Genomic DNA, 57,671 nt, shown 5'->3' on the forward strand with positions numbered 1-57,671 from the left:
TTTTGGATATATTTTCATCCATCTTTGTTTCCTCCTATTGTTGGATAGTGTAATAATTGATAAAAATTTTGATGAAATTGGATTATAACGATTGATCAAAAAAGTTAGTGATTAAAAATATTATTCTTTAGTACATACATTTTTAAGATGTTAAATATATTTCATAATAGTCTCTGTAAGATAGGGATAAGTAGAATAGTACTTTTTATAACTTTGAATGTCATTCATAATAGCACCAGTAAGAAGAAAACAGGCTTTACGGTACTACTAGTTACCAAAGATGTTACAGTAGTTTATTTAGAATCAGATTGATTGAAAGGTTGTACTATATGGCCTAATAATTTCGGAAAAATGTCGGTGTGGCATAAAACAATTATGGAGGTTAAAGATATGAGTACTTCAAATTTGAATGAAATAAGTAAACAAATTTTAAAAGAGGAGGAAACACTTCAATTTTCCTCTTTTACAAATGAAGATGCCTTGCAACTAGGTTTATTTATCGTTGAAACAGCAAAGCAAGAGGGGAAATTGATTGCTGTTGATATAACGAAAAATGGTGTGCAATTATTTCATTTCAAGATGACAGGGACAAATGAGGAAAATACGAAATGGATTGAGCGTAAAAAACGAGTCGTTTCCCTGCATGATCGTAGCTCGTATTATATGCAGATACAAAGTGAAATAACTGGGGTCTCCTATAATGAAAAATATCTTTTAGATACTTCAGAATACGCTGCGTTTGGTGGATGTTTTCCTATCAGAATAAAAAACGTAGGGGTTATTGGAATGATAACAGTTTCAGGATTACCACCAGAAGAAGATCACGAATTGGTAATAAGGGCAGTTAAAAATCATTTGAAGCAATAGTAAAAATAAATGTGATGGTTAAGTAAAAGCCAAGAATGAACATATTATTGTTCGTTTTTGGCTTTTTATTATTTTTTCTTATAGTCGGCTAAGAGGGTTCTTTTACAGGTAGTACTTAATTTTGCAATGTTCTTTAAATTGCATCGTTTTGTTCGAGTGAGCGAAATTGCTGTAATTGAAGATGCTCTAAATTAATGTGAAATTTGGTGATTAAAGTAGCTACATTTCATATTTGTGTAAATATGAAACAAGCAGGATACATGAATAGAGAATGGGTAAAATAGTACCGAATGATGATTAGATTTTATGAATGATGTTATAAGGCTTTTTTAGGAAAACTGAAAGAAGCAGTGTGTTTAGATTTAGAATGACTGGCAATGGGTGCTAGGAAGTTCAATGATTCAAAAATGAACTCATTTAAACGCATACTATCTTCGAGATGTATCATTTTGAAGAATATTAAAACTTAGGAGGAACGGAATTATGACAAAAGATTTCTATACTGCACTGAAAGAAAGACGTACTTACTATGGGATTAATAAAGAGGTACAAGTATCGGATGAAAAAATTAAAGAAATCGTGGAGTTTGCTGTGAAATATACTCCATCCGCTTTCAATTCTCAAACTGCACGATTAGTTGTATTATTTGGTGAAGCTCATGATAAATTATGGGATATTACCACTGAAACATTAAGAAAAGTAGTTGGAGATGGAGATTTTTCAGGAACGCAACAAAAAATGGATTCTTTTAAAGCTGGTTATGGAACAGTATTATTCTTTGAAGATGAGGCTATCGTTAAATCGCTTCAAGAAAAATTTGCTGCATATGCTGAAAACTTCCCAATTTGGTCACACCAAGCATCAGGTATGCACCAATTAGTCGTGTGGACAGGTTTAGAAGCAGAGGGATTAGGAGCATCATTACAACATTATAATCCATTAATTGACGATGAGGTAAAACAAGAATGGAATGTCCCTGCTAATTGGAAACTAATTGCACAAATGCCATTTGGTAATCCAACAGCTGCACCAGGTGAAAAAGAATTCCAACCACTTGAAGAGCGTGTGAAATTTCATAAGTAATATTCGAATGTAATAAAATGGAAATTTAATCAGTGGTGGTCTTACTGTCCGCAAATAGCAGGGGAAGCTAACTGTATTGTAAAAATAAAACTGTTTATTAATAAAAAAGCTTATTCGTTTTTTTTATTAATCGAGTATGTATGAATAAAAGATTTTAAAACACTATTTTAATCTGTAAGGGAACAAGGTGATCATTTTGATCACCTTGTTTTATTTCTTACATTTTATTTATTAAAAAACGCTAGCTTTTCATAAATGCTTGAAAAATTAGCGTTTTAATAATAGGTATCTGTAATTTGATTACTTAAAACTATATACGAAAAAGCTTTTATGTTATTCCTCAAGTTCTATCCATTCCTGTGACCATTCTTCTATTCCGCGAATAATAGCTTCTAAAGCAAATCCTTTTTGAGTTAAAGAATATTCTATACGAACTGGTGTCTCAGGAAAGACTTTACGTTCGACAATTCCTTCTAGTTCTAATTCTTTCAATCTTTCTGAAAGTAATCTTCCGCTAACAGGAAGAGAAGATTCAAGTGTACAAAAGCGCTGAGATCCAGAAAAAAGTTGGTAAATAATTAGTGCTGTCCATCGTTGACTAAAAAATTTCATTCCTTTTTCAAAGCGAGGACATAATGTAGAATCATTCATTTTCCTTCACCTCCTAAAATAAATTATATAACATCTTACTATTAGTAACAAATGTTTTTATAATTAATTACTTGACGTAAATTTATTACGAATGTATACTAACTTACATAAAGTAACTAAGTTGTTTTATGTAACTAAAACTCTTTTCTTTAAATGGCCAAAGTTGTAATGATACATATTGCATATAAGCTGAGAGAAAAAAGAATAGCATCTGTAAAAACACTTACGTTGTGTAAGTTAAACAATAAAAAATATAACAATGGAAGAGAATTTTAGAGATTCTCTATACTAGGAGGTACCTAATGGTTACAACAGATACAATTCATATGTTAGAAGATAAAATTCAATTTATACATCAAGATGGAAAGGATATTTATTTAGTAGGTCCTATCAAATTGCCAATTAATTTATATGGGGAGACTAAAGTTTTTCAATGGTATTCTTGGTTACAATGTAGTGAGGTTACAAATAGTGTAGAAGGAATTATCGAAAAACTCTCATCTATTAATTTAGCTGATATGCAGCAATCTAGTGTACTTGTATATGGTGATTTTGAGAATTCTGAAGATGCCCTAATTCGTATGCATAGTATTTGTCACACCGGTGATATCTTTGGTAGTAAACGTTGTGACTGTGGATTCCAATTAAAGCAGTCTTTACAAATGATTACAGAACATGGTTCAGGTGCTTTATTTTACTTAGCGAATCATGAAGGAAGAGGAATTGGCTTGTTTAGTAAAGCTATGACGTACCTCTTACAAGAAAATGGGTTAGATACAGTAGAAGCTAATCTGAACCTAGGTTTTGAAGATGATGTTCGAAACTATGATGATACAATTGAAGTATTAAAAGCGCTACGCTCAAAACCTGTAAAACTTATTACAAATAATCCGAAAAAATTAGAAGCGTTACAAAAAGCTGGATTAAATGTTACGAGTCGTGAACCGTTATGGGGTGATGTCTCAGAGTTTAATGAGAAATATTTGCAAACGAAGATTCAGCGTTCTGGACATTTTGAAGGGGGACACTTACATGCTTGAGCATGAATTGTATATGAAGCTAGCACTAGAAAATGCCAAGGCTATGAAGGGACAAACGACTCCAAATCCATTGGTTGGATCTGTAATTGTAAATGATAATCGAATTGTAGGGGTCGGAGCACATATGAAGGCCGGAGAACCACATGCCGAAATACATGCGATACGTATGGCTGGAGAACAGGCACGTGGTGGTACAATTTATGTAACTCTTGAACCTTGTTCTCATCATGGTAGAACAGGGCCTTGTGCTGAAGCAATTGTACAAGCAGGAATTAAGAAGGTAGTAGTTGCTACATTTGATCCAAACCCGCTTGTTTCTGGACGTGGAATTAAAATTCTACAAGATGCAGGTATTGAAGTACTTGTAGGAATGTGTGAAGAAGAATCTAAAAAAATGAATGAAGTCTTTAATAAATATATTTTGACAAAGCGCCCATTTGTAACGATTAAATCAGGAGTTACATTAGATGGGAAAATCGCTACGTCTTTATCGGATAGTAAGTGGATTACATCTACAGAAGCAAGACAAGAAGTACACCAAATACGAAACGAAAATGCGGCTATTTTAGTAGGAGCGAATACTGTTCAAAAGGATAATCCATCATTGACAACACGTATTCCAAATGGCCGAAATCCAATTCGAGTAATATTGGACTCGACGTTACGCATACCGATGGAAGCTAACGTTGTTACAGATAGAGAAGCTCCTACCTGGATATTTACAACAAGTAATCATGCAGAGGAAAAAAAGAAAGCATTAGAAAATGCAGGAGTTAAAGTATTTGTTACTAGCGGAGAAAAGCATATAAACTTACATGAAATGCTTGATGTTTTAGGACAAAAAGGAGTTTCCTCCCTGCTTATTGAAGGTGGTGGAGAAGTAAATGCTTCGTTTATTGAAAATAAACTAATGGATAAAATTATTTTATATTTCGCACCTAAAATTATTGGAGGTAGATTGGCGCCTAGTTTTGTAGAGGGGACTGGTATTACTAAAATGAAAGATGCAATTGAATTTAAGGATATATCATTTACCCAGATTGGAAAAGATTATAGATTTATTGGCTATCCAGCATATCGGAAAGATGAGAAATAAGGGGAATAAAAACTACTTATATGTTCCGATAAATGGATTGCAGAAAGGAGCGATGAAGAGTGAAGTTTGGATTTGATATCGATGATACATTAATTGATTTAAGGCAGCATGCTTTTCATTTATATAATAAGAAATTAAACAAAAAAGTAGGGGTGGATGTATTCCATTCTTTAAAAACAATTGAAATTCATGAAGCATTTGACATGACTTCGGAGGAAGGCGGTCATATGTGGAATAGTTTGCTGGATGAGATTTATTATACTTCTTGTTCACCGTTTCCATATGCTGTAGAGACATTGCAAGAATTAGAAAGACAGGGACATGAAATTTACTATATAACGGCGCGACCTAAAGAGCATGGAGAGCAAACAAAAAAATGGTTAATAGAAAAAGGATTTCCGGTACATGAAGATCGCTTTTTCTATGGAATGAAGGATGAAGAAAAAATACACTTCATACAAGAAATAAAATTAAACTATTTCTTTGATGATAAGCCGGCTGTTTTAGAAACGTTAATAGGAAAACCGATAAATGTATATGCAAAAACTACTTCTTACAATCAATATCTCAATATCCCGCGTATTACAAATTGGATGGAGTTAGGAGATATTATAAAGAAAGATATGTGAGGATTTAAATGGAAAATCAAATAGAGCCAAGAGCATATTGAGTATTACAATTTTAGAGGAAAGACATACGTATTATGTCTTTCCTTATTTTTTAATACTATCGTTTTTATTAGTGTGATGTGCTAGGAGTACTTCTAATAGAGGGGAAATAGAAAAATGAGCAATAAGAAAAATATTTTTAAGCTAGTCTTGTATGGAAGCGTAATTTATATATCATATCAGTGATGGTTTTCCCTGGTGCCACAGTATATGCGGATATTTTGGATAAGAAGTTCAAGAATTAATGAGATGTGTTCATAATCATGAATTTTTGGAAAACGAAAATTACAATGTTAGGTTATTTTGAATCAGTAGTGGACGATATGCAAAATTACATATTACAAAATAAACATCGTAATTTTGGGATTCTTGGTATAAAATACATTACTTAAACTATATATTAGAATGGAGAAAGTGAATTGGAATTATTAAGAAACAGTAAGGTTGGTACAAAACTAAACATATTAATAACTATATCAAGTATTGCATGTATAGTATTATCCCTAATAGGGTTTTGGGGATTAGAAAGAGGGAAAAGTACTTCCTCTAATATGTATGAGGATAATTTACTACCAATTGAGTGGATTGGAATTGTAGAATCTAATTTTTATCACGTTAATATGAACTTTATGGAAATAATGTTATCAAAAGATGAAAAAAGAATGAACGAATTAATAAGAGAAATGGATGGGATTCGTAAGGAAAATGATCATCTTTTAAAGCAGTTTGAGGCTAAGCTTATTTCTACTAAAGAAAAAGAATTATATAACACGTTTCATGAAACATTTAATGAATTAAGGACTCAAATGAAGAAAGCACAAGAATTAGGGAAGTCTAATAATGAGGAAGCATATGCATATTATCTAAAAGAGATTGAACCTAATATGCAAAAATCAATAAAATCAATTCGTGAATTGATTTTATATAATAGTAATAATGCAGAGCTTTTACAGAAGGAAAATAATAATAGTGCTCAAAATACAATGATAATGTTTGTTAGTATTTCGATTTTAGCAATTTTAATAATTATATTAATTGGATATGTTATTAAATTAACTATCCGAAAACCACTTGCATTACTACAAAATGATATGGAAAAAGTAGCAGCTGGAGATTTAACAACACGTACTCCTTATAAAGCAAATAATGAATTAGGGCATATTGTTCAGTCTTTTAATAGTATGTTAGATAACCTTCAACAATTAATTGCGAATGTTAAGATGACAACACAAGAGGTTATTTTTACTACGGAGGGCGTATTACAAGATACAAATCGAGCGTCTAGTATTTCAAATGAGGTTGTACAGATTGTTTTAGAAGTAAAAACAAAAATAGAAGGACAGGTAACTAGTATTCAGGAGAGCTCATCCTCAATGGAAGAAATTACAACCGGGGTGCAAACTGTAGCTGAATCTTCAGCAGTAGTCGCTGAGGTAGCAGTAACGACTACAGAACGAATAAATATCGGTAGTGAAGTGATAAATCACTCTATTCTTCAAATGAATAGTGTGCATGATGTTGTCGAGGAAACATCAAAAGTAATAAATAAACTTGTTACACGTACACAACAGATTGATACAGCTCTCGCTGCAATTACTAATATTGCCGAACAAACGAATCTTCTTGCCTTAAATGCCGCTATTGAAGCGGCACGTGCTGGAGAGAATGGGAAAGGATTTGCAGTGGTTGCCGCAGAAGTTCGAGACTTGGCTGAGCAATCTAAAGAATCTGCAAAAGAAGTTAATCATTTAATAAAATCCATTCAAAAAGATACCCAAGATACAGTTAATGTCATGCAAAAAGGACAACAAAAGGCAGTAGAAGGAAAAGAAGCTGCTTACAAAGCGAATCAAACCTTCTTGTCTATTATGAGAGATATTGATAAGATTACAGGTCAAATTCAAGAAGTATCCGCAGCGACAGAAGAGATGTCTGCTGGTACAGAAGAAGTAAATGCTTCTCTTTCGCTAGTTTCTGAAACTGCAACGGATGTGAAAAAGGAGACTCTTCAAACTGTAAATTCAATTCAATCACAGGCCGAATCAATTGAACAAATATCAATCCAATCCAACAAAATGAAAGAAAAGGTGGAAGAATTAACGGAATTGGTTTCAAAATTTAATATTACAGAACAAAAAGAATGAGTAAATTGTAAAAGATTAGGTACGGCTATCAGCCTAAAAATAATTGATTTTTTACGATTAAAAAGATTTTAGTAATTAATTCAATCACAAGTGTAATAACATGTATAAAAAACATGAAGACTTAAGAGTCTTCGTGTTTTTTTATTGAATAATGTCTGAAAAAATATTGATAATTATACGATATTTTGGAATTTATCACAAAATATTCATATATGCAAAATTACATACATTTAATGATTGATAATCACGAGTTAATGTAACTATAATAATTACACTGATAAGTAACTTATTGACGACAATTATAAGTGAAGAAGGAGGGCTTTATTGTATTTTGTATATAAAAAAATAGAGAAGGAGATATGCAAATGAAAAGGTTACTTGTTATAGGCCTAATGTATACAATGTTTTTCCTCATAGGAAATATACACTTACATGCTGATGAACGAATAAATGCAAAAAAAATTACTAGTTTAGAAGAGCCTACTTGGATATTTCAGGCGGGCATAAGTAAGGGGAAATATCATGATCGACAAGATTTAGGATTTATTTTGAAGAGAAATACAGCATTAAAGGTAAGACAAACAAATCCTAATTTTAAAGACAAATTAACATTACGTTTATTGTCTAATGACTCAAAAAATGAAAAATCCATACAAGTAGGAAATGAATGGGTTACTATCCAAGGTGATACGTCTTTAGTTCCTTTCATAGATACTCCGTATGGTGAAGAGCACGCTGTACTTGAGTACCAAGTAGGGAATGAAAGTGCTACTAAACCCCTTCCCATTTATAAACAACAAGGAAGTGTATCTCAATTTTTTAGTACATGGGATCAATTTGATGGAGAGTATGCGTTACTTCAAGGGGAGAGTTTTCAATTATTTGTACCTAAAAAAGATAAAGAGTTAGTAAGATCTTTAAAAGATTTTCAATCATTGGATGAGTTAATTGCGTATTATGAAGATATTTTTGTGATGTATGATTCAATTATTGGTTTAGATGGCTCAACGTTTGAAAATAAAAAAAGTCAAAATCGTTATTTCTTAAAAGCAGATATATCTGGTGCTGGCGGTGCCTATTATGGCACAAATTGGACAGCGAATAGTACAGATAGTACAAAGATGTGGTTAGATAAACTAAGTTGGGGAACTTTACATGAAATCGCTCATGGATACCAAGCTGGTTTTGATAATCAAGGAATATTTACAGGAGAAGTTTCTAATAATCTATTTGGTGTTCAATATCAATATAGTAAATACGGCAAAAAAGCAGATCAAGTTGGTTGGTTGTTTAATTTCGGGAAAAAGGAACAGGTAGAACGGAATTTATATAATGCTTTAATGAAAGAAAATAAAAATTATGATGATTTAGATTTACGACAAAAACTTATTCTTTTAACGATGGCGAAACAAAAAGCTGGCGATGAAGCATTTGCAAAAATGTATCAAGGTTATCGAAAACTAGCTAGCAATGCTGCTTTCAAAAAAGGTGACCATTCTTTACCAGATTTAATGAATCAGTATTATAGTGAGAATGGACAAGTTGATTTTACACCTGTTTTTGAAAGGTGGGGCTTTAAGCTTAATCACAAACAAATAGAGATGAATAGGGCGAAAGGTTTTCCGGCTGTTACTTCTTTAGCTTATATAGTGCCTGAATCACAATTAGCGAAAGCAAGAGCTATAGTTGATCCTGATATTCCGATAAACTCCAACTTCGAAATAGTTACGAATCAGCAAATTGCTCCACTTGGGCTAAAAGGGAATTTGCATATCCATTTAAATACAAATGAAATAGATACATTAAAAGGAGGAAAAATTAAATTAAAAGAAGGGAATACAGTTATTCAAGAGAAAACAATTGAAACACCAGATATCAATTTACAAGACGTACCAAATGGAGTGTATACGGTTGAAATTTCAGGTGGGAAAACGAATAGTATGTACCATTTCAGTTCGTATTATGCCTATGTAAAAGAAAAAGATAATAGTCTAAAGATTGATATTAACGAAATGAAAGTGAGTAAGTTGGTAAATGAAACGATTCAATTCCTAGGATTAGGAGATGACCAGTTTGCCGTATTAAATACAGACTTAGAGCAAAATCGAGCTATTTTTACGATTACTACTAAAACGCCTCATAGCTATTATGCAGGTGAAAAATATGCATCGATAGAGGTCTTTAATGAAAAAGGTGAAAAAATTTATACGAAGGAAATGGAAGGAACAAATGTAACAATTGTAAAAGATATCATTCCACTAAAAGAGGGATATAGAATTAAAATCTATCATGATGAAATAAAAAAACGATTAACTAGTAAAGCTACTATTATTAATCCTATGAATAAAACGAATGAATTTATAATAACAAAATGGGGATTGAAAAATACTTCTTTGCAAAATAATCCAGAAGAAAATCTTATACAAAGAATTGATGAAGAAATGGAAGCGATTATAGGTAATCAGTTTTTAAAAGAGATACCAATGCAAAAATTAGAAATGAAAAAGAATGTGTGGATGGCAATAAATATGTTATCAGAACCACAAAAAATAACGTATATGAATAAATATAAAGATAGCTTATATAATGAATAATTTTTGAGAAATGAATTGAATTGAATCTAAAAAAGTAGCAAACCAATCTATTAACCTATGTATGTAGAGGTATGTAAAAACGATTGGCCATAGTTAAAATTTTTTATCTATGCTTAAAATTCTAAAATGCATTTATTTAATTTAATAATACGATTATAAAGGAGTAAAAATATGAATAATTTCGTAAAGGTAGGTTTAACTACAGGAGTGGTGTTATCGGCGATTATGCCTTATGGAGGAGTACATGCGGAAACAGAAGATTTAAAAGTGGAAACAAAGGAAGATACGTTCCGAACAGGTAATTTAACAGCACCTTCTCAAAATTCGGCAGAAAATGTAGCAAAGGATGCACTAAAAGGAAAAACAGAACAAGCATTATCATCAAAGCAAGTTAATACGGAATCCAAAGTTAATTATAATGTTACGCAAAGTCGTAAATCTTATGATGGTACTACATTGGTACGTCTTCAACAAACGTATGAAGGACGTGATGTATACGGATATCAACTAACAGCACATATTAATGATGATGGTGTACTTACGAGCGTTTCGGGAGATAGTGCTCAAGATTTACAACAACAGGAAGATTTGAAACAACCTATTACTCTATCAGAAGAGGATGCAAAGAAACAGCTTTTCAACATCTATGGAAATGATCTCACATTTATTGAAGAACCAGAAATTAAACAAGTGGTATATGTAGATGAAAATACAAATAAAGCTACAAACGCATATCAAATTACTTTTAGTGCATCTACACCTGAATATGTATCCGGTACAGTATTAATTGATGCTTTTGGTGGTAATCTATTAAAAGAACTCGTTCAAAAATTGGGTATACAAGTAGAGAGTAGTATTGTCCAATCTGCGACATCAAATAAATCAACAGATCCTTCAAAATTAACAGGTACAGGAAAAGATGACTTAGGTATTAATCGTACGTTTGGAATTACACAAAGAAGTGATGGAACGTACATGCTTGCAGATTATTCTCGTGGTAAGGGAATTGAAACATATACTGCTAATTATAAAGATTATAATAATTATAGAAGAAATGTATGGGGTTATCTCGATGATTTAGTAACAAGTAATTCTACAAATTTTACAGATCCTAAAGCAGTTAGTGCCCATTATTTAGCAACGAAAGTATATGATTTTTATCAAGAAAAATATGGCCGTAACAGCTTTGATAATAACGGACAAAAAGTAATTTCTGTCGTTCATGGTTGGAACACAAATGGTACGAATAAAGGAAATCCTAAGCAGTGGTTTAATGCATTTAGTAATGGCGCTATGCTAGTATACGGAGATCCAATTGTTAGAGCATTTGATGTGGCAGGACATGAATTTACACACGCGGTTACAAGAAATGAGTCTGGACTTGAGTACGCAGGAGAAGCTGGTGCAATTAATGAAGCGTTATCTGATATTTTAGGAGTAGCAGTTGAAAAGTATGCCAATAACGGAAAGTTCAATTGGACAATGGGAGAACAATCAGGTCGTATTTTTAGAGATATGAAAAACCCATCATCTATCTCTTCTAGATATCCAGAGGATTATAGGCATTATAATAACTTACCTATTGATGCTGACCACGATCATGGTGGTGTACACACGAACTCTAGCATTATTAATAAAGTAGCTTACTTGATTGCTAGTGGTGGAAGCCATAATGGAGTAAACATACATGGCATTGGAGAAGATAAAATGTTTGATATTTTCTATTATGCAAATACGGATGAATTAAATATGACTTCTGATTTTAAAGAATTAAAAGAAGCTTGTATTCGTGTAGCAACGAACTTATATGGTAAAGACTCATTAGAAGTACAAGCTGTCCAACAAGCCTTTAAAGCAGCGTATATTTAATATTATTGTGATGAATTACAAACTCTTTCATTTTAATATAGTGATTAATTTGTATTTATGGACAAAAACCTTGTAGAATTTTTCTGCAAGGTTTTTTTGAATGTTATCCCGCTATTTGCTGGGCAGTAAGACCCCCACCTCAAAATTTAGCTGTTATTTTTTTACTTGTTGTAAAGGATGGAAAGCTTTTAAGGTTGTGGCACGCCTTTTAAGAAAAAGATAAGGCGAAGCGATCTCGCTGTTATTTTCCAACAACAAACATTTGTTATTTGTATTATTTAGTGAAAGTTACCAAACGTTTTTCAAAACTATTTTACCTATTGCTTTATTTGACTCCAAATATTCATGTGCTTGTGCAACTTCATCAAACGTAAAAGGTTTAGAATCTAGCAATGGACGAAGTTTTCCTTCTTCTACAATTTGCGTTATTTTCGTTAAGATTTCTCCGCAATCATTACGCTTATCTGTATGTAATATTTTTAATGCCATAAAAGTAACGTGCAGAGAGAGTCCTTTTGCGTGTAAAGGAGAGAGGTCATGGGTTGAACGAGCTGCAATAGTTACGACAGTTCCATTGACCGCAGCAGCTTCAAAAGAATGATCAAGATTCTTGCCGCCTACTGTATCAAATATAACTTCAAATCCGTTTCCGTTCGTATGTTTTTGTACATATTCTTGAACAGCTTCTTCTTTATAATTAATAGCTATATCGGCTCCTAAACGATGGGCTATTTCCATTTTGTTTTGCTGAGAAGCTGTTGTGAAAACTTTAGCGCCTGCCCATTTAGCTAGTTGAATGGCTACGTGTCCTACGCCACCAGTAGCTCCATGAATGAGAACATTTTGACCAGGTTTAATATTTGCACGATCAAATAAAGATTCCCAAGCTGTAATTGCAACTAATGGTAGAGCAGCAGCTTCTTCCATTGTTAAATTGTTAGGTTTGTGAGCAATTAATCGTGCATCAGCAAGCATAAATTCTGCAAGTGCACCTCCAGTTTCTTTAAAACCTCCGGCACATCCGTATACTTTATCCCCTGATTTGAATTTCGAAACACCTTCTCCTACTTCAATAACAATACCAGCTACATCGCCGTGTAATATAGCTGGAAACTCAGGAGCGACGGCTGAAACGGTTCCACTCCGCATTTTTGTATCGATTGGATTTACACTTGTTGCTTTTACATCGATTAGAACATGACCTGGTAAAAGTTTTGGTTTTGAAACTTCTTCTAATTGAAATACAGATGAATCCCCAAAAGAATGGATAATTTGTGCTTTCATAGTTTATACCTCCTGTTTGTGGTTATAGCATAGCAAAGTACGAAAAATAAGTATAATATTTTGAATTTTGTTAGTGAGAATTTTATATAGAGAAGGGGGAAGTACGTGAAATAATGTAACGTACTTGCGAAAGCAATTGTAAAGCTTTATGAAGAAAGGGTAGATGTTATTTTTGCAACATGATTTATTCATTATGTTTATCCCGCTATTTGCCGGGCAGTAAGACCCCCGCCTAAAAATTCAGCGGAAGCAGAAGTTAGGTGGAGGATCAACTGCCCGTAAAAGCCCGATTGGTGAAGGCTAATAATCAGTGGGGATGAACAAAACCTCCACTGATTAAAGTTTCACTTTATTCGGAGCGACAGGGGATTTAACGAAACGCAAAATTCACCCTGCTTTATACAAACTATTTAGTAATGAAAATATACCGCAGTATATTTCAATTATCGGTATTGGTAGAAAGGTAATGTCAGATGTGGAATTTCAAACAAAGGTAGAACAATCCATTGCTATATTTTCTAGAAGATCTACTGATGACGAATCAGGAGTAGAAGGATTCATTAGCACATTTCGTTATTGTCAATTAAATACAGCGAATGTAGAGGACTATCAAGATTTGTTTAGTCTTGTAAAGAGGCGTGAAACAGAATTAAACATTCCTGAAAACCGCATGTTTTACCTATCTGTTATACCAGAAGTATTTGATGTCATTGCTTTAAATATTAAGGAAAGTGGATTGTGAGCTATAAAAGGATTAAATCGTCTTATTATAGAGAAGCCTTTTGATTATAATGTAATGTCTGCTCGTGAGTTTAACGCAAAATTAATTGAAGATTTAGATGAAACTGATATTTATTATAACGATCATTATCTTTGAAAATGAATGGTAACTAGGAATACACTTAGAAAATTATTACGAAATAAATCGTATGTAATTCAAGACATTTTTATTGACGATAATAATTTATGTGATTAATATATTAGACATAAGATTATTTAATTACTAAAAGTAATCAGATATAAAATGTTTTGTTAAATTCTATAAATAAGTAAGTTGTGGTAGAAATGCTTTGAATTGCCACTATTAATATTGGGGACAATTAAAAAGCGAAAGGTATAAAAAGAATTGGAATTTGATAACTCTTTGTTTTTATAAAACATGAGCTTCTGTACAATTCATTTTTAAAATATTGACAAGGATTATACAACAAGAGGGGGACTGAAATTGGAATCAATGACCTTTGTTTTATTTGGAGCGACAGGGGACTTAGCGAAACGCAAAATTTACCCCGCACTATATAACTTATATAGAGATCAAAAGCTTCCAAAGCAAATATCCGTTATCGGGCTTGGGAGACGTCAAGTATCTCATGTAGATTTTCAAGAAAGAATAAAAGAATCAATAGAGACGTTTTCCCGTCATAGAGAAGAAGGTACTCCAGAACTGGAAGGTTTTTTAGATAATTTTCGCTATTGTCCATTAGATGTGAGTAAGCCAGAAGACTATGAGAGGTTATTACAAGTCGTTCGTGAAAGGGAAGAAGAATTACATATAAAAGGAAATAGAATGTTTTATCTTTCCGTTGCTCCTGAATTTTTCGAGACCATTGCTTTAAATATTAAGGAAAGCGGACTTGATAAAACGGATGGATGGAAACGTCTGATGATTGAGAAACCATTCGGGCACGACCTTACATCTGCTCGTGAGCTTAACGATAAGCTTAGTCGCACGTTTGAAGAAGACGAGATATACCGTATTGATCATTATTTAGGTAAACCGATGATTCAAAATCTTGAGGCATTAGAATTTGCAAATCCTGTTCTCCAATCAATTTGGAATAAAGAACATATAGCGAATGTACAAATCACAGCGAGTGAAACAGTTGGGGTTGAAGAAAGGGCAGGATATTATGACCAGGCAGGGGCCATTCGAGATATGGTTCAAAATCATATGTTACAAATATTAATGATGACTGCTATGAATCTGCCGGAAAAGGTTAATGCATGTGAAATTCGAGAGGAAAAGCGAAAGGTAATGGAAACGCTTCGTAAAGTGAAAAAAGAAGACGTTCAAAGCCATATCATTCGCGGACAATACGCTGCAGGTGAGATAAAAGGCGGGCAAGTTGTAGCATACAAAGAGGAACCAGGAGTAAATCCTTCTTCTAACATAGACACATTTATTGCTGCTCGCCTGTGGATCGATAATCCATTTTGGACTGGCGTTCCCTTCTATATACGAACAGGCAAACGAATGAAAGAAAAGTCTACTCGTATTGTAATCGAGTTTAAAAATACGTTAAAACAGCAATATCAAGATAATAATCCAAATGCAGCACCTAACTTATTAATAATTGAAATTAGCCCAGGTGAGAACGTTTCATTACAGTTAAACAGTAAAAATCCATTGAAAAATGGAGAAATTGAACCGATGCGTATTAACTTTACTTGTGAGCAAGCGGATGTGGGAGTACCTGAAGCGTATGAAAGACTCATTCATGATGCTGTGAGTGGAGACGCTACATTCTTTGCACATTGGAGAGAAGTTGAATTGTCATGGGAATGGGTACAACCAATTCTTGAAGCGTTCGAGGAAAACTTATTACCGCTTCATGAATATGAGTCTGGTTCATATGGTCCAGAAGCGTCTAATGAACTGTTACAAGAAAGTGGATTTAAATGGTGGTTAGATCAAGAGACGGAAAAATAAGTACTTTCTTTAATGAAAGCATTTAGGGGGACGATTACTATGACACAAAACATAAATCAATTAGCAGTGAATACACTTCGTACGTTATCGATTGATGCTATTAATGCGGCAAACTCAGGTCATCCAGGTCTTCCGATGGGAGCAGCACCAATGGCTTATGCATTATGGGCGAATCATTTAAATTACAATCCTAATCACCCAGAATGGTTTAACCGTGATCGTTTCGTTTTATCGGCGGGACATGGATCAAGTCTGTTATATAGCTTACTTCATTTAGCTGGATATGATGTTTCAATTGATGACTTGAAAAACTTCAGAAAGTTAAATAGTAAAACACCAGGACATCCTGAGTTTGGTCATACTCCTGGAGTTGAAGCGACTACAGGCCCGTTAGGACAAGGGATTGCTAATGCTGTCGGAATGGCAATGGCAGAAGCTCATTTAGCAGCGAAGTTCAATAAGGATGGTCACTCTATTATAGATCACAATACGTATGCTTTAGTCGGAGATGGTGACTTAATGGAGGGTGTCGCTTATGAAGCGATGTCAATGGCAGGACATATGAAACTTGGCAAGTTAATTGTACTGTATGATTCAAATGAAATTTCACTTGATGGTGAATTAGGCATTGCTTTCTCTGAAGATATTCAGAAAAGGGCAGAATCTGTACATTGGCAATATGTAAGAGTTGAAGATGGAACCGATGTTGATGCGATTACAAAAGCTATTCAATCAGCGAAAGAAAATACGGATCAACCTACTCTTATAGAAATTAGAACCATTATAGGTTATGGAAGTCCAAAAGTTGCTGGAACGAACAAAGCACATGGTAATCCGCTTGGAGTAGAAGAAGCGACAGCGACAAAACAAGTGTATGGTTGGAATTATGAGGAAGATTTCTTTGTACCTGAAGAAGTAAAAGCTCATTTTAATGAACTAAAACAAAAAGGTATTGAAAAAGACAATGACTGGAATGAGCAGTTCAACTTATACAGAGAAGCGAATCCTACACTGGCAGATGAATTAGAAAAAGCGATTACAGGTGAGGTTTTAATTGAAGCGAAAGACATTCTATCTTTTGATACTGAAAAAACGATTTCCACTCGTGTTGCAAGTGGGGAAGCTATTAATCATTATGTGAAATCGATTCCTTCTATTTTCGGTGGAAGTGCGGATCTTTCTCATTCTACGATGACAGATATAAAAGGTGAAGCAGTATATGCAGTAGAATCATATGCTGGACGAAATATATATTTCGGTGTACGTGAACATGCAATGGGCGCTGCAGCGAATGGATTGGCGCTTCATGGAGGAGTAAAACCTTTCGTAAGTACATTCTTTGTATTTAATGATTATCTTCGTCCGTCCATTCGACTGGCTGCACTGCAAAAGTTACCTGTTACTTACGTATTTACACATGATTCGATTGCTGTAGGAGAAGATGGTCCAACGCATGAACCAATTGAACAATTGGCAGCTCTTCGAGCAATTCCTGGTTTAACAGTTATCCGCCCGTCAGATGCAAATGAAACAGCAAGTGCTTGGGCGTATGCTTTACAGCAAACGGATGGTCCAGTCGTTTTAGTACTGAGTCGTCAAAATTTACCGGTGTTTAATGAAACGAAAGCGAACATAGAGAATCTCTCTAAAGGAGCTTACGTATTAACACAAACGAATGAAAATCCGGATGTGATTTTAATTGCGACAGGTTCTGAAGTATCCTTAGCTGCTAGTGCGAAAGCAAAATTAGAAGAAGATCAAGTTTCTGTTCGCATCGTTGCAATGCCGAGCTGGGAGCTATTCAATCACCAATCGAACGAATATAAAGAATCCGTTCTTCCGTCTTCTATAACGAAACGAGTATCTCTTGAGATGGGTGTATCTCTCGGTTGGGAACGTTATGTAGGACAAGAAGGAAAAGTACTATCAATTGAAACATTTGGAGCTTCAGGTACTGGAGCTGAAGTCATGAATCTATTTGGATTTACGACAGAAAATGTTGTTCAAATTACAAAAAATGTGTTGAATTCTTAAGCTATGACTGTGAATACCTTTCTGTACATATTAACATTTCAGTGCTGAAAGGTATTCCAGATTGTAGTGATATGGATTTTTAATAAAAGATGATTTGAGGAGGAATTATATTATGCAAGTAGGATTAATTGGGTTAGGTAAAATGGGATTAAATTTAGGGAAAAATTTAATGGATCATAAACATGAAGTAGTAGCATTTGATTTAAATACGAGCGCAGTAGAAGAAATGAAAGAGTACGGGGCAACAGGTACATCTAGTTTAGGTGAACTTGTTCAGTCATTACAATCACCAAGAATTCTTTGGGTAATGGTACCACACGCTGTTGTTGATTCTGTTATTGATGAGGTTACACCACTTTTATCAAAAGGAGATATTTTAATTGAAGCTGGTAATTCACATTATAAAGAGTCTATCCGCCGATATGAGCAATTAAAGAAAGATGGCATTCACTTTATGGATGCAGGAACTTCTGGCGGAATGGAAGGCGCTCGTAATGGTGCTTGTTACATGATCGGAGGAGATCAAGAAGCTTGGGACATCGTTGAACCTATCTTCCGCGATACTGCTGTAGAAAATGGATTCTTATATGCTGGAAAAGCTGGTAGTGGTCACTTCTTAAAAATGGTTCATAACGGAATTGAATACGGTATGATGGCTGCTATTGGTGAAGGATTTGAGATTCTAGAGAAAAGTGAATTTGACTACGATTATGAAAAAGTATCAAGAGTATGGAACAACGGTTCAGTCATTCGTTCTTGGTTAATGGAATTAACAGAAAATGCATTTTCTAAAGATGCAAAACTGGATGAGATTAAGGGTGTTATGCATTCTTCTGGTGAAGGAAAATGGACAGTAGAAACAGCATTAGACCTTCAAACAGCAACTCCTGTTATCGCAATGTCTCTATTAATGCGCTACCGCTCATTAGACAATGATACATTTACAGGAAAAGTTGTAGCAGCTCTGCGCAATGAATTTGGCGGACATGCAGTAGAAAAGAAATAAAGTGAAACTTTAATAAGTAGGGGCTTTATTCCATACCAATCGGGCTTTTACGGGATAAGCATATTAAACATGTAACTCATCAACGTTTAAAAACTGGAGGGAATTGATCATGAAATTTTTTATTGATACTGCAAATCTTGAGGATATAAAAAAAGCATATAAACTTGGAGTTTTAGCTGGTGTTACAACGAATCCTTCTTTAGTAGCAAAAGAGGGCATTAAATTTGAAGACCGTATCGCAGAAATTTGTCAGGCAGTACCTAAAGTTGAGTCTGTTTCGGCAGAAGTAACGCCAGATGCTGTTACAGCTGAAGAAATGATTGCTCAAGCAGAAGAACTGATTAAAATTAACGGTGGCGATGAAAAAGTTACAATTAAACTTCCGATGACGTTAGCTGGATTAGAAGCTTGTCGCTACCTTACTGAAAAAGGTGTGAAAACGAATGTTACACTTATTTTCACGGTGAACCAAGCACTTTTAGCTGCTCGAGCAGGTGCAACGTACGTTTCTCCATTTTTAGGACGCTTAGATGATATTTCTGAAGATGGTGTACTATTAGTTGCTAAAATTGCTGAATTATTCGATGTTCATCAACTAGATACACAAATTATTGCGGCTTCTGTTAGACATCCAGATCATGTAACTCGTGTAGCGATGGCAGGTGCTCACATTGCAACAATCCCTTATAAAGTAATTGAACAACTTGCTATGCACCCATTAACAGACCAAGGTATTGAGAAATTTGCTGCTGATTGGGCGAAAGCGCCTAAATTATAATGTTATGAAAGTGAAGGTGCTTTCCGAAAATTGTTTTTCATGAGAAGACAAATCCTAAGTAACTTCATCGTTTAAAGTGGATACTGAGTTTGTAGTCTTACTACGTGAAAACAGCAAGAGAAGAAAGTGTCATTCACTTTTAAAAAAGGGAAAATTGATCGCGCGAAGCGTTTATCACAATAACATTATAATTATGGAAGAGAAATCCCCTTATCAGAGAGGTGAGTTAACATGTATCTCTGATAAGGGAGATTCTTTTTGTATAAATTATTATTTTGTGAAGATGATTTGTATATCGATATATAAATTCTTGCTCATGAAAGAACTATATAGGTTCTCTTAATTGTATAGCAATTTTGAAAGGGTTTACATAAAGGGGTGGAACTGCGTATGAATATGTACCTTTTAATGATTACATTATTATCAATCGTAATTGTTATTTTAGGGGTATCGTGGTGGAGATGGCATGCATTTATTAGTTTAACGATTGCAAGTTTGTTTTTAGCAATTATGTCTGGAATGCCAATGGATAAAATAGTGAGTGCTTATGAAACGGGAGTCGGCAGTGTTCTCGGGCATTTAGTAGGTATTTTAGTATTAGGTACAATTTTAGGGAAAATGATGGCAGAGTCAGGTGCTGGAATGCAGGTGGCAGAGTTCTTTATAAAATCCTTTGGGATAAAAAACTTACCATGGGCTATGTTAATTGCAGGTTTTATTATTGGAATCCCGGTGTTTTTTGAAGTAGGCATTTTAATATTACTGCCGTTAGTAATTTCAATTCATAAAACAACGAAACAAAATATTTTATTGATAGCATTACCAGCAATTGCTGGGCTATCTGTCGTACACGGCCTTGTTCCTCCGCATCCAGGGGCCATAGTTGCAATTGGTATTTATAAAGCGAATCTTGGGAAGGTACTAATGTATTCACTCATTATTACATTTTTTGCAGCGATTATTGCAGGTCCTATATTTGCGAAATGGATTCACAAACGTGTAATTCCTGAAAATGAGCCGGAATTGATTCGTGTAAATACAAAATCAACGAAATTACCAGGAATAGGAGTTTCATTTTTAGTTATATTGTTACCTGTTATGTTAATGGTTTTAGCTGCAGCAGCTCCTTATGTGCCTCTTTCTAATACTTTGATGAAGATTGTCACATTAATCGGTAGTCCTATAATTGCACTATTGATTGCATGTTTTGCGGCGTTCTATTTTCTTGGATTTCGTCAAGGTATCGATAAAAAAGCTATTAAGAAGATAACAGAAGATAGCTTATTACCAATCGGTTCAATTGTTGCGATTATTGGTGCCGGCGGGGGATTTAAGCAAATTCTCATCGATAGTGGGGTAGGGAATGCTATTGCTCAAATGTCTGAGCATTTAGCTCTATCTCCAATTGTATTAGCATTTATAGTAGCTGGGTTAATTCGAATTGCGACAGGGTCAGCGACAGTCGCTTTAACAACAGCAGCCGGTATCGTTTCGCCAATCGTTGAAAATACGACAGGTGTGAATTTAGAATTACTCGTCATTGCAACAGGTGCAGGAGCGTTAATGTTTTCTCACGTAAACGATGCTGGGTTCTGGATGGTAAAAGAATACCTAGGTTTAACAGTGAAAGAAACATTTAAAACATGGACAGTATTAGAAACATTACTTTCATTTATCGCTTTTGGAGGAGTTTTACTACTCGATATGTTTGTTTAAGATAAAGATGTTTGTTTAAGATAAAGATGTTTCTATTTAGATAATTATGGCTTACAACGTTTTCAATAGATAAAAGGAATGTATTTTTATGGTGGGATACTGTAGCAATTTTTTGTTAGGAGGAAGAGATGGTGAGCTCAAAATATATGATTGGTGTAGACATTGGGACAACTAGTACAAAATCAGTTCTATTTTCTACTGATGGATCTGTTATTGCTAGTCATGGAATTGAATATCCTTTATATTCTCCTACACCTGAAACAGCAGAACAAGACCCAGAAGAAATCTTTCATGCAGTAATAAATACGATTAAAGAAACTGTACGAATAAGTAGTGTACAGCCGAATGATATTCTTTGTGTCTCTTTTAGTTCGGCAATGCATAGTCTCATTGCTGTAGATGAAAAAGGAGAGCTATTAACGAGATGTATCACTTGGGCAGATAATAGAAGTGCAAGCTGGGCGGAGAAAATAAAGAATGATATGAATGGTCATGAAATTTACCTTCGTACTGGGACACCAATTCATCCGATGTCACCACTTTCGAAATTAGTTTGGCTACAGAATGAGCAGGCAGAGTTATTCGCAAAAAGTTATAAATTCATTTCTATTAAAGAATATGTTTTTTACAAGTTATATAAAGAATATGTAATTGATTATTCTATAGCATCAGCGACAGGAATGTTCAATTTAAAATCTTTAAAATGGGATGAAGAGGCTTTACATGTAGCGGGAATTACAGATAAAAAGCTTTCAAAGCTTGTTCCAACAACGCACAGTTTAACAGGATTAGATGAAGAGCTTGCCAAAGAGATGAATGTACTTGTTTCTACGCCTTTTGTAGTAGGAGCGAGTGATGGAGTACTATCTAATTTAGGTGTAAATGCAATAGATCCTGGCGTTGTGGCTGTTACAATTGGTACAAGCGGTGCGATACGTGCTGTAACAAATCGTCCTGTAACAGATCCAAAAGGTAGAATTTTTTGTTATGCGTTAACTGAAGACCATTGGGTAATCGGTGGTCCAGTTAATAACGGTGGTATGATTTTCAGATGGGCTCGTGACCAATTGGGCACTTCAGAGATTGAACTTGCAAAGCGCTTAGGAAAAGATCCATATGAGGTGCTTACTGAAATAGCAGCAAAAGTGAATCCTGGATCTGATGGTTTATTATTTCACCCGTATTTAGCAGGGGAAAGAGCTCCTTTATGGAATGCAAATGCACGAGGATCTTTCTTTGGACTCGGATTGCATCATAAGAAAGAACATCTGATCCGTGCTGTTTTAGAGGGGGTAATTTATAATTTATATACAGTTCTTCTCGCTTTAAAAGAACTAATTGGCGAACCGAAAAAAATTCAAGCGACAGGCGGTTTTGCAAGGTCGGAACTTTGGAGACAGATGATGGCGGATATTTTCCATCAAGACGTATATGTTCCTGAAAGTTTCGAAAGCTCTTGCTTAGGAGCTGCAATCCTCGGTTTATATAGTTTAGGTGAAATAGATACATTATGCGTAGTTTCTGAAATGGTAGGTGCAGATTTTCATCATGAGCCAAACATGGAAAGTGTGGAAAAATATAAAGGTTTAACGCCAATCTATATTCGTCTGTCTCGTCAATTGGAAGAAGAATATGAAAGTATAGCAGCGTATCAAAAAAAGTGGGTTTAAAAGCTATTTACCAAGAAAATATGGTAACGTATAAAGAGGTACTCCGATTTTTTAGGATACTCTTTCAACATAAAATATTTTAAGAAGTATGATGAATGAAAAATATAGGGAGAGAGGGTTATGAAAATGAAGGATAACAAAGAGTTTATCGGATATGTTGGAACATACACGAAAGAAAATAGTGAAGGAATATATAAGTTTATTTTAGACACGGAAGCAAAAAAAATTGGTAATGTAACACTTGCCGCTAAGTTGGATAACCCTACATATGTAACGATTAACCGAAATAATGAATATCTCTATTCCGTTGTTAAGGAAGGCGAATCTGGCGGTGTAGCTGCTTATTCCATTGACAGTCATACTGGAGAACTAAAAGCGAAAAATAGACAAGTAGTAGAAGGGGCTTCTCCTTGTCATATTAGTGTTGATAGTGGAAATCATACAGTAGTTACAGCAAATTACCATAAAGGAACGATTGAGTCTTTTGAAGTAAATGAAGAAGATGGAACTGTAAATCCTGCTTCATCTATTATGGCGCATGAAGGTTCAGGTCCGAATAAAGAAAGACAAGAAAAACCACACGCACATTACGCGGGGTACACTCCTGATGAAAAATATGTGATAGGTGTTGATTTAGGGATAGATAAAATAATTACGTATGAAATAAAAGATAGTACATTAATAGAAGTGAATAGCCTGTCTGTGAATCCGGGAAGTGGACCAAGACACATTGCTTTTCATCCAAATGGAAAATACGCTTATGTAATGACGGAGCTTAGTTCAGAGGTTATTGCGCTAACATATAACTCGGAAGAAGGATCCTTTACAGAATTACAGTATATTTCTACTCTTCCAGAACAATTTGATGAAAATAGTCAAGGCAGTGCTATCCATATTTCTTCTGACGGCCGCTTTGTATATGCAGGTAATCGTGGTCATAATAGTATTGCTGTTTTCAGTGTGGATCAAAACTCAGGTGAGCTTGCATTTGTGGAACATACATCTACAGAAGGAAATTGGCCGAGGGACTTTGTATTAGATCCTACTGAAAAGTTTCTTGTTGCTACAAATGAAAAGTCACATAATCTTGTGCTATTTTCAAGAGATGAATCTACAGGAAAGTTAACACTTTTACAATCTGATGTTGTTGTGCCAGAGCCTGTTTGTGTGAAGTTTTTAAATATATAATTTCAGATGCCTAAACAAAAGCAAAGCGATATCGCTTTGCTTTTTATTATTTCTTTTTCGGTCTACGTACTAATTCGCCGCCGCAGTTTGGGCAAACGTTTTCTCTTTCTTCTGTACATGGTGCGCAAAATGTACATTCATATACACAAATGTATGCTTCAGAATCTTGTTCGAGCGATTGATCGCAAATTTGACAGTTTGTTTTCATTTCTAGTGCCATAATAAGTCTCCTTTTTAGTTAGAAAATTTATAATTTAATTATAATTCATTAAATAGAAATAGTCCTTTTCAATTGAAAGGAAATCGAATGATAAAGTTATGAATTGAAACGAAAGATGCTGGTTTATTTTAAAATTGATTATTTATTACAGTTGGAATATTATGAAATAGTCAAAAGACAACAGGGGGTATAGATTTTGACTAATCATAACGATCATTTAAAAGCAAACTGCGAAAAATGCTTCGGTCTATGTTGCGTTGCATTACCGTTCGCAGCATCGGTAGATTTTGCAGTGAATAAAGATGGTGGTAAACCATGTTCTAACTTACAATCAGATTTTAAATGTAGTATACATAAAAATCTTAGAGGAAAAGGTTATAAAGGTTGTACAGTATTTGAGTGTTTCGGTGCTGGGCAGAAGATTTCTCAGGGTACGTTTAAAGGGATTGATTGGCGGAAAGATGCAAAGCATGCAAGAAAAATGTACGATGCTTTTCCGGTTATGCATCAACTTCATGAAATGCTTTGTTATTTGAATGAAGCGATTCTTTTAAAGGCAACACAGCCAATTCATAAAGAGCTGGAGACCGCAATTGAGGAGACAGAGCGACTTTCGAATTTAAATCCAGATGAGTTAATGAAAATAAATGTTCCAATGCATAGGGCAGAGGTGAACATTCTTCTTTTAGAAACGAGCGAATTAGTATGGAAGGAAATGAATACTGCACGTAAGAAACGAATCATTCACCGCGGAGCAGATCTTATGGGAGCAAATTTGAAAAAGAAAAATTTACAAGGTGCAAATTTAAGGGGTGCTTACTTAATTGCGGCTAACTTAAATGGAGCAAATTTAAGAGGAGCAGATCTTATCGGAGCAGATTTAAGAGATGCAGATATTCGCGGGGCTGATTTTACAAATAGTATTTTTCTGACGCAAGTTCAAATTAACGCAGCGAAAGGGGATAAGCATACGAAATTACCGAAAATGTTATCCCGTCCATCGCATTGGAGTGCGTAAAGAGTGAGGAGTGTTTAGTGTGGATATATTTCAGTATTTAGAAGAGATGCAAGAGGATGTCTTTTCGTTAGCAGTAGAGCAAATAGAAGCGAAGTATTTTGAAATTTGTAGCATGTTAGCGTCTGCAGAATATGCAGAACGAATTAAAGCAATTGATTTAGAGTCATATAAGGAAAGTATTCGAGTAGGTTTGGATGCAGCTGTAGAAATGGCTACTAATGAAGAATCAAAAGCGATTTATTTTGAGTATGACCTTGATAACGAATGGGATAGTCAGTTTTATATTTGTGAGGAATATATTCCACTTGAAGAAGAGGACGATGATTGGGCATCTGAATGGACATATAATATTGAGGGGCCGGGGTCTGTAGAATTAGCAGATATGTATAATGGAAATGGCTTTGACACAAGTGAAAAAGCAGTCGGTGTAACTTTATATTTAATTGCTAAAACGCTGTGTAGTTTTATAAGTGTACGTAGTGAAGTGCAAAGTAATATACCGATTTGTATTGGTTTTCACGACCAAGATCCAATAATACGAACAGGCAGAGACTAAAAATCTCTGCCTGCTTTTTATTTCTTTTCAAAAGTAGTAATTAAAACGCTACATATAATAAGAATACCGCCAATAAAAAAGTTACTATTTAATGTCTCATTTAATAAGAGCCAGCCAAGTAATGATCCAACAATAGGTTGTAAGAAGAAAAATAAGGAACCGATGCTTGCATCTATTAATTCTAATCCTTTATTCCAAAGGAAAAAGGCACCTGCTGTTGAGACAATACCTAAGTATAATACGCCAAATATTACGTACGTATTTACTGTTCCGATAGAGGATGTTTGTAGTTCCCATATCATAAAAGGTGTAATAAAAAAGAGTGAAAAGAATATGGCATACGTTGTAATAACTAAGGATGAGAATTGGATTGAAGCGATCTTTACATAAATAGATAGTAAAGCCCACGTAATAGCGGCTCCAACTAAAATGATTGTTCCGATAAAATAGGAGCCAATTTCAATATCCCACCCGATTACGATAATAACGCCGATTGTCGCTAGTATAGTAGATAAAAGTCTACGGGCGCTTAGTTTTTCTTTCAAAATGAGCGCTGCAAATATAACCATAAATGCAGGTGTAGCTGATGTAACTAACGAGCCTGTATGAGCGTCGGATAATTTTGTTCCGATAAATTGGCATGTGATCGAAATGAAATAGCCGATAAATCCAATCCAAGCGAATAGGAGCCAATCTTTTTTGCGAATGGTTACTTTTTTCTTTTGCTTTTTCTCAGCTAGTTTCAAAATGCCATACAAAACAACAAAAGCAATGATAAAGCGTAGCCAAACGAGTGTTAGTGGTGGGATAAAATCGAGTACGTATTTGCTAACAACATACATACCACCCCATATACTTGCTGCTAGTGATAAACATATAGCTCCTAAAATTGTGTGTTTCATGTAAAGTACCTCCGTCTATTTTTAGGGTATTATGAGTTCCCTAAGACGAGGCGTAGTGTATGTGTTATATGATTGCCCGTCTTAGTTTATAGACGGCCTACAGGTTGATCGTTTTCGAATGAAGTGTTGTAGTACATGCGTGCATTCCTCCTCTTTAAGTTATAATGATATTATAACTTAATTTTCTGATTATTGGAGGGTGTTATGAAATATATCGTTATAAAATCACATGTTAGCAATTATCCTAATCCAATTCGCTTAGAAGAGGGGAATGTAGTGAAAATGATAGAGAGTTACGCTGATCCGGAAAACTGGATGTTTTGTCAGGAAGAGAAATATGACCGGAAAGGATGGGTTCCGGAGCAAATTATAAGAAAAGATATGAATGGAACAGGAATTATTATAAAACAATATACTGCGAAAGAATTAAATGTGAGTATTGGAAAAAGATTGATCGGATTAGAAGAATTGAATGGATGGGTTTGGTGCGAAGGAAGAGATGGTGAGGAGGGCTGGGTACCAAAGGAAAACTTACAAAAATATTAATAATAATATTTGATCAATAATTAGGAAACATATTTTTGCTTATGAGTATATTGGTTGTAGGATAAAAAGTAGATTAATAGAGAAAGAGGAGGAGATTATTATAACTACAACCGTTATTTCGCATTTTTACAATGAAGAGTATTTATTGCCATGGTGGCTTATGCATCATACGAAACTTTTTGATCATGGTATTTTAATTAATAAAGGTTCAACAGATCGTTCGGTTGAGATTTGTAAAAAATTCGCACCGCATTGGGAAGTGCGAGATTCTGTAAATCCAGAGTTTGATGCATATACGACAGATCATGAAGTGATGAGGATAGAACAAGAAGTACAAGGATGGAAAATGGTTTTAAATACGACTGAGTTTCTTTGCATGCAAGATAAAAATCAGTTTTGGAAATCACTAGATGAATTGGGAGGGAGGATGTATTGGCTGGACGGGCTTATTATGGTTGATGATCCTAACTACAACTATCCGGACCTTAACTTTGGAATACCTTTAATGAAACAGCGGTTTCATGGTTATTTACCAGAGGAGTGGAGACTATGGAGAAGAGGTAGATTTATTCATAATCATGAGCATGGAAGTTATACGGTTGGAAGACATTTATCTGCGCATGAATCGATGATTTATCCACCTCTTGCCTGTATATTATGGTTTGGGTTTAGTCCGTGGAACGATGCGATGAGAAAGAGAAAATTACAAATTGGTCCGACTCTTTCTGAAGCTAGTAAGCATGGGGGAATGGGTACGCATCATATTGTTACGCCGGAAAGATTAGAAGAATGGTATAAGGAATTAGCGAGAGGAACGAAGGATTTACGTTTTAATGATGCATATCGTTATGTTTTTGTATAAATGATTTCCACCATAAAATTGTTTCTTCAATTCCTGTATTTAGATCGTATGTTGGTTTCCAGTTTACTTCAGTTTTTAAACGTTCTACATTAACCCCGACAAATAAAGGTTCATCTTTAGAGAAAGGGATTGCACCTAGTTTAATTAAATGTTCTTTTCTTATCTTTTTAGCAATGATAGAAGCTAACTCTTTAATTTGTACAGATTGACCAGAAGCGATATTGATGGTGCCTGTAACGCCGTGTTCTAATATTGTTACGAGAGCGTCAGCGACGTCACTCACATGGAGGAAATCTCTCGATTGTTTTCCATGTGTACATAGTGCTTCCTCGTTTTTTAATAAGGAAGTGATAATGTTAGAAACGAGCCGATTACCTTGTTCGTGAGGGCCATACATATGAAAAATGCGGCCCCAACACATGCTGAGGCCTGTTTGTTGTGCATACGTTTCTAGCCAGGAGTGCAGTGCATTTTTACATAAAGAATATGGGGTTTTATAGGAAAGGAGCGGTGAATCTTCAAATAATACGCCGTTAAACCATTCGTATTCTGCGCCAGTACCTGCAACGACAACACGCTTTCCGCCGCATGTTGTGAAGTGTTGAATCAATGAAATACTAGACTTTAGCCAATAGTAATTATTAATAGATACATAGCATGCTGGTGGCACCGCTTCCCAAGCAAGGTGAATGAGATGGCTAGGCTGAACGTCGTAAATGAATTGTTTTACTTCGTCATCGCGAAGCAAGTTTACTTTATGCCAATGGCAAGGGAGGTGAGAGGGTTTATTTTTATTATACGTGGCGTGCACTTCATATCCCTTTTGTATAAGTGAATGTACAACATATTTACCTATCCAGCCACTACCACCTGTTACAACAACTTTCTTCATGGCTCGATCACCTCAACTTCTGGAACCGTCACTAAAAATTTACCGCCCCATTCACGAATGAAAGAGCATTCTTTCATAATTTCGTCTTTCAAATTCCAAGGAAGTATGAAAATGTAATCCGGTTTTGTACGTTTAATTTCTGCTGGAGATTTTATTGGAATACGAGTTCCTGGTAAAAGGAGATTTTGTTTGTGAGGATTTTTATCTACTGTATAAGCTAGAAATTCTTTACCTATCCCGCAATAATTCAAAAGGGTGTTTCCCTTAGCTGGAGCACCGTAACCGATAATTTGTTTGTTTAAAGCTTTTGCTTCAATAAAAAACTTTAAAATATTTATTTTCAATTGTTCGATGCGTTTAGAAAAAAGGAGATAGCAATCTAAAGTATCTAACCCGTGGTCGACTTCTTTTTGAATTAATTTTGTAACATTGGAATGGATAGTTGATTGGGCACTTAGATGGTTTACAAAAATCCGTAAGGAACCACCATGCGTTGATAGTTCTTCTACATCAACAATTTGTAAATGATGATAACTTAAAACTTTTTGAAGGCTTATAAGTGAGAAGTAGGAAAAGTGCTCATGGTAGATAGTATCGAACTGTTTAAAGGATATGAGGTTTAATAAGTGTGGGAATTCAATTGTTATCGTGCCATCTTGTTTTAATAACGTTTTTAAACCGGCAACAAAATCATGCAAGTTTGGAACGTGTGCTAATACGTTATTTGCGACGATTAAATCAGCTTGTGGCAATTTTTTTGCTAAGTCATTACTGAAAAAATTCACATGAGTAGGAATTCCTTTTTTGATAGCAATTTCTGCTACGTTTTTCGCGGGTTCAATTCCCAATGTCTCGATATTTTCTTTTTTAAAGTATTGTAATAAGTACCCATCGTTACTTGCGATTTCAATCACTTTTGAACGTTTCGTTAAGTTGAAACGCTTAATCGCCATTTCTACATATTGTTTAGCGTGTAGTAGCCAACTTGAGGAGTAAGAGCTGAAGTATAAATAGTTATGAAAAATATTTTGTGGAGATTCAAATTCATCTAGCTGTACGAGTAAACAAGAGTTACAAACAAATGTGTGCAGCGGATAAAAAGGTTCCATTTTATATGAGCTTTCAGGAGCTACAAATGAATTAGCAAGAGGGGAAACGCCCAAATCTAAAAAAGTGTTGGTTAGTAATGAGTGGCAAAAACGGCATTTTTTCTGTTCCATTTTATAGCCCCCTTATAAATTTTTGAATGCATCGATTTGTTGTCGTGTGAAAGATTCTATCTTTTCACCAGATGCATATTTTTTGTACCAATCAACAGTCCAAGCGATAGCATCATCTGTTGATAACTTAGGAGTCCAGCCGAGTTTGTTTACTGCTTTTGTACTATCGAGTGTTAAAACAGGTGATTCATAAGGAGTATTTGTAGAGGAGGAAATGATTGTTAGTGGGTTATTCCATAATTTTATTACAGATTCAATGACATCATGAACGGTTCTGTTAGGTTCATTCATTGGGCCGAAATTCCACGCTTCTGCATATTTAGCATCATTCCAAAGTTTCTCAGCTAAAAGGATATAGCCATGTAGAGGATCTAAAACATGTTGCCACGGACGGACGGCATATTTGTTTCGAATACACAAAGTATGATTGTGCAAATATGCCCGAATGATATCAGGGAATAATCGATCTTCTGCCCAATCACCACCGCCGATGACGTTACCAGCTCTGACTGAGGCGAGTTTCTGGGTATTAGTACGGAAGAATGATTTTTGATAGGATGTTGCCACTATTTCAGCGCAAGCTTTACTAGCGCTATAAGGGTCGAAACCTCCTAGTCGGTCATTTTCCACGAACGCTCGGTCGCCACTACCGTCATTCTCATAACATTTATCGCTTGTCACATTAATAATGGCACGTACGCTTTCGACGGACTTTGCTGCTTCTAGCACGTGGACAGTACCTAAAACATTCGTTTTGAATGTATCGATAGGATTTTTGTATGAAGCGGTTACGATTGGCTGAGCTGCTAAATGAAATATTATGTCAGGTTTATGCTGCTTCATGGCATGAAATAAAGAATGGTAATCTGTAATATCGCCTTTCATTGTCGTGCACTCTTTTGCTACGTTACCTTGTTCAAAAATGTTAGGAATGGATGGGGGATGAGAAGAAAAGCCTACTACTTCTGCACCTAAAGAACTTAAGAAAAGGGTGAGCCAGGAGCCTTTAAATCCAGTGTGTCCCGTAATAAATACTTTTTTCTTATTCCAAAAAGATGATGAAGCCATATTACCAAACCTTCCACGGAACGTTATTACTTTCCCATAGCTCGACTAATTTATTTTTATCGCGCAATGTATCCATCGGATGCCAAAAACCAGAATGTTGATATGCGGCCAATTCATTTTTGTTTACTAACTGAACTAAAGTGTCTGTTTCAAAAACAGACTTATCCCCACTAATGTAATTGAAAACTTCAGGATTTAAAACGAAAAATCCACCGTTAACCCATCCGCCATCACCTAATGGTTTTTCTTGAAAAGATGTTACAGACTGTTTATCTAATATGAGAGAACCAAATCTACCAGGAGGTTGTACGGCAGTAACAGTAGCCATTTTTCCATGTTTTTTATGGAATGTAATAAGTTCTTTTATATTTACATTACTTAATCCATCACCATAAGTGAGGCAGAAAGGTTCGTCTCCGACATAATTTTGAATCTTTTTCACTCGGCCACCCGTTTCGGTATTTACACCAGTATCGATTAGTGTAACTTTCCATGGTTCTACACGATGAGAATGGCTAGTAATTGTATTATCGTTTAACTGTATTGTGAAATCAGACATGTGTAAGTTGTAATTTAGAAAGAACTCTTTAATTGCATATCCTTTATAGCCTAAGCAAATAATAAACTCAGTAATCCCGTAATGACTATACAAACTCATAATGTGCCATAGAATAGGTTTTGTTCCAATTTCAATCATAGGTTTCGGTTTTAAATGTGTTTCTTCCCCAATTCTTGTACCGTACCCACCAGCAAGAATAACAGCTTTCATTTTTTCCTCCTAAAATAAAAATTTATTATTTATATAGTATTCATGTTTTATGCAAATGAAATTGTTTTTGATTAAGTGAATGAAAATGTTTGAGGTGATGACGATGCAGAAAATATTACGGTTTGAATTTTGGAAATAATTCTTGATATTCAGGGTTATGACGGAGGTCTTGTGTTAGGTTACTAAGCTCTAAAAAACGTATGTCCAGTACTTCGGGAGATTGACCGTAATGTGTTTGAAGTCCCATTTGAACACCCCTTTTTGAAAGGGTAGGTGTAATTTGTAATTTTCTTGCCTTTGATTGTTCATTCCAAGGGCTAAAATAAAATTTTAAAATAAATGAAGGATAGTCATAAATTATATATCCGTGCCGCGAATGATGTCTACCAGGTAAATATGCACCGTCTAGATGATTGTGAATAAATCTCCAAGCACATCCGAGATTTGGGTTATAAGGGAAGACACCGTGGTATCGCTGTTCTACTAAGGGGATAGAATATCTAGGATTTGAATAATTATAATTATGATTATCTATCATTAAAATCATTCTAATCGCATACATGTTTTGGCCTAGTGTATGAAGAGATGAAAAAAATTCTTCAGTATTATTACAACAAAAGAATTCAGTAGTATTTAAAACGATTTTCCAACCTGAAACTTCTCTTTCAATTTCCATCACTTCAATATCAGTATTAGTTGGATCAAACTCAAGAAATCTTGAATTTCGTACTTCCCAATGGGGTGCTAATAGTTTACAAATCTCTACGGAACGATCTGTAGACCCTCTATTAATTAAAATGCCGTGATCGAATATTTTCGTGTGATGCATAAGCCACCATGGAAGTAGGTATTCTTCATTATAAAAATGAGAAATGATTGTCTTTTTCATATTAATTCCCTCCTATACAAGCAATCATTATTAGTAGGATATGCTTTTAAATAAGAAAGGTTAAAAATGGCAGACAATGTAGTATTAGGTAGTAGTTTAGTAATTTTATTGTATAAGTGTAGATTACTCGTATTGAATCATCATAGGAGGAGATTGGAATTTTGTATAAATTGTGAATAATAAACCGTCACGTTTGACTGTACAGTTTATGTGTTGTATGATGTAAGTAATATAAACAAGGGGGGAAGATCGTTGGGAAGGTGTATCGAATCGGACAGTTGGCTCTCATGGCTCACGTGTCGAAACGAACGATTGATTATTATACGAATCTAGGTATCTTAAAAGCGGAGCGATCTCAATCTAATTATCGCTATTATGACGAAACAGCATTTGAGACATTACAATTTATTGAGAAGTGCAAAGAAATGCATATGCCGCTTTGTGAGATTAAAGAGAAAATCGAGGAGAAGAAGAAGCTGCTCGGTATCAATGAACACGTTTCGAAACAAGTGAATGAAGTGACAGACCATATTCATCAATTAGAAGTGGAGCTTACTGAGTTAAAGCCGCTTTTAGATGGATTGACTGATTCACAACGTGAAAAAATATCGAAATCTTTATCTGGTCAAACGACAGCTTTAATACAGACACTTGCTCTATTATTATAGAATAAGTGAAATCCGACCTCTTTAATTTTTGTATCGGGCTATGTTTTCTAACGAACAAATAAGAAAACATTATAGTATACAGGAGGTGGACACCTTAGTTTTTTAACTAAGGGGATTCATTGGAAATATTTAATTTAGTCATGGTTGCGATTTTAATCGCATTTACTGGATTTTTCGTAGCAGCAGAGTTTGCGATTGTAAAGATACGTTCAAGTCGTATCGATCAGCTTGTTGCGGAAGGAAAACGCGGTGCTTTAGCAGCGAAAAAGGTAACAACAAATTTAGATGAATATTTATCTGCTTGTCAATTAGGTATTACAGTTACAGCTATGGGATTAGGTTGGTTAGGTGAACCGACAATCGAAAAGTTATTACACCCGTTATTTGAGAAATGGAACTTAAATCCTTCTATTTCATCAGTATTAACATTTGGTCTTGCTTTTATGATTATGACGTATTTACACGTTGTAGTAGGGGAATTAGCTCCGAAGACGATGGCAATTCAAAAGGCTGAAAGGGTAACGTTATTATTGGCAGGTCCATTAATGATGTTCTATAAAGTAATGTATCCATTTATTTGGGTATTGAACGGTTCAGCTCGTGTGATAACTGGTTTATTCGGTTTAAAGCCAGCTTCAGAACATGAAGTAGCTCATACAGAAGAAGAATTACGTCTTATCCTTTCAGATAGCTATGAAAGTGGCGAAATTAATCAAGCTGAATACAAGTATGTAAATAACATTTTTGAATTTGATAATCGTATTGCAAAAGAGATTATGGTACCGCGAACAGAAATCGTTGGTTTCTACCTGGAAGATTCAGTAGAAGAACACATGAAAGTAATCCAAAATGAGCGATACACACGTTATCCGATTTTTGGAGAAGATAAAGATGATATTATCGGTATGGTCAACGTAAAAGATTTCTTTATTCGATATATGACCGAGGATCAAAAAGATTTATCATCTATTCGCTCGTATATGCGTCCGATTATTGAAGTGATGGAAACGACTCCAATTCACGATTTATTACTTCAAATGCAGAAGAAGCGAATTCCGATGGCTGTTTTATATGATGAGTACGGAGGAACAGCCGGAATTGTAACGCTTGAAGATATCTTGGAGGAAATCGTCGGCGAAATTCGTGACGAATATGATGAAGATGAAGCACCACCAATCCAACATGTAAACGAGCAACATATCATTGTTGATGGAAAAGTGCTTATCTCAGAAGTGAAAGATTTATTTGGATTACACATCGAAGAAGATGATGTGGATACAATCGGTGGATGGATTATGATGCAAAATCATGAAATCGAAGAAGGACAACACGTTGAGGCGGAAGGTTATGAGTTTAAAGTGTTAGAAAAAGACGCTTACCAAATTAAACGTGTTGAAATTCGTAAGATGGAACAAGAACAAGAAGAAGAGAAAGCAGCAACTGTGTAAGTTGCTGCTTTTCTTCTAAAAGTACAAAAAATGAGAACTTAGGAGCGGATATTTTGATTCAAGAAGCCTTACGTGTATATCGATTACAATTGTATGTGATCTTTAGTGGTTTACTACTTATGTGGACGATTACTCCGTTTGGAAAACAAGTGACAGGGTTCGGTATTGGATTAGCAGTAAGCGCCTATTGTCTTTGGTTATTAGCTCGCAGAGTGGAGAAACTCGGAAAAAGTATCGTAATGAAGGAAAAGGCTCCTGGATTAGGAGTTTTAAACCGATTTGCAGCTGCTATTTTAGGAGCTATCATCATGTATGAAATTGAGCATGAGATGGAAATGTGGGCATTCGGTACAGGTATTTTAGGTGGTCACTTTTTAATGATTGCAAATTTAGCGTATGCAAATATGCAGTTAGTGAAAGAAGAAGAGAAGCAAAGGGAACATGCTTCGAAAAACATAGAGCTATGATGAAAGGGACCTAATCGGGTTCCTTTTTTAGTTTAGCGATAATATACAAGTAATCAAATTAACGACAAATATAATACGCTTCTTTTTTGTGTTTTTCAATAGTATGAAAAATAATAAAAATTTTTTAAAAAACCCATCGATTTCTAAAGGTTATGTATGTTATTATGACAAAAGACTTTTTGAAAGAGGTGGATACCAATGTTACAAGCGCTACTTATTTTTGTGCTTCAAATTATTTACGTTCCAATATTAACAATCCGTACGATTTTGCTTGTAAAGAATCAAACAAGATCCGCTGCTGGTGTTGGATTGTTAGAAGGAGCTATTTACATTGTCAGTTTAGGTATTGTGTTTCAAGATTTATCAAATTGGATGAACATCGTTGCCTATGTCATTGGCTTTAGTGCGGGACTGTTATTAGGCGGTTATATAGAGAATAAATTAGCAATTGGTTATATTACGTATCAAGTTAGTTTACTAGACCGTTGTAATGAATTAGTAGATGAATTACGTCACTCTGGATTTGGCGTTACAGTATTTGAAGGCGAAGGTATTAATTCTATACGTTATCGCTTAGATATCGTTGCAAAGCGTTCTAGAGAGAAAGAACTTTTGGAAATCATTAATGAAATTGCACCGAAAGCGTTTATGTCTTCGTATGAAATTCGCTCATTTAAGGGTGGATATTTAACGAAGGCGATGAAGAAAAGAGCGTTAATGAAAAAGAAAGATGAACATGCATCGTAAAAAAGAGGAGTAGTGCTGCATTAAAAGCGCAGTATAAGTCCAAATGTAAAAGAGAGGAATCTATTTTGATGTAGATTTCTCTCTTTTTTTATGAAAAATATTCATCTATTAATTCAAAAAAACTAAATCGTATAATTATTTTTTTTACTCATTCTCAAATTAATGATTAGCCATATAATTTGAAAAAATACTGGTATGATAAACGCAATTAATAAAACGATAAGTGATATTGATTTAATTTCGGGTGTTTGAGTAACACCGGCCCCATCAACATCTCGTAGCCAAATAATAGCGGCCCATATTCCAAAAACGATAATCCAAAATATGTTACCAAACCACCAAGAAATCCATCGTTTTTTCATGTTAGCACCCCCTACATTTATCTACTGTTAAAAGTATATTTTCGTTCGTTACATTTATAATGAAACAACTTTAAAATTAGTTTTTAACTGTATATCTAACTTGTTTGAAGGTTACCATTTCTCCATCATCATTATCATCTTTCGTTTGGAAAAGTTGAACTTTTGGTTTGTAGTCTGTCCGATGAGCGTGTTCGATATCTTTAATGTTAAGTTTGTAGGATTCACCATTCTTTAGCTTTTGTTCCAATACTTTTTTATTAGCAACATAAATAAAAGTTACTTTATTTTCATCAATGCCTTCGGTCTTAATTTCTAACTCATTATCTTTTGTTGTGATCGTTGGTGTTAATAATTCCATACTGCCTTTCCCGGTTTCTAAAGAATTCTCTGCTATAGTTGAACATCCTGATAATATGATTCCGATGAATAGAAGAATTAATTTCTTTTTCATAACATCCCCCGATTTCAATTGATTTTGGTATTGTTAGACTGCTAGTGTCCAGCGTAAATGTTTAGTTAGTACTATAATTAATTATACCATAATATGTAAAGTTAAAAAGGCTGTATATCCAATTTAAGGGAGATTGAAAAGTTTACTTATTGTTGTAAATTTGTGTATGTAAGCTTCTGTTTTATTCGAAATATAGACAGGATAAAGAAATTTTTTATAGAAATTTCAATTTTTACATCTTAAAATAATGATAAAGCGTAGATGAATTTATTCACTTCGGAGGTAGTTATTTGAACATTAACGAGAAGGCAATTGAAATGTTTGAACAAAATAAATGTGAGGAAGCAATGGAACTGTTTCATCGAGCAGTACATGAATCTAGAGGGGTACAATCTCTCAATAATCTTGCTTGGATGTACTTTTATGAGGAAGAGAATGATGAGAAAGCTCTTGAATTAATAAAAGAAGTTGTTAAGTTGAATCCTTCTTCATACTTTCCCTATAACATGTTAGGGGAAATTTATATGAAACAAAAAAAGTGGGAAGAAGCGAAAGAAGTATTACAAAAATCTATTTCAATTCAACCATCGGATGAAGCATATCATAATGTAGCTGTAGCTCATTATAACCTTGGAGAGCTGGAAAAAGCTTCGGAATTTTTTTACGAGTTGCAGGGGATTCGGACTATATCATGTATAGCTATGTAAAATGTTTAATTGATTTAGAACGAACGACAGAAGCAAAAGAGAAGTTAGATACTTTTAACAGGGAATCTGATAATTTTTTAGGGGAAATTAATGTAGCAGATTTATATGTTGAGTTGAATTGCTATAAAGAAGCAATTGAATGGTTCGAAAAGGGATACAAAGAAGTTTGGAAAAGTCCTAACTGGATTAGTAGGTTTGTGTATGCTCTATATAAAGCTAATGATTTTTCCCGTATGAATGAAGTTATACGGGAATCTATTGAAGCGAAAACAGCAGAAATAGAAGATGTCCAGAATGAAGAAGTAGAAGAAAACTGGACGGAAAAAGATAAGAAAGAGTTAATTGAAGAATATACAGAAGAGAATCATTGTTATAAAAAAATGATAGAACGTATTAAATCTGGATATGTTCCAGGGTTAGAATTTGAAACTTATCATATAGGGGCTTGTTATTTGTTTGGTTGTAAAACACATAATCATCTTGAATATGAAGAATAAAAAATTCGACTGTCACATATGACGGTCGAATTTTTTATTATAGACTTTTTGTCTAAAGGTACTAGCTCAATTGTAATGTGTTAAAGGTGTTTCGTATCATTATTTAGGTATATATCCTCTTTAGAGTCCCCTTGTTTAATATTTAAAATATGTAGTGAAATAAAACCAATAAGTCCTATTCCGCCAAAAATAAGCCATGGTGTATACATGCCGCTTAAGTTGGATGTAAAAGATGTACCGGTATAATTACCGATGATAAAACCAAATGCGAGTGATAGTTGATAAAATCCGAAGTAAGTAGCTGTATAGGATTCATTACTGTAATTTGCAATAGCGATATCAGCGTTAGGTAATACGAGTGTTTCACCAATTGTAAATAAAATTACACAAATAAATAGCCAATACGGGTGTTGAGATAGAGGAATGAGTAAAAAGGAAATACTCATTAATAAAACACCGTATTTAATAATTGAAAGTGTGTTGTATTTATGAAATAGTTTTCGAAATAACACCATAAATATGACGCCTGTTATTGCATTTATTGTAATAACGAGTGTAGCAAGCTGATTGCTATTACTAATGTTTTTCATATGAAGTGGAAGTGCGACAGTAAGCTGAGTAAACATAATATAGAAGAAGATCATGATAAATGAAAACAAAAGGAAAGGTTTGTTTTGTAAAATAGCCTGTATTCCTAATGTAATAGATGTATTTTCAGTAGTGACTTGGAAGTGATTTTTAAGTAAGTAAAAGATGAAAGCGAATAACAGCATAAGGGATCCTGTTAGAGAGAAAGCATAGATTGGATCGAGTAAGAGTAAGAACCCTCCTGCAATTGGTCCGATTATTGCACCGCAATTGAAGCTAAGGTTTAAATATGTAAATAAATTTTTTCTCATATGAGCTGGCTGTGAGCCAAATATAGCGCGAGCGGCAGGTTCGTAAAATGCAGTTCCGAAGCCAATAAGTGCAGAAGAAATAGAAATTGTATAGAAATCAGAGGATATCCCTAAAGCGATAAATCCGACTCCTCTTAAAAATAATCCGGCTATCATCATAATGATATAGCCTATTTTATCAGCAATTAATCCTGAGAATAAAGGGAGAACTCGTGATGTAATTGTCATAACCGTCAACACTGTTCCTACTTGAACAGCTGAAAAATGGAGAAAGTTTAATAGATAAATAGCTAAAAATGCGTATACCGCAAAATACCCAAAAGACATAAAAAATGAAGAAATAAGCATGAAACGTATCGGTATTGAGAAACTTTTCATAGAACTCCTCCTAATATTGTAACCAGTAAAATATTTTGATGGTTAACAGTTTTATATTATAATTATACATAAAGTCAGAAAAAAGTAAATTTTAAGAAGAAGGTGGATGGAATTGAATCAAAATGCACCAAATGAACTAGAATATATTCGAGAATTTTTAAATAAATGGAAAATACCAAATGATACGAGAGAAGCAGTTGATTTGTTGCAGACCGAAGATGATATAAAGCAATTTATGAATAAATATTTTCATGAAGAGCTTCCATTTTATACGATAGAGGAACTAAAAAGTTTTCGAGAAGATATTCGGGTGGCAATTGAAGGCGGAGAATCATTGCAAAAGTGGTTAGAGAAATACCCATTTCATGTACATATAAAGGATGATATGAAAGGTATTACATATGAACCAGTATATGAAGAGAATGTGTATACAAAAGTGTTAAGTATTGTGTTAATGTCAATTCAAGAAAATGTGTGGGGAAGGTTAAAAGCATGTCCAGATTGTCGCTGGGTATTTTATGATCATTCGCGAAATGGAAGTAAAAGATGGTGCGGTATGTATGCTGGAGAAGAAGGAGGAAGAGCGTGCGGTACGATTGCAAAAGTGAAAAACTACCGGGCGAAGAGAAAAGGGCGATCTGGTTATGGTATGTAAGTAATATTAGAGAAAGAAAAATGGATGGGGGGAATGATATGAAAGGTACACAAATGCTAGCTATAAATAAAAAGTGTTGGGATACAGTTGCACCTTATTATCTTTCAAGTTGATTGTTTACCTAAATATGCCCAATATACAGCGTCTGAAGATGAGATTCAATCAGAAATAAAAAAGTTCTTGATATTGGGGCTTGATCTTTCAAGTGCACAAATTGAAATAGCGAATGAAACGTTAAAGAGTTGGGATCCAAAGTTAGTATGGGGAGAAATGGAAGAGGAATTGAATATTCCGAAAGGGTATTTTGATATTGTATATTCTATTTATGCATTAAATTGGACTTCGGATTTAAGAAAAACGTTGGAACTGATTTATTCGTATGTAAAGCCAGGAGGAAGTTTTATTTTTAGTTGGGAGCACCCAGTATATTCAAATTTACAGTATGGTACAGAGGAAGTTGCTATAAAGTCTTCTTATCATGAGGAAACGTCCATTACGTTTGAAACATTTAAAGGAGAAAATGTACAAGCGAAATTATATAAGAGAAAAATAAGTACATATATAAATGAGTTAAATAGAGCAGGCTTTACAATTGAGAGAATAGAAGAACCTGAACCGTATAGCACGTTTGATGAAGAACTAGCGATGCATTCTACGAAGTATTATTCTTTATATAAAGCTAGAATGGTGCCGACTACTTTTATTATTAAAGTTAGAAAGTAAAGTGTTTTTTATAAAAGAAGCCTATCATTTCAAATAGATGAAATGATAGGCTTCTTTATTTTTAAAAAAATAAGGTCAGAGATGTACTTTTCTTATAAAAATGCATTTCATATAAAAAGTGTAATTATTTTTGGGGAGGGGGATTGTTGTGCGTCATCATAGAAAGTGCAAAAAATTTGGAGTGGCACTGCCTCTTCCGCTTATAGGAGCAACGGGTCCGACGGGTAATAGTGGTCCAACTGGTCCAACTGGAGGGCATGAAGGTCCGGTTGGCCCCCCGGGAATTACTGGGCCTACAGGAGCAACTGGTCCACAAGGCCCTCAAGGTATCAGGGGAATACAAGGTCCACGAGGGACAACAGGAGCTCAAGGGATACAAGGTCCCGTTGGTGATACCGGAGAGCAAGGAATTACAGGTCCGGTCGGCTTACAAGGTCCTCAAGGATTAATTGGAGAGCAAGGTCCTGTTGGCGATATTGGATTACAAGGTATGCAAGGAATACAAGGAATTACAGGCCCTGCTGGTAGTCAAGGTATACAGGGCGCCCAAGGAATACAAGGAGAAATAGGTGAGCGAGGGGAAACGGGTGCACAAGGAATGCAGGGAGAAATAGGTGTAACCGGAATATCAGGTGTAACGGGCCCTCAAGGTCCTCAAGGGGCGCAAGGAATACAAGGGGAGGACGGAACTACAGGTATACAAGGAGAAGAAGGTCCACAAGGAATACGAGGAATTACTGGAGAGCAAGGGCACCAAGGTGATCAAGGGATACAAGGTGTAACTGGCCCGCCTGGTTCTACTGGAATACAAGGACCTCAAGGTATAAGTGGAATAAGGGGGATAACAGGTGTAATAGGTCCTCAAGGTCCACAAGGAATACAAGGGATACAAGGGGTAAGGGGATCCACAGGTTTTCAAGGACCAAAAGGAATACGAGGAATAACAGGAGCAACTGGGTCTACTGGTACACAAGGTGCAGAAGGTCCACCTGGAGGACCAACAGGAATAACCGGTCCGATTGGTCCATCTAGTGGAGTGACTGGTCCATCAGGCCCGCCTGGTCCACCTGGAGGGCCAACAGGTCCAACCGGTGAAGCTGGTATCACAGGTGTAACTGGTCCTAAAGGTCCCCAAGGAGCGCAAGGGTTACAAGGAATAACGGGTCCCACTGGTGCTCAAGGTGCAAGGGGAGCACAAGGTTCTCAAGGGGTAATTGGTGTAGCTGGCGTACAAGGTGCACAAGGAATACAAGGAGCTCAAGGAATAACAGGAGCAACCGGTGTAGAAGGCCCAATAGGCATACAAGGTCCACAGGGAGAAATCGGTCCAACCGGTGCAGAAGGTCCTAGAGGTGTGCAAGGAATACAAGGAGTAACAGGTCCAACAGGAGCGCAAGGAATACAAGGGTTACAAGGGATAATAGGTCCTACAGGCACAACAGGAGCGGCGGGAGCCCAAGGTCCACAAGGAATACGAGGAGAAACAGGAGATGCTGGTCCACAAGGTGCACAAGGAATACAAGGAGTTCAAGGAATAACAGGAGCAGCTGGAGTTCAAGGTATACAAGGACCTCAAGGAATACAAGGAGAAAATGGATTGACTGGTCCGCAAGGTGCTCAAGGAATACAAGGAGTTCAAGGAATAACAGGTCCGACAGGTGCAATTGGTTTACAAGGGCCTCAAGGAATACAAGGTATAGTAGGTCCAACAGGAGCGCAAGGCTCTCAAGGAATACAAGGAATACAAGGAATCATCGGTCCTACAGGTGCTCAAGGAATTAGAGGGCCTCAAGGGAATTTAGGAGAAAACGGGATAACAGGTTCACAAGGAGTGCAAGGGGCGCAAGGTATTGAGGGACCCGAAGGACCACAAGGAAATGTTGGGATTACGGGCGTAACAGGAGAAACAGGAGCGACAGGAGCGACAGGAGCGACCGGTGCACAAGGAATACAAGGCGTTCAAGGTATTCAAGGAATACAAGGAAGTACAGGAATGATAGGACCTACCGGTGCAACGGGAGTAACCGGAATACAAGGTGTGCAAGGTATTCAAGGAATACAAGGCCCAACTGGAGCGAGGGGAATAACAGGGGTTAACGGTAGTGTAGGTCCAGCTGGAGTCCAAGGTAGTCAAGGGCCGATTGGAGCTGTGGGACCTACTGGAGCAACGGGTAGTCAAGGGCCTATAGGTTTTTTAGGAATTGTAGGTGCAACAGGAGCGACTGGTTTACCTAGCGGTGGCGGTTATTTCTTTTCTACTTCAACGAGTGCAATTGCAGCGAATGCGTTAATACCAATTAATTCAGGAGCTACCACTTTTGGTTCTGGTGTCAGTTTAACAAATGCAACAACTGTAACGTTAAGTACGCCGGGAATATATTTAGTCAGCTATTATTTTCAAGGTGATCCAAATGGGGGGAATGAAACGATTTCTGTGAGTCTTACTTTAAATGGAACGCAAGTGGCAGGGAGTTTTATTTTTTATGTTACAGGAGGTACTTTTGTATTAGAACCAGCGGTTTCGAATACGATGGTCATTAATGTTGCTTCTTCCAATGCTACTTTATCTTTGCAAAATGGTCCATTAGCTATTGGGCATGTAACGACATTATCTGGAGTGATAACAGCTAGTTTAAATGTATTAAAAATAGTTTGACACGTTAGTTATAACGGGGGGAGATGCTTGTGAGGGATCAAGATAAGTGTAGTAAGTTTCAAGCACCTATTCCTTTTCCAGCGTCAGGTATTACGGGGGCGACTGGTCCAACAGGTCCGACAGGTTCTGTAGGTGGACCGACTGGCCCGCAAGGAATACAAGGCGTACAAGGTCCAATAGGTCCAACAGGTCCAACAGGAATTCAAGGAGTACAAGGGGTACAGGGAGAGATTGGCCCAACCGGTCCAACTGGTTTAACAGGACCACAAGGTGCTCAAGGTAGTCAAGGTCCGATGGGGGAACAAGGTCCACAGGGAATTCAAGGTGTTCAAGGTATTCAAGGCGAAAGGGGGCCGACTGGTCCAACAGGTATTCAAGGGATACAAGGAATACCTGGACCAATGGGAGAAACAGGTCCAACTGGAATACAAGGTATACAAGGAGTGCAAGGAGAAATTGGTCTAACCGGCCCAATCGGAATACAAGGTATACAAGGAGTGCAAGGTGAAATCGGTCCGACCGGTCCAACTGGAAATACGGGTATACAAGGTGTTCAAGGAAATTTAGGAAGTAGTGGTTTACAAGGTGTAACAGGTATACAAGGTATTCAAGGTCCGATGGGTCCGACCGGTCCAACAGGTTCACAAGGAATACAAGGAGAACAAGGGCCAATGGGATCAACAGGTGCAACTGGTGTTCAAGGTTTACAAGGTCCACAAGGTGAGATGGGGGTAACTGGTCCAACAGGCTCTCAAGGAATTCAAGGAGTGCAAGGTGTAATAGGGCCAACAGGTGCAACTGGCTTGCAAGGGGATCCGGGTCCAACCGGCTCGACCGGTCCAACAGGGGTAACTGGACCAACTGGATCTGCAACGGGTCCAACCGGAGCAACGGGCCCAACAGGTCCGCCAGGAGGTCCAACCGGTCCAACGGGTCCAGCAGGATCACCGGGAGGTCCAACAGGTCTAACTGGAGCAACCGGAGCAACCGGGGCGACCGGAGCAACAGGAGCGACTGGAATTCAAGGAGTGCAAGGAATACAGGGACCGACAGGTGCAACCGGTTTAACAGGTTTGCAAGGAGTACAGGGACCGATGGGGGTAACTGGTCCAACGGGTGATCAAGGTATTCAAGGTCCACAAGGAGTAATGGGATCAACCGGTCCAACTGGTTTACAAGGTCTACAAGGAGTACAGGGACCGATAGGAGCAACAGGGCAGGCAGGTCAACAAGGAGTGCAAGGGGCACAAGGTCCAATTGGGCAGGCAGGCCCGCAAGGAATACAAGGAATACAAGGTGAGCAAGGAGTAATGGGAGCAACTGGACCAACAGGCTTACAAGGTCTGCAAGGAATCCAAGGTCCACTCGGTCCAACCGGTCCTCAAGGTTTACAAGGAGTGCAAGGGATAAGTGGTATAACAGGTCCAACTGGTCCTCAAGGAATCCAAGGAATTCAAGGTCCACAAGGAGATATAGGTCCAACGGGAGCGACTGGAATACAAGGAGTGCAAGGCCCAGAGGGTCCAACCGGTCCAACTGGTGCAACAGGCCCGCAAGGGATTCAGGGAATACAAGGGATACAAGGTCCAACCGGTCCACAGGGAATTCAAGGTCTGCAAGGAATTCAAGGTCCGATTGGTCCAACAGGCCCGACTGGACCTCAAGGCATACAAGGTATAACTGGCTCGACGGGTCCAACCGGTGCAACTGGAGCAACAGGTCCGACGGGAGTAACGGGCCCTCAAGGTCCTCAAGGAATTCAAGGTCCACAAGGAGTAACAGGCCCAACAGGAGCGACCGGCTCTACGGGAGTAACAGGTCCACAAGGAATCCAAGGAATTCAAGGTTCGCAAGGGATAACGGGTCCAACGGGAGCAACCGGGGTGACTGGAATAACAGGCCCACAAGGAATCCAAGGAATTCAAGGCCCACAAGGTGTGACGGGAGCAACCGGCGCAACAGGAGCGACAGGAGCGACTGGTGCAACAGGACCGACAGGAATCCAAGGAATCCAAGGAATAACAGGAGCAACAGGGGGAACGGGAGTAACAGGCCCAACAGGTGCTACGGGCCCAACCGGCTTAACCGGTGCAACTGGATCGTCTGCCATTTCAACAGGTGGCGGCTATTTCTTCTCTACCTCAACAAGTACAATTGCAGCAAATGCCAACATCCCAATTAATTCTGGATCCACTGTATATGGAACTGGTGTATCTTTAACTAGTGCTACAACTGTCACAGTATCCACACCAGGAATATATTTAGTAAGCTACTATTTCCAAGGGGACGCGACTGGTGGGAATGAGACAGTATCTGTTAGGTTGCTATTAAATGGAACGCAACTAACAGGGAGTTTTATACAAAACGTAACGACATCAACTGTAGTAATCGAACCAGCCATTTCAAATACACTTCTTGTGAATGTGACGAGTGCCAATTCAACATTAATATTACAAAATGGCCCGTTAGGTGTAGGGCATGTGACTACTATAGCAGGTGCCATTACAGCAAGCTTAAATGTAGTGAGAATTTTATAAAGAATATAAAAAACACAAGGAATGCCTTTGTAAGACACACCTTGTGTTTTTTAATATTAAATAAACATTTACTTTATCTTTTCGGTTGAAAAATATGCTGAAAGAAGTATTTGTGATGTAAGTTATCTACAACTTTATTTGCTTGATATGTGCGTTGTTTTTCAATTCGGAGTCTTTGCTCCATCATTTTTATTGCGTGATCAGATAAACGTAACATAATACATTCTCCTTTTCTATAAATATAGGTGACTATTTGATATCGATCCCATATTTATAATTAAGGAGGCAAAATGTGTAACATAGGCAAAAAGCACCTTCCTCTCCCATTACGCTTACGAGGTTAGCTGTCGGACTCGGGAAGTGAGAGTTTCCCTACTTAAAAAAGATTCGCCCCAAGTAGCATAGCTACAAAAATGGTTCCCCCGCTCCAAAATTTGGACTCAGCAAAAGGTTTTATAAAGTAAAAAATAACATAAAGGAGCAAACAAGTCAAATTATTTTGTGTATTCTGTCTTTTTTAATTGTGTAAGAATCATACCGTCAGGAAGTATTGTATCTGATACTGTAATGAATCCGTGTTTTTTATATAAAGTAATAGCAGGGGTATTCGCTTTACCTGTTTGTACAATGTATGTCATTGAAGAGGGAAACATGTTAAATATATAAATTAGGAGTTTCGTTGCGATTCCTTTTTGAAAAAAATCGGGGGATACAACTAACCTGTGGATATCGATTAGTTTTTCTTCTTGTACAAAAGAAATAAAACCGACAAGTTTATTTTCAGAAAAATATCCATAGAATGTTTCAACACAACTTTGAATATCGTTTACAGTATCATATAAACGAGGTATGGCAGTACTATTTAAGTAGTCTGCTTCAACTTTATAAGCTGGAATTTGAACCTGTAAAATGGATGTTGCTACTTCAAAAGAAGTGGAATTTAACTTAAGAATCATAGATAATGAAGCCTCCTTTAAATATGGTATATAAATATAATTGCTTTATGGGTGAGTTTGACAATATTTTTCTTTTTTGCATATAATATATGTATCTCCATATGTAAAATAGTAGTAAATATATTTCTATAGTGAAATATGATTAGCAATGATAAATACATATGTTTGTATTAAATCATACAAACTATAATAGAAATGGAGGGCTAAAAATGGGATGGATTATCACATTAATAGTTGGTGCTATTATAGGTGCAATTGCTAGTTCTATAACGGGTAAAAATTTCCCAGGTGGTATGTTCGGAAATATTATCGCAGGTTTATTAGGTGCTTCGTTAGGTGGTAGATTATTTGGATCCTTTGGGCCATCATTTGGTGGGATTCATGTCGTGCCAGCATTATTAGGTGCAATCGTGTTAATTTTTATTGTATCATTTGTAGTGAAAGCTGCAAAGAAATAGATATATAGATTATGATGAAGAGCCCTGAATAAGGGCTTTTCATCATTCGAAGAGGTGGTTTCATTGGAGAAAATAAATATAAGAAAAAGAGATAAGTTAAGAAAGTTTTTTAGAGAACAAAATTATTTGGCGGTATTACTTGGATTTGCGTTATTGTTCATTAATATTTTATTGCTAACAAAAATATCATTTGTTTTTACACCGTTTATCGTATTTTTAAAAACAATTTTCTTCCCAGTACTATTAGCAGGCGTACTATTCTATATTTTACATCCATTCGTTTCGCTTTTAGAAAAGAAAGGTGTTTCAAGAATCGTATCGATAGCTTCCATATATTTAATCGTACTAGGATTATTTGTATTTTTAGTTGTAACGGTTATCCCTATTATTAAAGATCAAATTGATGCATTAATTGATAACTTACCGTATTTTGGCCATGAGATTGAACAAGCAGCACGTAGATTCGGGGAAAGTAATTTACTCGGTAAAATTCAGGAGAATTTAAATATTAATGTTGCGAATATGGTAAAAGAATACACAGTTGATTTTACAAAGTCATTATCATCAGTAACTGGGAATGTAACTGGATTTTTGAGTACTATTACAGAGGTTGTTTTAACATTTGTAATGGTTCCATTTATATTGTTCTATCTTTTAAAAGATGGCGAACAATTGCCGAATCACTTCTTAAAGTTTATTTCAGAGCAAAGACAACCAGCAGCAATGAGAATACTAGATGATATGCACTATGCGATTAGCTCGTATATTAGAGGGCAAATTATCGTGAGCTTGTTTATCGGTATTATGTTATTAATCGGTTACCTTATTATCGGTATTAAATATGCTGTACTGCTTGCTATTTTAGCGATGATTGTAAATATCGTTCCGTACGTAGGACCAATTATCGCCATTACACCAGCGTTAATTATCGCATTTATCGACTCGCCAGCAATGGTGTTAAAAGTAATTATTGTTATGATGGTTGTACAATTAGCAGAAGGTAAATTTATTTCTCCACAAGTTATGGGGAAAAAGTTAGACATTCATCCGATTACTATCATTTTTATCATTTTAACTGCCGGAAACTTATTCGGGATTATGGGCATTATTTTAGCCATTCCAGGATATGCGATATTAAAAGTGTTAGTGACGCACGGTTATAGATTTGTTAAGTTGAATACGTGAAAAAAGAGCTAAAACAGTATTATCTGTTTTAGCTCTTTTTTATTAACAATTCATTTGCATATTGGCGCGCCCATTGATCCGCTTCTAATATAGCATCTAGTGAAGGATCTTTTACGTTATGATGAGCTTCAACTGTTTTGTAAATTGTTTTTTCAATATCGAAAAAGACAATTTCATTTTTTAAGAATAGTGCATTCGCAATTTCGTTTGCTGCATTTAATACAGCGGGAGTAGTACCACCGATTTTGCCACATTCATATGCGTATTGTAGGCAAGGGAACTTCTCTAAATCTGGTTTTTCAAAATGTAAACTACCGATTTCTAATAAATTTAATTTTTCATAGGAAGAAGGTAGCCGAGTAGGATAGTGAAACGCATATTGAATCGGCATTCTCATATCAGGAGCACCGAGCTGTGCCATAACTGATCCATCAATAAATTCTACTAAAGAATGAATGATACTTTCTTTATGAATCATTACATCAATTTTTTCATACGGAATATCAAATAGCCATCTCGCTTCCATTACTTCAAACCCTTTATTCATTAATGTGGCAGAATCAATCGTTAGTTTTGCGCCCATTAACCAGTTTGGGTGCTTTAAAGCATCTTTTGCTTGTAAAGTTTTCATTTCTTCACGTGTTTTATCACGGAATGCACCGCCAGAAGCTGTAACAATTAATTTGTCAATTTCTTTATTATTTTCTCCGTTTAAACATTGGAAAATAGCTGAATGTTCGCTATCTACTGGAATTAAGCGACATCCGTTTTGTTGCGCTAGTTCAGTTACGATATGTCCAGCTGCAACTAACGTTTCTTTATTAGCGATGGCAATATCTTTCTTCACCTTTAATGCTTCAATCGTTGGAAGTAGTCCGGAAACTCCGACAACAGAACTTAATACAAGATTTGAATCAGGGTGAGTAGCTACCGCAATTAAGCCATCAGTTCCGTATGTGATTTTTGTATTCGCTGAAATACGCGTACGAAGCGTGTCTGCTAAGTCTTTTGTCGCAACGCTTACAATGCGAGGTTGAAATGTTTTGATTTGTTGCTCAAGAAGATCGATATTATAATTTGCGGTTAAACCGACAATTTTAAAATGTTCAGGATGAGCTGAAACGACATCTAATGCAGATGTGCCGATAGATCCTGTGGAACCTAAAATGGATATATATTTTACCATGAAAAAACCTCCAAAGTTGTTTCGAATATTTCTGCAAACCTATATAACATTAGACAATAGAAGTGGAAATTCCTGCTATATAAAATAGAAAAATCGGGTTTGTTTGGAAGCGAAATGTGATAAACTGTAAAAAATAACGAAAAAGCAATGAAAGAGAAGAGTACATATTCGAAACTTTTCAGAGAGCTGATATGTGGTGAGAATCAGTAAGGGATGAATATGGAATGGGCTCTAGAGCTTCTAACTGAAATGAGTAGGTAAAGACGGTTACTTCACGTTATTGAAGTATGAAGTGAGCTAATGATAGCTAATTAAGGTGGTACCGCGGGAGTCTCTCGTCCTTTTTTTAGGATGAGGGGCTCTTTTTATTTTGAGAAAGGAGGAGTTAGTGTGAGTGAAAAAATAATGTTAACAGGAATTAAGCCGACAGGTTATCCGCATTTAGGAAATTATATTGGTGCGATTAAACCTGCATTACAAATGTCAAAGAATAATGAAGGAAAAGCATTGTACTTTATAGCTGATTATCATGCATTAAATGCTGTGCATGATTCAGAAAAGTTCAGCAGTTATACGAAAGAGGTAGCAGCTACTTGGTTATCACTTGGAATTGGAGAAGATGTTATTTTTTATCGACAAACAGAAGTGCCAGAGATTCTAGAATTAGCTTGGATTTTAGCTTGCCTAACTCCGAAAGGTCTTATGAACCGTGCTCATGCGTATAAAGCGAAGGTGGAGCAAAATAAAGAAGCAGGGTTAGAGGTCGATGCGGGAGTGAATATGGGGTTATACACGTACCCGATTTTAATGGCAGCTGACATATTATTATTTCAAGCTACTCATGTACCAGTTGGAAAAGACCAAATTCAGCATATTGAAATTGCGCGTGATATTGCGACTTATTTTAATCATACATTTGGCACGGCATTTACACTTCCAGAGTATGTTATACAAGAAGAAGGAGCTATTTTACCTGGTCTTGACGGAAGGAAGATGAGTAAAAGTTACGGAAATGTGATCCCATTATTTGCAAAGCAAGAAAAACTACGAAAATTAATATTTAAAATCAAAACAGATTCTTCACTTCCAAATGAACCGAAAGAACTAGAAACCTTATTTACAATTTATAAAGAATTTGCGACAGAAGACGAAGTACAGTCATTACGTGAAAAATATGAGACTGGAATCGGATGGGGCGATGTGAAAAAAGAGTTGTTTCGCGTTGTAGATCGTGAGTTAGCTGGACCTCGTGAGAAATACACTATGTATATGAATGAAACGAATTTATTATATGAAGCGTTGGAAAACGGTGCTGAGAAGGCACGCGCTATTGCGAAGATAAATTTAGCAGAAATTAAAAAACGGATTGGATTTGAGAGGGAACGTTAAGCGTTCCCTTATTTTTTTAGATAATCTGTAATAATCCTCTCAATAACAGAAGGGAGATTACTAGGTAACTCATCAAGCGGAAAGAAGCGTAATTCTTTCGATTCACTTTGATCGCATACAAGTTCACCATGAAATTCTCGGCAAATATAAACAACGAGTACACCGTGTACTTGATCGCCGTTTGGATAGATTTGAAAGAAGTCTGGCCCTGAGTATGTACGGAATAGTTCTGGATTTTTAATAATAAGTCCAGTTTCTTCAAACACTTCTCGTTTTAAAGCATCTTCTAACGTTTCGTTATATTCTAGGGCACCACCAATAATGCCCCAGCGGTTAAAATCTGTACGGAGCTGCAGCAATACTTCATCTTTTTCATTTAATATAATGGCGTGTGATCCTATTAGAATAAGTGGATGATTTCCTACTAGATTTCTCATATCTTCAATATAACCCATGTCATTGCTCCTTGTATTTAATAATAGTTAGGAATTTCTTTTAACATTCTTTCTGTTTTACGTGCTGTAAAGGCTAAGTTATGGTCGTCTTTCGTTCTGAAAAATAATGTGCGTAAAAAGGTTTTAATGTTGGCACATAAAATACAATACTCATTAAGCGAAAGGCGTTTTCTTATTTGAGGAAGCCTTTTTATTTTTTTATGAATAATAGAAATTAACTCGTTTTGAGGAAAATCATGATACAGCATTGCTAGTAATGGCGTAACAATGCGCTCATCTTCGTTATTATGAAAAAGGTCAGATGGAATAAAGATTTTATTTAATAAACAATGAATTAATTCTTCGTACCATTCAAAAGTTGTATACGTATTATGAACAATTTCAGTAAAGGCATCAGATACGTGAGCAAGACAATGAGCCCATCCTTTATTTTCGATATAGCCCCGAAAATCCGTTTCTAAGTTTGTGTATGTAATGAGTTTATTTTTTATTTCTTCGATATCTTCCTCTGTACAAAAGTAGTGCGAATTAGCGAATTGGAGTATTAACGCAATTAACGAAACAGTGTAAGAACGTGTGAAAACCCCATCTGTATGTGGGGAGTAAATGTCACAATATAAATACTCATCACTTAAACAAGTTTGCAGAAGTAATTTCAGCTGATCGTCCATAAGGAATTCATGATGAATGAAATGCGCAAAACATTTATATATAAGTTGGTAACGAACGTAGCTATCAGTCGTTCCGATATACTGGAGCATGTTCAAAGTTAACTCATTTACGTCTATATGCTGTAGTTGCGTATAGTCATTTTGTTGTATAAGCTCTAACTGTTGTTGCAATGCTGTAATATCCACTGGAGAACCTCCTCCGCACTTTAAAGATGCGATCTTTTCTAGTATTCTATATATTCAAGGACAATCCTGCTCATGCAAGGAGAACGATTAGAAATTCGAGTATGATATAGATGAGGGAAGAATATGACGACGATAGAACAGTTAGAAAAATATTTTAAAATAAGAAGAAATGCTTCTTCTATTATGATAAAAGAAAATAATGCAGAGATTTTTACAGAAGAGCAATTAGAGGAAATGATGCAATATTGCGTTGCTGAAGCTAAAAAAGATGGATTAGAAAAACTACATTTTGAAATCTCTTCAAAAAGTCCAAATTATGATGTGTATAAAAAATGTTTTGAAACGTATTCATTTGAATATGTTACGGAAAAAATGATTGTATTTAAAGATATATATGAAGTAGAAGATGTAGAAAGTGAAATTGATTTTAAGCTTATTGAAGAAGTTGGAGAAGAGGCTTTTTATTCACTGTGGAATGAAGCGACGGGAGAAACAGTCGTTCATGATCAATTTGTGCATATGATGCTACAAGAAATTGGTGAGCAATGGAAAGAACATTGTTTAACAGCGAGTGTAGGTGAAGAGCCGATAGGGATTGTAATTCCGCATATTGAAAGAGGTACGTTAGAAGAAGGGAAACTTATGTACTTCGCAGTTACTCCAAATATGCGTAATAAGGGATATGAAGCTGCATTATTTGCAGGTGCGATGTTTGTCTTAAAGGAAATAGGTGCATCTTATTATATTGGTGAGACAAATATACAAAATGAATGGATGAAGGATGTTTTTGAAAAGAATGGATGTCAGTTGCTGAGTTGTACTGAGCGATATGTGAGGAAGTTTTAGGATATAATCTGGGACACATTTAGTGAGAACCCTTGTACAAATTTTGAACAAGTAAAAGAACTTTTCGCCTGTTTGTAAGATAAAAAGAAAAATGAGAACGACAAAGTAGATATTTGTATAATACAATAGGGTGAGATTTGATTATATGAGAAAGCGTTGGTGAAAGAATGGGACAGCAAAGAAATTGGTTACAAGCAACTATAGAAAGAAATAAAGATAATACGTTACAAATAAAATGGGAAAATAATATAGAAGAAGTTCGTATTTATTGGAGTACTTCACCAGATCATATTGAAGAAAATGGAGAATTACTTGCAACGGTAAATGGAGAATTATCATATACAATTGAAAAACCGAGTGAAAATGAACGTCCATATTTTAGATTAGTAGGAAGTAATGGACAAGCAGTAACAGTAGCCGAGCGTAGATTGCCATTACAAGGTGCGTTTAACTTCCGTGATATGGGAGGATATGAAACGACTGAAGGCCGTAAAGTAAAATGGGGCAAATTATACCGCTCTGAAGAATTAGCAGGGCTAACTGAATGGGATATTGCCTATTTACAAAAGTCTGGTTTAAAGTTAATTTGCGATTACCGTACAGACTTTGAAGTGAAGCATAAGCCGAATCCAGAAATTACGGGTGCTCGTCAAGTGTGCTTACCAGTTATGCAAGACTTAGCGAAAGACTTAAATATAAATGAGTTTTTCCAAGTTGGTGACCTTTCTATGTTAGGAAAACCAGGTGAGTATCTTGTGAAAATGAATCAAGATTTCGTAAGTGGTAACGAGGCATTCGTGAGCTTCTTAAACTTAGCGCAAAACCCGGAAAACTTACCGTTAGTAAACCACTGTACAGCTGGAAAAGATCGTACTGGATTTGGTTCAGCATTATTACTACTTTTACTAGGTGTACCAGAAAAAACAGTAATGGAAGACTACTTACTAAGTAACGGATTCCGTGAAAAGCTAAATGAAAAAATGATGGCCTTTTTAGGTGCGAAATTACAAAACGATGAGAGCAGAGCGATATTAGGTGCAATGTTTGAAGCACGTGCTGAATACTTGCAAGCTGCGATTGGTGAAATTCAAAAGCAATACGGATCAGTTGAAGCATACGCTGAAAAAGCTCTTGGCTTTACGAAAGAGTCGTTAGAGGAAATGAAAGAGTTATTGCTAGAAGATTAATAATGAGAAGGAGGCTGAGCGGATTAGCCTCCTTTTACTATTGTTGCTATAATTTTGTTAATGAGGATGTTGTGCACAGAGGAGAAAATGGATGAAAAGAACTTAAGAATCGGGGGATAAAATGATTCATACACGTGTAAAAGCAGAGGGGTTAAGAGAGAAGCTGGCAACAATACTAAGTCAAGAGTATAAGGAACTAGCTATTCAAGATTTAAAGGTGATTGGAACGGGAGTGCAAAATATTGTTTTTCAAGGAGATTCAGAAAAGGGGTCTTTGGCATTTCGAGTACCGTGGGAAAGAGAAGTGGAAAATATAAATGAAGACTTATTTAACAGTCGGATTTCGTTGCAAAAGGAAGCGGAGCTGTCTAAGTATTGTCATTCAAAAGGTATTCCAGTACCAAGGATACACGGATTGCATCTTTCAACCGAACTTGATTTTTTAATTTCGGATTGTGTGTATGCTGATCATATGCCAATTTCCGCATGCAAAATAGGGGAGTTAGTGAGCAATCTTCATAGTATGCCAATTGATGGTTTGTATTACAAACAAAATATTAGAGAGCCCATTAGTAAGTATATAGCAGAACGAATTGTGAAACGGATAGAAGGGTTTAATACAATCACGAACTGCAAAATTAATCTTCCGGATACAAAAACAATTGAATATATTCTTAGTACAGCAGATCATGTAAAATGTTTATTACATATGGACATTCGACCAGCCAATTTAATCGGGTATAATGGAGAAGTTAAAGCAATAGTTGATTGGGATAATGCTTTAATTGGTCATCCATTGCTGGAGCTTATGAGAATAGCTGAAACAAATGAGGTTAGTTGGGATGAATTTAAAGATGGATATAAGAATGATAGTATCTTTAATGTTACTCCTCATATTGTTAGTTTATTTTATAGACTAGATACAGCAGTCATGCTAGCAAATTTATTTATAGCACATTTGAAAATAAAAGATAAAGGTGTATTCTATAAAGAGCGGGTTAAAGCGCTTCATCGCGACATATATATAAACTTATAAGCAATGAGAACGAAGCTTTTAAAATAGGAATTGAGGAGAACATCATGAAATACAAATTTATATTATTCGACGTAGACGATACATTATTAGATTTCCCTGAAACGGAAAGACACGCATTACATAATGCGTTTGTACAGTTTGGCATGCCTACAGGGTATAATGATCATCTTGCAAGTTATAAAGAGATTAGTAATGGATTATGGAGAGATTTAGAAAATAAAATGATTACGCTAAGTGAATTAGCCGTAGAGCGATTTAGACAATTATTTGCACTTCATAATATAGCCGTAGATGCGCAGCAATTTAGTGATGTATACCTTGAAAATTTAGGGAAGGAAGTACATCTTATAGAAGGCGCAGTACAATTATGTGAAAATCTTCAAGATTGCAAGTTAGGTATTATTACGAATGGATATACGAAGGTGCAACAATCAAGAATCGGAAATTCGCCTTTATGTAATTTCTTTGATCACATTATTATTTCTGAAGAAGTTGGTCATCAAAAACCAGCGCGTGAGATTTTTGATTATGCGTTTGAAAAGTTTGGGATTACTGATAAATCAAGTGTACTAATGGTTGGAGATTCGTTAACTTCTGATATGAAAGGCGGAGAAGATTACGGCATTGATACGTGTTGGTATAATCCGAGTTTGAAAGAAAACGGGACAGATGTTAACCCGACTTATGAAGTGGAGAGTATTCTACAAATTTTAGAAATTGTAGAAGTGGCGGAAGAAAAGGTAGCTTCATTTTAATTGTGCTGATATTTGTCGAAAAATCGATATATTGAAAAAATCGTTGATATATTGTAAGTTGCGATAGATATAGTTGAAAAATCGCTCATGTAAATTCGTATACTAAGATATAGAACAAAAAATAGCGCTACTATACAAGATCATTCACGTGTTATAATGCGTGAATTAAATATGCGTATATAAATAGTTTCTCAGAGTGATGCGATGTCATGTATGATTAGTGTAACAACTAGAGGTGAATAAAGGATGTTAACGTTTTTATTTGAGTTAGATAAGAGTATCCCGCAGAAGGATGAGCCACGGTATGATGCTTATTCAAAGGGTTTTATCGAAGGAGATGTAACGATTTGCGCGAGTGACAGCGTATTTTTTCAAAAATCATGTATGAAGGTTGCAGAGCTGGGTATTTATTTAGGTCAGTGGATGGAACAAGTTCAACATGGGCAGAACGTGCCTATGAAATATGAAACGGCTGACCGTGAAGAGGTAATTCTTGGTTTCTTCTATGAAGAGGATCATAATCAATGGAATGTTTCTTCCAGTTGGCAAGAATTTGAAATTCAAGAGCGTATAGCTACTACAACATTAATAGAGAGTGTTCAAAGCTATTTGTATGAGCTAAATAAAGAACTGCGCATGATAGAATATCCTGTGACGTTTGATCAGTACTTAAGAAGAGAGCGAATGATGCAGCTCTCTTACAAACGACCGTGTGATAGCAAAGCAGATACGACGCCGATAGAGGTTTATAATGGAAGTGAGCAAGTAGGCGTAGTACGAGGCTATTATAAAAATATGTTGATGAGAGTGCTGGATTTTATTCCGA

51 protein-coding genes, 4 pseudogenes, 1 riboswitch and 1 other annotated feature (1 of these 57 only partly in view) are annotated in these 57,671 nt (G+C 35.9%); of the genes and pseudogenes, 38 read left to right on the forward strand and 17 right to left on the reverse strand.

Going from position 1 to position 57,671, the window contains the following annotated elements:
- The first annotated feature begins 351 nt into the window (after positions 1-351).
- Complete coding sequence (locus ACTFRY_RS07555) at positions 352-867, forward strand: heme-degrading domain-containing protein (RefSeq protein ID WP_002061924.1); 516 nt, start codon at positions 352-354, stop codon at positions 865-867.
- Positions 868-1,350: 483 nt separating this feature from the next.
- The gene (locus ACTFRY_RS07560; protein WP_000158938.1) at positions 1,351-1,950 is read left to right on the forward strand and encodes a nitroreductase family protein; all 600 of its coding nucleotides are present in this window, start codon (positions 1,351-1,353) and stop codon (positions 1,948-1,950) included.
- A 333-nt stretch (positions 1,951-2,283) separates the two neighbouring features.
- On the opposite strand, the gene ACTFRY_RS07565 is transcribed toward ACTFRY_RS07560, so the two are convergent.
- Complete coding sequence (locus ACTFRY_RS07565) at positions 2,284-2,601, reverse strand: winged helix-turn-helix transcriptional regulator (RefSeq protein ID WP_001000104.1); 318 nt, start codon at positions 2,599-2,601, stop codon at positions 2,284-2,286.
- Between the two features lie 302 nt (positions 2,602-2,903).
- Here ACTFRY_RS07565 and ACTFRY_RS07570 point away from each other — a divergent pair, with 302 nt between their 5' ends.
- The 6 genes from ACTFRY_RS07570 to ACTFRY_RS07595 all read left to right on the forward strand — a co-directional run bounded on the left by ACTFRY_RS07570 (position 2,904) and on the right by ACTFRY_RS07595 (position 12,012).
- Entirely contained in the window at positions 2,904-3,641 is a 738-nt protein-coding gene (locus tag ACTFRY_RS07570; protein WP_000258865.1) for a GTP cyclohydrolase II, read from the forward strand.
- The gene (gene ribD / locus ACTFRY_RS07575; RefSeq protein WP_098617213.1) at positions 3,634-4,737 is read left to right on the forward strand and encodes a bifunctional diaminohydroxyphosphoribosylaminopyrimidine deaminase/5-amino-6-(5-phosphoribosylamino)uracil reductase RibD; all 1,104 of its coding nucleotides are present in this window, start codon (positions 3,634-3,636) and stop codon (positions 4,735-4,737) included. The genes ACTFRY_RS07570 and ribD overlap by 8 nt, the downstream gene beginning before the upstream one ends.
- 59 nt (positions 4,738-4,796) lie before the next feature.
- Positions 4,797-5,366, forward strand: coding sequence for a 5' nucleotidase, NT5C type (locus ACTFRY_RS07580; protein ID WP_098617214.1), 570 nt, complete (start codon positions 4,797-4,799; stop codon positions 5,364-5,366).
- A gap of 458 nt (positions 5,367-5,824) precedes the next feature.
- The gene (locus tag ACTFRY_RS07585; RefSeq protein ID WP_098617215.1) at positions 5,825-7,549 is read left to right on the forward strand and encodes a methyl-accepting chemotaxis protein; all 1,725 of its coding nucleotides are present in this window, start codon (positions 5,825-5,827) and stop codon (positions 7,547-7,549) included.
- A 365-nt stretch (positions 7,550-7,914) separates the two neighbouring features.
- Complete coding sequence (locus tag ACTFRY_RS07590) at positions 7,915-10,143, forward strand: putative mucin/carbohydrate-binding domain-containing protein (protein ID WP_098617216.1); 2,229 nt, start codon at positions 7,915-7,917, stop codon at positions 10,141-10,143.
- Positions 10,144-10,314: 171 nt separating this feature from the next.
- Positions 10,315-12,012 (forward strand): M4 family metallopeptidase, encoded by a 1,698-nt coding sequence (locus ACTFRY_RS07595; protein ID WP_001058947.1) that lies wholly within the window; start codon positions 10,315-10,317, stop codon positions 12,010-12,012.
- Positions 12,013-12,300: 288 nt separating this feature from the next.
- Here ACTFRY_RS07595 and ACTFRY_RS07600 read toward each other — a convergent pair whose 3' ends face one another.
- Entirely contained in the window at positions 12,301-13,296 is a 996-nt protein-coding gene (locus ACTFRY_RS07600; RefSeq protein WP_061664255.1) for a zinc-dependent alcohol dehydrogenase family protein, read from the reverse strand.
- Positions 13,297-13,636: 340 nt separating this feature from the next.
- On the opposite strand from ACTFRY_RS07600, the pseudogene ACTFRY_RS07605 reads away from it, so the two are divergent.
- The 8 genes and pseudogenes from ACTFRY_RS07605 to ACTFRY_RS07640 form a co-directional block, all read left to right on the forward strand.
- Positions 13,637-14,173, forward strand: a pseudogene (locus ACTFRY_RS07605) (glucose-6-phosphate dehydrogenase); the annotation flags it as partial.
- A gap of 348 nt (positions 14,174-14,521) precedes the next feature.
- Positions 14,522-16,006, forward strand: a complete 1,485-nt coding sequence (gene zwf / locus ACTFRY_RS07610; RefSeq protein ID WP_087875600.1) for a glucose-6-phosphate dehydrogenase — start codon at positions 14,522-14,524, stop codon at positions 16,004-16,006.
- A 39-nt stretch (positions 16,007-16,045) separates the two neighbouring features.
- A complete protein-coding gene (tkt, locus tag ACTFRY_RS07615) occupies positions 16,046-18,040 on the forward strand; it encodes a transketolase (RefSeq protein ID WP_044795200.1) in 1,995 nt (664 codons plus the stop codon).
- A 112-nt stretch (positions 18,041-18,152) separates the two neighbouring features.
- Positions 18,153-19,046: a phosphogluconate dehydrogenase (NAD(+)-dependent, decarboxylating) gene (gene gnd, locus ACTFRY_RS07620; protein ID WP_001195922.1), complete on the forward strand. Its 894-nt coding sequence runs from the start codon at positions 18,153-18,155 to the stop codon at positions 19,044-19,046.
- A 109-nt stretch (positions 19,047-19,155) separates the two neighbouring features.
- Positions 19,156-19,824, forward strand: coding sequence for a fructose-6-phosphate aldolase (gene fsa, locus ACTFRY_RS07625; RefSeq protein WP_000667676.1), 669 nt, complete (start codon positions 19,156-19,158; stop codon positions 19,822-19,824).
- A gap of 390 nt (positions 19,825-20,214) precedes the next feature.
- Complete coding sequence (gene gntP / locus ACTFRY_RS07630) at positions 20,215-21,540, forward strand: gluconate permease GntP (protein ID WP_001057623.1); 1,326 nt, start codon at positions 20,215-20,217, stop codon at positions 21,538-21,540.
- Positions 21,541-21,668: 128 nt separating this feature from the next.
- Complete coding sequence (gene gntK, locus ACTFRY_RS07635; protein ID WP_098617217.1) at positions 21,669-23,210, forward strand: gluconokinase; 1,542 nt, start codon at positions 21,669-21,671, stop codon at positions 23,208-23,210.
- Between the two features lie 120 nt (positions 23,211-23,330).
- Positions 23,331-24,398 carry a lactonase family protein gene (locus tag ACTFRY_RS07640; RefSeq protein ID WP_098617218.1) on the forward strand — a complete coding sequence of 356 codons (1,068 nt, stop codon included), beginning with the start codon at positions 23,331-23,333 and terminating at the stop codon, positions 24,396-24,398.
- Between the two features lie 46 nt (positions 24,399-24,444).
- Here ACTFRY_RS07640 and ACTFRY_RS07645 read toward each other — a convergent pair whose 3' ends face one another.
- A complete protein-coding gene (locus tag ACTFRY_RS07645; RefSeq protein WP_098617219.1) occupies positions 24,445-24,618 on the reverse strand; it encodes a DUF1272 domain-containing protein in 174 nt (57 codons plus the stop codon).
- Positions 24,619-24,814: 196 nt separating this feature from the next.
- Between ACTFRY_RS07645 and ACTFRY_RS07650 the strand changes: the two genes are divergently transcribed.
- Entirely contained in the window at positions 24,815-25,636 is an 822-nt protein-coding gene (locus ACTFRY_RS07650; protein ID WP_098617220.1) for a pentapeptide repeat-containing protein, read from the forward strand.
- Positions 25,637-25,655: 19 nt separating this feature from the next.
- Entirely contained in the window at positions 25,656-26,192 is a 537-nt protein-coding gene (locus ACTFRY_RS07655) for a hypothetical protein (RefSeq protein WP_061663329.1), read from the forward strand.
- 17 nt (positions 26,193-26,209) lie between these two features.
- Here the strand turns inward: ACTFRY_RS07655 and ACTFRY_RS07660 are convergent, their stop codons facing one another.
- Positions 26,210-27,094 (reverse strand): DMT family transporter, encoded by an 885-nt coding sequence (locus ACTFRY_RS07660; protein ID WP_000683261.1) that lies wholly within the window; start codon positions 27,092-27,094, stop codon positions 26,210-26,212.
- A gap of 204 nt (positions 27,095-27,298) precedes the next feature.
- On the opposite strand from ACTFRY_RS07660, the gene ACTFRY_RS07665 reads away from it, so the two are divergent.
- Both ACTFRY_RS07665 and ACTFRY_RS07670 read left to right on the forward strand, forming a co-directional pair.
- Positions 27,299-27,640: an SH3 domain-containing protein gene (locus ACTFRY_RS07665; RefSeq protein WP_044795197.1), complete on the forward strand. Its 342-nt coding sequence runs from the start codon at positions 27,299-27,301 to the stop codon at positions 27,638-27,640.
- Between the two features lie 61 nt (positions 27,641-27,701).
- Positions 27,702-28,502, forward strand: a complete 801-nt coding sequence (locus tag ACTFRY_RS07670) for a glycosyltransferase family 2 protein (RefSeq protein ID WP_098617221.1) — start codon at positions 27,702-27,704, stop codon at positions 28,500-28,502.
- Here ACTFRY_RS07670 and ACTFRY_RS07675 read toward each other — a convergent pair.
- The 5 genes from ACTFRY_RS07675 to ACTFRY_RS07695 form a co-directional block, all read right to left on the reverse strand.
- The gene (locus ACTFRY_RS07675; protein WP_141541520.1) at positions 28,471-29,394 is read right to left on the reverse strand and encodes an NAD-dependent epimerase/dehydratase family protein; all 924 of its coding nucleotides are present in this window, start codon (positions 29,392-29,394) and stop codon (positions 28,471-28,473) included. The genes ACTFRY_RS07670 and ACTFRY_RS07675 overlap by 32 nt on opposite strands.
- The gene (locus tag ACTFRY_RS07680) at positions 29,391-30,614 is read right to left on the reverse strand and encodes a class I SAM-dependent methyltransferase (RefSeq protein ID WP_098617222.1); all 1,224 of its coding nucleotides are present in this window, start codon (positions 30,612-30,614) and stop codon (positions 29,391-29,393) included. Before ACTFRY_RS07680 ends, ACTFRY_RS07675 begins: the two co-directional genes overlap by 4 nt.
- Positions 30,615-30,626: 12 nt before the next feature.
- On the reverse strand, positions 30,627-31,682 hold the full coding sequence (gene rfbG, locus ACTFRY_RS07685) for a CDP-glucose 4,6-dehydratase (protein ID WP_000168657.1): 1,056 nt from the start codon (positions 31,680-31,682) through the stop codon (positions 30,627-30,629).
- Position 31,683: 1 nt separating this feature from the next.
- Positions 31,684-32,451 (reverse strand): glucose-1-phosphate cytidylyltransferase, encoded by a 768-nt coding sequence (rfbF, locus tag ACTFRY_RS07690; protein WP_440032267.1) that lies wholly within the window; start codon positions 32,449-32,451, stop codon positions 31,684-31,686.
- A 115-nt stretch (positions 32,452-32,566) separates the two neighbouring features.
- Positions 32,567-33,340, reverse strand: coding sequence for a glycosyltransferase family 2 protein (locus ACTFRY_RS07695; RefSeq protein WP_098617223.1), 774 nt, complete (start codon positions 33,338-33,340; stop codon positions 32,567-32,569).
- 260 nt (positions 33,341-33,600) lie between these two features.
- Here ACTFRY_RS07695 and ACTFRY_RS07700 point away from each other — a divergent pair, with 260 nt between their 5' ends.
- The 4 genes from ACTFRY_RS07700 (at position 33,601) to ACTFRY_RS07715 (ending at position 36,670) form a co-directional block, all read left to right on the forward strand.
- Positions 33,601-34,008, forward strand: coding sequence for a MerR family transcriptional regulator (locus tag ACTFRY_RS07700; RefSeq protein WP_000285635.1), 408 nt, complete (start codon positions 33,601-33,603; stop codon positions 34,006-34,008).
- A 119-nt stretch (positions 34,009-34,127) separates the two neighbouring features.
- Positions 34,128-35,456, forward strand: a complete 1,329-nt coding sequence (locus tag ACTFRY_RS07705) for a hemolysin family protein (protein WP_000402258.1) — start codon at positions 34,128-34,130, stop codon at positions 35,454-35,456.
- 53 nt (positions 35,457-35,509) lie between these two features.
- Positions 35,510-35,923, forward strand: a complete 414-nt coding sequence (locus ACTFRY_RS07710; RefSeq protein WP_000613876.1) for an ATP synthase subunit I — start codon at positions 35,510-35,512, stop codon at positions 35,921-35,923.
- Between the two features lie 198 nt (positions 35,924-36,121).
- Positions 36,122-36,670 (forward strand): DUF2179 domain-containing protein, encoded by a 549-nt coding sequence (locus ACTFRY_RS07715; protein WP_000938438.1) that lies wholly within the window; start codon positions 36,122-36,124, stop codon positions 36,668-36,670.
- A gap of 122 nt (positions 36,671-36,792) precedes the next feature.
- Here ACTFRY_RS07715 and ACTFRY_RS07720 read toward each other — a convergent pair whose 3' ends face one another.
- Positions 36,793-37,032, reverse strand: a complete 240-nt coding sequence (locus ACTFRY_RS07720) for a DUF3923 family protein (RefSeq protein ID WP_000747669.1) — start codon at positions 37,030-37,032, stop codon at positions 36,793-36,795.
- 76 nt (positions 37,033-37,108) lie between these two features.
- Positions 37,109-37,483, reverse strand: a complete 375-nt coding sequence (locus tag ACTFRY_RS07725) for a hypothetical protein (RefSeq protein WP_000727843.1) — start codon at positions 37,481-37,483, stop codon at positions 37,109-37,111.
- 290 nt (positions 37,484-37,773) lie between these two features.
- On the opposite strand from ACTFRY_RS07725, the pseudogene ACTFRY_RS07730 reads away from it, so the two are divergent.
- Positions 37,774-38,687: pseudogene (locus ACTFRY_RS07730) on the forward strand (tetratricopeptide repeat protein).
- A gap of 80 nt (positions 38,688-38,767) precedes the next feature.
- Here ACTFRY_RS07730 and ACTFRY_RS07735 read toward each other — a convergent pair.
- A complete protein-coding gene (locus ACTFRY_RS07735) occupies positions 38,768-39,964 on the reverse strand; it encodes an MDR family MFS transporter (protein ID WP_098617224.1) in 1,197 nt (398 codons plus the stop codon).
- A gap of 112 nt (positions 39,965-40,076) precedes the next feature.
- On the opposite strand from ACTFRY_RS07735, the gene ACTFRY_RS07740 reads away from it, so the two are divergent.
- The 5 genes and pseudogenes from ACTFRY_RS07740 (at position 40,077) to ACTFRY_RS07760 (ending at position 46,535) form a co-directional block, all read left to right on the forward strand.
- Positions 40,077-40,619: a CGNR zinc finger domain-containing protein gene (locus tag ACTFRY_RS07740; RefSeq protein ID WP_001072924.1), complete on the forward strand. Its 543-nt coding sequence runs from the start codon at positions 40,077-40,079 to the stop codon at positions 40,617-40,619.
- Positions 40,620-40,657: 38 nt separating this feature from the next.
- Positions 40,658-40,775 (forward strand): annotated as a pseudogene (locus ACTFRY_RS07745) (class I SAM-dependent methyltransferase); the annotation flags it as partial.
- Between the two features lie 30 nt (positions 40,776-40,805).
- Positions 40,806-41,342: pseudogene (locus tag ACTFRY_RS07750) on the forward strand (class I SAM-dependent methyltransferase); the annotation flags it as partial.
- A gap of 148 nt (positions 41,343-41,490) precedes the next feature.
- Entirely contained in the window at positions 41,491-43,998 is a 2,508-nt protein-coding gene (locus tag ACTFRY_RS07755; protein ID WP_141538179.1) for a collagen-like protein, read from the forward strand.
- A gap of 23 nt (positions 43,999-44,021) precedes the next feature.
- The gene (locus ACTFRY_RS07760) at positions 44,022-46,535 is read left to right on the forward strand and encodes a BC_3345 family exosporium-associated protein (protein WP_033694171.1); all 2,514 of its coding nucleotides are present in this window, start codon (positions 44,022-44,024) and stop codon (positions 46,533-46,535) included.
- Between the two features lie 73 nt (positions 46,536-46,608).
- Here the strand turns inward: ACTFRY_RS07760 and ACTFRY_RS07765 are convergent, their stop codons facing one another.
- Together ACTFRY_RS07765 and ACTFRY_RS07770 are read right to left on the reverse strand one after the other, a co-directional pair.
- Positions 46,609-46,752: a hypothetical protein gene (locus ACTFRY_RS07765; RefSeq protein WP_000945243.1), complete on the reverse strand. Its 144-nt coding sequence runs from the start codon at positions 46,750-46,752 to the stop codon at positions 46,609-46,611.
- 96 nt (positions 46,753-46,848) lie between these two features.
- A riboswitch (cyclic di-AMP (ydaO/yuaA leader) is annotated at positions 46,849-46,991 on the reverse strand.
- A 38-nt stretch (positions 46,992-47,029) separates the two neighbouring features.
- Entirely contained in the window at positions 47,030-47,491 is a 462-nt protein-coding gene (locus ACTFRY_RS07770) for a GNAT family N-acetyltransferase (RefSeq protein WP_000601232.1), read from the reverse strand.
- A 209-nt stretch (positions 47,492-47,700) separates the two neighbouring features.
- Between ACTFRY_RS07770 and ACTFRY_RS07775 the strand changes: the two genes are divergently transcribed.
- Positions 47,701-47,949 carry a GlsB/YeaQ/YmgE family stress response membrane protein gene (locus tag ACTFRY_RS07775; RefSeq protein WP_000539730.1) on the forward strand — a complete coding sequence of 83 codons (249 nt, stop codon included), beginning with the start codon at positions 47,701-47,703 and terminating at the stop codon, positions 47,947-47,949.
- A 63-nt stretch (positions 47,950-48,012) separates the two neighbouring features.
- A complete protein-coding gene (locus ACTFRY_RS07780) occupies positions 48,013-49,134 on the forward strand; it encodes an AI-2E family transporter (RefSeq protein ID WP_000411483.1) in 1,122 nt (373 codons plus the stop codon).
- Positions 49,135-49,162: 28 nt separating this feature from the next.
- Here the strand turns inward: ACTFRY_RS07780 and ACTFRY_RS07785 are convergent, their stop codons facing one another.
- The gene (locus ACTFRY_RS07785) at positions 49,163-50,320 is read right to left on the reverse strand and encodes a 1-deoxy-D-xylulose-5-phosphate reductoisomerase (RefSeq protein WP_000241797.1); all 1,158 of its coding nucleotides are present in this window, start codon (positions 50,318-50,320) and stop codon (positions 49,163-49,165) included.
- 138 nt (positions 50,321-50,458) lie between these two features.
- Positions 50,459-50,666: a binding site (T-box leader), on the forward strand.
- A 44-nt stretch (positions 50,667-50,710) separates the two neighbouring features.
- Between ACTFRY_RS07785 and ACTFRY_RS07790 the strand changes: the two genes are divergently transcribed.
- A complete protein-coding gene (locus ACTFRY_RS07790; protein ID WP_001290884.1) occupies positions 50,711-51,709 on the forward strand; it encodes a tryptophan--tRNA ligase in 999 nt (332 codons plus the stop codon).
- 8 nt (positions 51,710-51,717) lie between these two features.
- On the opposite strand, the gene ACTFRY_RS07795 is transcribed toward ACTFRY_RS07790, so the two are convergent.
- Both ACTFRY_RS07795 and ACTFRY_RS07800 read right to left on the reverse strand, forming a co-directional pair.
- Positions 51,718-52,164 carry an NUDIX hydrolase gene (locus tag ACTFRY_RS07795; protein ID WP_000540458.1) on the reverse strand — a complete coding sequence of 149 codons (447 nt, stop codon included), beginning with the start codon at positions 52,162-52,164 and terminating at the stop codon, positions 51,718-51,720.
- Positions 52,165-52,181: 17 nt separating this feature from the next.
- Positions 52,182-53,021 (reverse strand): DUF2785 domain-containing protein, encoded by an 840-nt coding sequence (locus ACTFRY_RS07800; RefSeq protein ID WP_000355452.1) that lies wholly within the window; start codon positions 53,019-53,021, stop codon positions 52,182-52,184.
- 123 nt (positions 53,022-53,144) lie between these two features.
- On the opposite strand from ACTFRY_RS07800, the gene ACTFRY_RS07805 reads away from it, so the two are divergent.
- The 5 genes from ACTFRY_RS07805 to ACTFRY_RS07825 form a co-directional block, all read left to right on the forward strand.
- Positions 53,145-53,867, forward strand: a complete 723-nt coding sequence (locus ACTFRY_RS07805) for a GNAT family N-acetyltransferase (RefSeq protein WP_000207424.1) — start codon at positions 53,145-53,147, stop codon at positions 53,865-53,867.
- 167 nt (positions 53,868-54,034) lie between these two features.
- Positions 54,035-55,054 (forward strand): tyrosine-protein phosphatase, encoded by a 1,020-nt coding sequence (locus tag ACTFRY_RS07810; RefSeq protein WP_098617225.1) that lies wholly within the window; start codon positions 54,035-54,037, stop codon positions 55,052-55,054.
- Between the two features lie 121 nt (positions 55,055-55,175).
- Positions 55,176-56,090 (forward strand): phosphotransferase family protein, encoded by a 915-nt coding sequence (locus ACTFRY_RS07815; RefSeq protein WP_000582027.1) that lies wholly within the window; start codon positions 55,176-55,178, stop codon positions 56,088-56,090.
- Between the two features lie 44 nt (positions 56,091-56,134).
- Positions 56,135-56,845, forward strand: coding sequence for a YjjG family noncanonical pyrimidine nucleotidase (locus ACTFRY_RS07820; RefSeq protein ID WP_000875415.1), 711 nt, complete (start codon positions 56,135-56,137; stop codon positions 56,843-56,845).
- 246 nt (positions 56,846-57,091) lie between these two features.
- A protein-coding gene (locus tag ACTFRY_RS07825; RefSeq protein WP_000955121.1) for a tubby C-terminal domain-like protein crosses the window boundary here: on the forward strand, positions 57,092-57,671 show its 5' portion. Its footprint extends 386 nt past the window's final position; only the first 580 of its 966 coding nucleotides appear in the window; its start codon is at positions 57,092-57,094; the stop codon falls past the right edge of the window.

The sequence above is a fragment of the Bacillus cereus group sp. MYBK195-1 genome, from assembly GCF_051916605.1.
Lineage (GTDB): Bacteria > Bacillota > Bacilli > Bacillales > Bacillaceae_G > Bacillus_A > Bacillus_A cereus.

What these genes read in the sequence shown, in the direction of transcription:
- ACTFRY_RS07770 (WP_000601232.1), bottom strand. Translation starts at nt 47,491, where the DNA reads ATGATTCTTAAGTTAAATTCCACTTCTTTTGAAGTAGCAACATCCATT.
- ACTFRY_RS07645 (WP_098617219.1), bottom strand. Translation starts at nt 24,618, where the DNA reads ATGGCACTAGAAATGAAAACAAACTGTCAAATTTGCGATCAATCGCTC.
- ACTFRY_RS07555 (WP_002061924.1), top strand. Translation starts at nt 352, where the DNA reads ATGTCGGTGTGGCATAAAACAATTATGGAGGTTAAAGATATGAGTACT.
- gntP (WP_001057623.1), top strand. Translation starts at nt 20,215, where the DNA reads ATGAATATGTACCTTTTAATGATTACATTATTATCAATCGTAATTGTT.
- ACTFRY_RS07570 (WP_000258865.1), top strand. Translation starts at nt 2,904, where the DNA reads ATGGTTACAACAGATACAATTCATATGTTAGAAGATAAAATTCAATTT.
- ACTFRY_RS07760 (WP_033694171.1), top strand. Translation starts at nt 44,022, where the DNA reads ATGCTTGTGAGGGATCAAGATAAGTGTAGTAAGTTTCAAGCACCTATT.
- ACTFRY_RS07595 (WP_001058947.1), top strand. Translation starts at nt 10,315, where the DNA reads ATGAATAATTTCGTAAAGGTAGGTTTAACTACAGGAGTGGTGTTATCG.
- ACTFRY_RS07590 (WP_098617216.1), top strand. Translation starts at nt 7,915, where the DNA reads ATGAAAAGGTTACTTGTTATAGGCCTAATGTATACAATGTTTTTCCTC.
- ACTFRY_RS07720 (WP_000747669.1), bottom strand. Translation starts at nt 37,032, where the DNA reads ATGAAAAAACGATGGATTTCTTGGTGGTTTGGTAACATATTTTGGATT.
- ACTFRY_RS07765 (WP_000945243.1), bottom strand. Translation starts at nt 46,752, where the DNA reads ATGTTACGTTTATCTGATCACGCAATAAAAATGATGGAGCAAAGACTC.
- ACTFRY_RS07560 (WP_000158938.1), top strand. Translation starts at nt 1,351, where the DNA reads ATGACAAAAGATTTCTATACTGCACTGAAAGAAAGACGTACTTACTAT.
- gntK (WP_098617217.1), top strand. Translation starts at nt 21,669, where the DNA reads ATGGTGAGCTCAAAATATATGATTGGTGTAGACATTGGGACAACTAGT.
- ACTFRY_RS07795 (WP_000540458.1), bottom strand. Translation starts at nt 52,164, where the DNA reads ATGGGTTATATTGAAGATATGAGAAATCTAGTAGGAAATCATCCACTT.
- ACTFRY_RS07660 (WP_000683261.1), bottom strand. Translation starts at nt 27,094, where the DNA reads ATGAAACACACAATTTTAGGAGCTATATGTTTATCACTAGCAGCAAGT.
- ACTFRY_RS07725 (WP_000727843.1), bottom strand. Translation starts at nt 37,483, where the DNA reads ATGAAAAAGAAATTAATTCTTCTATTCATCGGAATCATATTATCAGGA.
- tkt (WP_044795200.1), top strand. Translation starts at nt 16,046, where the DNA reads ATGACACAAAACATAAATCAATTAGCAGTGAATACACTTCGTACGTTA.
- gnd (WP_001195922.1), top strand. Translation starts at nt 18,153, where the DNA reads ATGCAAGTAGGATTAATTGGGTTAGGTAAAATGGGATTAAATTTAGGG.
- rfbG (WP_000168657.1), bottom strand. Translation starts at nt 31,682, where the DNA reads ATGGCTTCATCATCTTTTTGGAATAAGAAAAAAGTATTTATTACGGGA.
- ACTFRY_RS07675 (WP_141541520.1), bottom strand. Translation starts at nt 29,394, where the DNA reads ATGAAGAAAGTTGTTGTAACAGGTGGTAGTGGCTGGATAGGTAAATAT.
- ACTFRY_RS07565 (WP_001000104.1), bottom strand. Translation starts at nt 2,601, where the DNA reads ATGAATGATTCTACATTATGTCCTCGCTTTGAAAAAGGAATGAAATTT.
- ACTFRY_RS07810 (WP_098617225.1), top strand. Translation starts at nt 54,035, where the DNA reads ATGGGACAGCAAAGAAATTGGTTACAAGCAACTATAGAAAGAAATAAA.
- ACTFRY_RS07665 (WP_044795197.1), top strand. Translation starts at nt 27,299, where the DNA reads ATGAAATATATCGTTATAAAATCACATGTTAGCAATTATCCTAATCCA.
- ACTFRY_RS07775 (WP_000539730.1), top strand. Translation starts at nt 47,701, where the DNA reads ATGGGATGGATTATCACATTAATAGTTGGTGCTATTATAGGTGCAATT.
- ACTFRY_RS07640 (WP_098617218.1), top strand. Translation starts at nt 23,331, where the DNA reads ATGAAAATGAAGGATAACAAAGAGTTTATCGGATATGTTGGAACATAC.
- ACTFRY_RS07695 (WP_098617223.1), bottom strand. Translation starts at nt 33,340, where the DNA reads ATGAAAAAGACAATCATTTCTCATTTTTATAATGAAGAATACCTACTT.
- ACTFRY_RS07785 (WP_000241797.1), bottom strand. Translation starts at nt 50,320, where the DNA reads ATGGTAAAATATATATCCATTTTAGGTTCCACAGGATCTATCGGCACA.
- ACTFRY_RS07820 (WP_000875415.1), top strand. Translation starts at nt 56,135, where the DNA reads ATGAAATACAAATTTATATTATTCGACGTAGACGATACATTATTAGAT.
- ACTFRY_RS07805 (WP_000207424.1), top strand. Translation starts at nt 53,145, where the DNA reads ATGACGACGATAGAACAGTTAGAAAAATATTTTAAAATAAGAAGAAAT.
- ACTFRY_RS07680 (WP_098617222.1), bottom strand. Translation starts at nt 30,614, where the DNA reads ATGGAACAGAAAAAATGCCGTTTTTGCCACTCATTACTAACCAACACT.
- rfbF (WP_440032267.1), bottom strand. Translation starts at nt 32,451, where the DNA reads ATGAAAGCTGTTATTCTTGCTGGTGGGTACGGTACAAGAATTGGGGAA.
- ACTFRY_RS07600 (WP_061664255.1), bottom strand. Translation starts at nt 13,296, where the DNA reads ATGAAAGCACAAATTATCCATTCTTTTGGGGATTCATCTGTATTTCAA.
- ribD (WP_098617213.1), top strand. Translation starts at nt 3,634, where the DNA reads ATGCTTGAGCATGAATTGTATATGAAGCTAGCACTAGAAAATGCCAAG.
- ACTFRY_RS07815 (WP_000582027.1), top strand. Translation starts at nt 55,176, where the DNA reads ATGATTCATACACGTGTAAAAGCAGAGGGGTTAAGAGAGAAGCTGGCA.
- fsa (WP_000667676.1), top strand. Translation starts at nt 19,156, where the DNA reads ATGAAATTTTTTATTGATACTGCAAATCTTGAGGATATAAAAAAAGCA.
- ACTFRY_RS07735 (WP_098617224.1), bottom strand. Translation starts at nt 39,964, where the DNA reads ATGAAAAGTTTCTCAATACCGATACGTTTCATGCTTATTTCTTCATTT.
- ACTFRY_RS07715 (WP_000938438.1), top strand. Translation starts at nt 36,122, where the DNA reads ATGTTACAAGCGCTACTTATTTTTGTGCTTCAAATTATTTACGTTCCA.